At 68.6% G+C, this 55940-nt stretch carries 54 protein-coding genes and 2 pseudogenes; 26 read left to right on the forward strand and 30 right to left on the reverse strand.

Going from position 1 to position 55940, the window contains the following annotated elements:
- Positions 1-76 precede the first annotated feature (76 nt).
- Positions 77-391 (reverse strand): annotated as a pseudogene (locus AC0IY0_RS12150) (helix-turn-helix domain-containing protein); the annotation flags it as partial.
- Positions 392-726: 335 nt separating this feature from the next.
- On the opposite strand from AC0IY0_RS12150, the gene AC0IY0_RS12155 reads away from it, so the two are divergent.
- Positions 727-1092, forward strand: coding sequence for a c-type cytochrome (locus AC0IY0_RS12155; RefSeq protein WP_419830702.1), 366 nt, complete (start codon positions 727-729; stop codon positions 1090-1092).
- A gap of 1042 nt (positions 1093-2134) precedes the next feature.
- Here the strand turns inward: AC0IY0_RS12155 and AC0IY0_RS12160 are convergent.
- The 14 genes from AC0IY0_RS12160 to pyrH form a co-directional block, all read right to left on the reverse strand.
- Complete coding sequence (locus AC0IY0_RS12160; RefSeq protein WP_147908141.1) at positions 2135-2467, reverse strand: hypothetical protein; 333 nt, start codon at positions 2465-2467, stop codon at positions 2135-2137.
- 318 nt (positions 2468-2785) lie between these two features.
- Positions 2786-3772 (reverse strand): ABC transporter substrate-binding protein, encoded by a 987-nt coding sequence (locus tag AC0IY0_RS12165; protein ID WP_471763899.1) that lies wholly within the window; start codon positions 3770-3772, stop codon positions 2786-2788.
- A 145-nt stretch (positions 3773-3917) separates the two neighbouring features.
- Positions 3918-5183 carry an adenylate/guanylate cyclase domain-containing protein gene (locus tag AC0IY0_RS12170; RefSeq protein ID WP_147908139.1) on the reverse strand — a complete coding sequence of 422 codons (1266 nt, stop codon included), beginning with the start codon at positions 5181-5183 and terminating at the stop codon, positions 3918-3920.
- Complete coding sequence (locus AC0IY0_RS12175) at positions 5180-5578, reverse strand: response regulator (RefSeq protein WP_147908138.1); 399 nt, start codon at positions 5576-5578, stop codon at positions 5180-5182. The genes AC0IY0_RS12170 and AC0IY0_RS12175 overlap by 4 nt, the downstream gene beginning before the upstream one ends.
- Positions 5575-7614: a sensor histidine kinase gene (locus AC0IY0_RS12180; protein ID WP_471763901.1), complete on the reverse strand. Its 2040-nt coding sequence runs from the start codon at positions 7612-7614 to the stop codon at positions 5575-5577. The genes AC0IY0_RS12175 and AC0IY0_RS12180 overlap by 4 nt, the downstream gene beginning before the upstream one ends.
- Positions 7611-8504: an ABC transporter substrate-binding protein gene (locus tag AC0IY0_RS12185; RefSeq protein ID WP_471763902.1), complete on the reverse strand. Its 894-nt coding sequence runs from the start codon at positions 8502-8504 to the stop codon at positions 7611-7613. Before AC0IY0_RS12185 ends, AC0IY0_RS12180 begins: the two co-directional genes overlap by 4 nt.
- Before the next feature lie 202 nt (positions 8505-8706).
- Entirely contained in the window at positions 8707-11019 is a 2313-nt protein-coding gene (locus tag AC0IY0_RS12190; protein ID WP_471763903.1) for a TonB-dependent receptor family protein, read from the reverse strand.
- Between the two features lie 65 nt (positions 11020-11084).
- Complete coding sequence (locus AC0IY0_RS12195; protein WP_471763904.1) at positions 11085-11477, reverse strand: DUF2946 family protein; 393 nt, start codon at positions 11475-11477, stop codon at positions 11085-11087.
- 25 nt (positions 11478-11502) lie between these two features.
- Positions 11503-12885: a PepSY-associated TM helix domain-containing protein gene (locus AC0IY0_RS12200; RefSeq protein WP_471763906.1), complete on the reverse strand. Its 1383-nt coding sequence runs from the start codon at positions 12883-12885 to the stop codon at positions 11503-11505.
- Between the two features lie 39 nt (positions 12886-12924).
- Positions 12925-13317 (reverse strand): hypothetical protein, encoded by a 393-nt coding sequence (locus AC0IY0_RS12205; RefSeq protein ID WP_471763907.1) that lies wholly within the window; start codon positions 13315-13317, stop codon positions 12925-12927.
- 54 nt (positions 13318-13371) lie between these two features.
- Complete coding sequence (dxr, locus tag AC0IY0_RS12210; protein WP_419830695.1) at positions 13372-14550, reverse strand: 1-deoxy-D-xylulose-5-phosphate reductoisomerase; 1179 nt, start codon at positions 14548-14550, stop codon at positions 13372-13374.
- A gap of 32 nt (positions 14551-14582) precedes the next feature.
- Positions 14583-15440, reverse strand: coding sequence for a phosphatidate cytidylyltransferase (locus AC0IY0_RS12215; protein ID WP_471763909.1), 858 nt, complete (start codon positions 15438-15440; stop codon positions 14583-14585).
- Between the two features lie 19 nt (positions 15441-15459).
- Positions 15460-16023, reverse strand: coding sequence for a ribosome recycling factor (gene frr / locus AC0IY0_RS12220; protein ID WP_147855135.1), 564 nt, complete (start codon positions 16021-16023; stop codon positions 15460-15462).
- Between the two features lie 171 nt (positions 16024-16194).
- Positions 16195-16917 carry a UMP kinase gene (pyrH, locus tag AC0IY0_RS12225; RefSeq protein ID WP_147908130.1) on the reverse strand — a complete coding sequence of 241 codons (723 nt, stop codon included), beginning with the start codon at positions 16915-16917 and terminating at the stop codon, positions 16195-16197.
- A gap of 188 nt (positions 16918-17105) precedes the next feature.
- Between pyrH and AC0IY0_RS12230 the strand changes: the two genes are divergently transcribed.
- From AC0IY0_RS12230 to AC0IY0_RS12240, 3 genes are all read left to right on the forward strand, one after another.
- Positions 17106-18038, forward strand: coding sequence for a diacylglycerol/lipid kinase family protein (locus tag AC0IY0_RS12230; RefSeq protein WP_471763910.1), 933 nt, complete (start codon positions 17106-17108; stop codon positions 18036-18038).
- On the forward strand, positions 18035-18850 hold the full coding sequence (locus tag AC0IY0_RS12235) for a metallophosphoesterase family protein (RefSeq protein WP_471763911.1): 816 nt from the start codon (positions 18035-18037) through the stop codon (positions 18848-18850). The genes AC0IY0_RS12230 and AC0IY0_RS12235 overlap by 4 nt, the downstream gene beginning before the upstream one ends.
- Positions 18851-19227: 377 nt before the next feature.
- Positions 19228-19626, forward strand: a complete 399-nt coding sequence (locus tag AC0IY0_RS12240; protein WP_246691982.1) for a nuclear transport factor 2 family protein — start codon at positions 19228-19230, stop codon at positions 19624-19626.
- Positions 19627-19842: 216 nt separating this feature from the next.
- Here AC0IY0_RS12240 and tsf read toward each other — a convergent pair whose 3' ends face one another.
- The 4 genes from tsf to AC0IY0_RS12260 all read right to left on the reverse strand — a co-directional run bounded on the left by tsf (position 19843) and on the right by AC0IY0_RS12260 (position 23865).
- On the reverse strand, positions 19843-20769 hold the full coding sequence (gene tsf, locus AC0IY0_RS12245; protein ID WP_147908127.1) for a translation elongation factor Ts: 927 nt from the start codon (positions 20767-20769) through the stop codon (positions 19843-19845).
- A gap of 118 nt (positions 20770-20887) precedes the next feature.
- Complete coding sequence (locus tag AC0IY0_RS12250) at positions 20888-21955, reverse strand: 30S ribosomal protein S2 (protein WP_147908126.1); 1068 nt, start codon at positions 21953-21955, stop codon at positions 20888-20890.
- 267 nt (positions 21956-22222) lie between these two features.
- On the reverse strand, positions 22223-22963 hold the full coding sequence (locus AC0IY0_RS12255) for a pseudouridine synthase (RefSeq protein ID WP_471763913.1): 741 nt from the start codon (positions 22961-22963) through the stop codon (positions 22223-22225).
- Positions 22960-23865 carry a class I SAM-dependent methyltransferase gene (locus tag AC0IY0_RS12260; protein WP_471763915.1) on the reverse strand — a complete coding sequence of 302 codons (906 nt, stop codon included), beginning with the start codon at positions 23863-23865 and terminating at the stop codon, positions 22960-22962. Before AC0IY0_RS12260 ends, AC0IY0_RS12255 begins: the two co-directional genes overlap by 4 nt.
- A 254-nt stretch (positions 23866-24119) precedes the next feature.
- On the opposite strand from AC0IY0_RS12260, the gene AC0IY0_RS12265 reads away from it, so the two are divergent.
- Complete coding sequence (locus AC0IY0_RS12265; RefSeq protein ID WP_471763916.1) at positions 24120-26198, forward strand: prolyl oligopeptidase family serine peptidase; 2079 nt, start codon at positions 24120-24122, stop codon at positions 26196-26198.
- A 77-nt stretch (positions 26199-26275) separates the two neighbouring features.
- Here the strand turns inward: AC0IY0_RS12265 and era are convergent, their stop codons facing one another.
- The 5 genes from era to AC0IY0_RS12290 form a co-directional block, all read right to left on the reverse strand.
- Positions 26276-27262: a GTPase Era gene (era, locus tag AC0IY0_RS12270; protein ID WP_471763917.1), complete on the reverse strand. Its 987-nt coding sequence runs from the start codon at positions 27260-27262 to the stop codon at positions 26276-26278.
- The gene (gene rnc / locus AC0IY0_RS12275) at positions 27259-28038 is read right to left on the reverse strand and encodes a ribonuclease III (RefSeq protein WP_419830686.1); all 780 of its coding nucleotides are present in this window, start codon (positions 28036-28038) and stop codon (positions 27259-27261) included. Before rnc ends, era begins: the two co-directional genes overlap by 4 nt.
- Positions 28035-28835: a signal peptidase I gene (gene lepB / locus AC0IY0_RS12280; protein ID WP_147853668.1), complete on the reverse strand. Its 801-nt coding sequence runs from the start codon at positions 28833-28835 to the stop codon at positions 28035-28037. Before lepB ends, rnc begins: the two co-directional genes overlap by 4 nt.
- Positions 28836-29087: 252 nt before the next feature.
- Positions 29088-29498, reverse strand: a complete 411-nt coding sequence (gene acpS / locus AC0IY0_RS12285; protein WP_471763918.1) for a holo-ACP synthase — start codon at positions 29496-29498, stop codon at positions 29088-29090.
- Positions 29495-30259, reverse strand: coding sequence for a pyridoxine 5'-phosphate synthase (locus AC0IY0_RS12290; RefSeq protein ID WP_471763919.1), 765 nt, complete (start codon positions 30257-30259; stop codon positions 29495-29497). Before AC0IY0_RS12290 ends, acpS begins: the two co-directional genes overlap by 4 nt.
- Positions 30260-30635: 376 nt before the next feature.
- Between AC0IY0_RS12290 and rpsF the strand changes: the two genes are divergently transcribed.
- The 14 genes and pseudogenes from rpsF (at position 30636) to AC0IY0_RS12360 (ending at position 43253) form a co-directional block, all read left to right on the forward strand.
- Entirely contained in the window at positions 30636-31112 is a 477-nt protein-coding gene (rpsF, locus tag AC0IY0_RS12295) for a 30S ribosomal protein S6 (RefSeq protein ID WP_147853665.1), read from the forward strand.
- Between the two features lie 3 nt (positions 31113-31115).
- Complete coding sequence (rpsR, locus tag AC0IY0_RS12300) at positions 31116-31373, forward strand: 30S ribosomal protein S18 (protein ID WP_091712669.1); 258 nt, start codon at positions 31116-31118, stop codon at positions 31371-31373.
- A gap of 127 nt (positions 31374-31500) precedes the next feature.
- Complete coding sequence (locus AC0IY0_RS12305; protein ID WP_147939150.1) at positions 31501-32532, forward strand: DUF2232 domain-containing protein; 1032 nt, start codon at positions 31501-31503, stop codon at positions 32530-32532.
- A gap of 41 nt (positions 32533-32573) precedes the next feature.
- Positions 32574-33146: a 50S ribosomal protein L9 gene (rplI, locus tag AC0IY0_RS12310; protein WP_147908117.1), complete on the forward strand. Its 573-nt coding sequence runs from the start codon at positions 32574-32576 to the stop codon at positions 33144-33146.
- Positions 33147-33449: 303 nt separating this feature from the next.
- A complete protein-coding gene (locus AC0IY0_RS12315) occupies positions 33450-34937 on the forward strand; it encodes a replicative DNA helicase (protein WP_147853662.1) in 1488 nt (495 codons plus the stop codon).
- Between the two features lie 204 nt (positions 34938-35141).
- Positions 35142-35582: pseudogene (locus AC0IY0_RS12320) on the forward strand (DUF29 domain-containing protein); the annotation flags it as partial.
- 91 nt (positions 35583-35673) lie between these two features.
- Entirely contained in the window at positions 35674-36123 is a 450-nt protein-coding gene (locus AC0IY0_RS12325) for a cupin domain-containing protein (RefSeq protein ID WP_147908115.1), read from the forward strand.
- A gap of 10 nt (positions 36124-36133) precedes the next feature.
- The gene (locus AC0IY0_RS12330; protein ID WP_147908114.1) at positions 36134-37036 is read left to right on the forward strand and encodes an SMP-30/gluconolactonase/LRE family protein; all 903 of its coding nucleotides are present in this window, start codon (positions 36134-36136) and stop codon (positions 37034-37036) included.
- Positions 37037-37071: 35 nt separating this feature from the next.
- Positions 37072-37935 (forward strand): VOC family protein, encoded by an 864-nt coding sequence (locus AC0IY0_RS12335; RefSeq protein ID WP_471763920.1) that lies wholly within the window; start codon positions 37072-37074, stop codon positions 37933-37935.
- An 82-nt stretch (positions 37936-38017) separates the two neighbouring features.
- Positions 38018-38923, forward strand: a complete 906-nt coding sequence (lgt, locus tag AC0IY0_RS12340; protein WP_147908112.1) for a prolipoprotein diacylglyceryl transferase — start codon at positions 38018-38020, stop codon at positions 38921-38923.
- Complete coding sequence (locus AC0IY0_RS12345) at positions 38920-39990, forward strand: class I SAM-dependent methyltransferase (RefSeq protein WP_471763922.1); 1071 nt, start codon at positions 38920-38922, stop codon at positions 39988-39990. Before lgt ends, AC0IY0_RS12345 begins: the two co-directional genes overlap by 4 nt.
- A 377-nt stretch (positions 39991-40367) precedes the next feature.
- A complete protein-coding gene (gene pgeF / locus AC0IY0_RS12350) occupies positions 40368-41138 on the forward strand; it encodes a peptidoglycan editing factor PgeF (protein ID WP_471764100.1) in 771 nt (256 codons plus the stop codon).
- A 291-nt stretch (positions 41139-41429) separates the two neighbouring features.
- Positions 41430-42269, forward strand: coding sequence for an outer membrane protein (locus AC0IY0_RS12355; RefSeq protein WP_147939155.1), 840 nt, complete (start codon positions 41430-41432; stop codon positions 42267-42269).
- A 210-nt stretch (positions 42270-42479) separates the two neighbouring features.
- A complete protein-coding gene (locus AC0IY0_RS12360; RefSeq protein ID WP_419830680.1) occupies positions 42480-43253 on the forward strand; it encodes a DUF2076 domain-containing protein in 774 nt (257 codons plus the stop codon).
- A gap of 348 nt (positions 43254-43601) precedes the next feature.
- Here the strand turns inward: AC0IY0_RS12360 and AC0IY0_RS12365 are convergent, their stop codons facing one another.
- Both AC0IY0_RS12365 and AC0IY0_RS12370 read right to left on the reverse strand, forming a co-directional pair.
- On the reverse strand, positions 43602-43874 hold the full coding sequence (locus AC0IY0_RS12365) for a hypothetical protein (protein WP_246692687.1): 273 nt from the start codon (positions 43872-43874) through the stop codon (positions 43602-43604).
- Positions 43875-43985: 111 nt separating this feature from the next.
- Positions 43986-44264 (reverse strand): hypothetical protein, encoded by a 279-nt coding sequence (locus tag AC0IY0_RS12370; protein WP_147909810.1) that lies wholly within the window; start codon positions 44262-44264, stop codon positions 43986-43988.
- Positions 44265-44409: 145 nt separating this feature from the next.
- Here AC0IY0_RS12370 and AC0IY0_RS12375 point away from each other — a divergent pair, with 145 nt between their 5' ends.
- From AC0IY0_RS12375 to AC0IY0_RS12390, 4 genes are all read left to right on the forward strand, one after another.
- On the forward strand, positions 44410-44631 hold the full coding sequence (locus AC0IY0_RS12375; protein ID WP_147909811.1) for a hypothetical protein: 222 nt from the start codon (positions 44410-44412) through the stop codon (positions 44629-44631).
- 15 nt (positions 44632-44646) lie between these two features.
- Positions 44647-45135 carry a CinA family protein gene (locus tag AC0IY0_RS12380; RefSeq protein WP_471763924.1) on the forward strand — a complete coding sequence of 163 codons (489 nt, stop codon included), beginning with the start codon at positions 44647-44649 and terminating at the stop codon, positions 45133-45135.
- 85 nt (positions 45136-45220) lie between these two features.
- Positions 45221-45982: a histidine phosphatase family protein gene (locus AC0IY0_RS12385; RefSeq protein ID WP_471763926.1), complete on the forward strand. Its 762-nt coding sequence runs from the start codon at positions 45221-45223 to the stop codon at positions 45980-45982.
- A gap of 38 nt (positions 45983-46020) precedes the next feature.
- Complete coding sequence (locus tag AC0IY0_RS12390) at positions 46021-46905, forward strand: NAD(P)H-hydrate dehydratase (protein ID WP_147909814.1); 885 nt, start codon at positions 46021-46023, stop codon at positions 46903-46905.
- Between the two features lie 64 nt (positions 46906-46969).
- Here AC0IY0_RS12390 and AC0IY0_RS12395 read toward each other — a convergent pair whose 3' ends face one another.
- The 4 genes from AC0IY0_RS12395 to AC0IY0_RS12410 all read right to left on the reverse strand — a co-directional run bounded on the left by AC0IY0_RS12395 (position 46970) and on the right by AC0IY0_RS12410 (position 51534).
- Positions 46970-48721, reverse strand: coding sequence for an ABC transporter ATP-binding protein (locus AC0IY0_RS12395; protein ID WP_147909815.1), 1752 nt, complete (start codon positions 48719-48721; stop codon positions 46970-46972).
- A gap of 10 nt (positions 48722-48731) precedes the next feature.
- The gene (gene fhuF, locus AC0IY0_RS12400) at positions 48732-49439 is read right to left on the reverse strand and encodes a siderophore-iron reductase FhuF (RefSeq protein ID WP_471763927.1); all 708 of its coding nucleotides are present in this window, start codon (positions 49437-49439) and stop codon (positions 48732-48734) included.
- Positions 49436-50695 carry an MFS transporter gene (locus AC0IY0_RS12405; RefSeq protein ID WP_419830676.1) on the reverse strand — a complete coding sequence of 420 codons (1260 nt, stop codon included), beginning with the start codon at positions 50693-50695 and terminating at the stop codon, positions 49436-49438. The genes fhuF and AC0IY0_RS12405 overlap by 4 nt, the downstream gene beginning before the upstream one ends.
- Positions 50696-50895: 200 nt before the next feature.
- The gene (locus tag AC0IY0_RS12410; protein ID WP_471763929.1) at positions 50896-51534 is read right to left on the reverse strand and encodes a TetR/AcrR family transcriptional regulator; all 639 of its coding nucleotides are present in this window, start codon (positions 51532-51534) and stop codon (positions 50896-50898) included.
- Between the two features lie 137 nt (positions 51535-51671).
- On the opposite strand from AC0IY0_RS12410, the gene AC0IY0_RS12415 reads away from it, so the two are divergent.
- The 3 genes from AC0IY0_RS12415 (at position 51672) to AC0IY0_RS12425 (ending at position 55833) form a co-directional block, all read left to right on the forward strand.
- Positions 51672-52913, forward strand: a complete 1242-nt coding sequence (locus AC0IY0_RS12415) for an HlyD family secretion protein (protein ID WP_471763930.1) — start codon at positions 51672-51674, stop codon at positions 52911-52913.
- Between the two features lie 8 nt (positions 52914-52921).
- Complete coding sequence (locus AC0IY0_RS12420; protein ID WP_471763931.1) at positions 52922-54505, forward strand: DHA2 family efflux MFS transporter permease subunit; 1584 nt, start codon at positions 52922-52924, stop codon at positions 54503-54505.
- 173 nt (positions 54506-54678) lie between these two features.
- Entirely contained in the window at positions 54679-55833 is a 1155-nt protein-coding gene (locus AC0IY0_RS12425) for a M50 family metallopeptidase (protein ID WP_147909820.1), read from the forward strand.
- Positions 55834-55940: the final 107 nt, after the last annotated feature.

Below are 55940 nucleotides of genomic sequence, written 5' to 3' on the forward strand. Positions count from 1 at the left end.
CTGGCCTTCCGGCTACCCATGGCCGCCACCATGCAGTAGCCTCTCAATCGGCTCGGTCCAAAATACCGGTCAGGTCACAGCGGTGCAGACTTGAGCGGGTCAGGTGCGGAATGCTGGCCTGAGGCGCGTAGAGGCAGTCATCCAGTGGCAGCAGGGTATGCCGGCGAAAGGCAACGATGACCGCTTCGTGCTCCAGGCTCAGCACCGTGGAATGAGGCTCCTTCGGTCCCATCCGCGCATCGGTGCAGGACGGACGCGACCGCCACTTCTGCACGGTGGTCGGGCTGATCCCAGAGTGCTTCGCGGCGGCTCTCACGCTCTCTTTACGAGCTTGGATTGCCCGACGGACCGTCTCTGTCGTTGTGGCGCTGCCGTGGAGAATCTGTCCCACAGCGCGTCCCTCCATGTGGCACCAGATGTATCACCACACGGCGGGACCAAACATCTAGGAAGGGCGCGAGCGAGCGCTCGTGCTGAACCTATTGAGCGAGCCGCACCACCTCGCTAGCCGGTTGGGTGCCGGATAGCGGGTTCACGCCCGATGTTGCGGCCTCTGACAGCAGGTTTCCTGCACACCTCCGGAATGAGCTTTCTGCATCTCGGCTTTGAATAATTTTAATCGGCGTTCCAGCCGAGTGCCGGATTAAGCGGCTTGAGCGGACGTCTACACCTCACTGCGCCAGGCTTCGCATCGCCATCCGTCCCGCCTGGCCGAAGAGGAAATCCATGCGTTCTTTCGTTCTCGGCGCTGTTCTCGCCGCCCTGATCCCGCTTTCGGCCCAGGCCCAGGAGGCTGGTGACGCGGCTGCCGGCGAGAAGGCGTTCGCCCCCTGCAAGGCGTGCCACAACTTCCAGAAGAACGGGGTGGGTCCGGATCTCAAGGGCGTGGTCGGGCGCAAGGCCGGCACCTACGAGGGCTACAATTACTCTGCCGCGCTGAAGAATTCCGGCCTCACCTGGGACGAGGCCAACCTTCACGAGTGGCTGAAGAACCCGAAGGCAAAGGTTCCCGGCAACAAGATGATCTTCCAGGGCTTCACCGACGACAAAAAGATCAACGACGTGATCGCCTACCTGAAGGCCCAGTCCTGAGGAGGCTCTCGAGCGAAGGATCGAGCGCCTCAGCACAGATGAGCTATTCCGAGTCATTGAGGTCCAAATAATCCCTGGTGATCACAAAAATTTGTGGCAAATATTTCGTTCTGAAAGTCATCACGATAGCTTTACTTTGGTGACTGGTATTGCTACCGTTTGATCGGTCGCCGGCGTAACGCACCGAGCGTCATTTTCCTTGAGCCCCGCCGGCTTCTGCCGCGCGGGGTTTTTCTTGCTCTCGAATCTTTGGCGCACCGCGTCGGCGACCGAGATCGCAGAAGTCCAACTTGTCGCGACAGCGGATGACCCTGGCAGTCCTGGCCGTCGCGCGTCACCTGATGCTAGCGAAGGCCCAGCGCTTGATGGACCAGAACGACTGTCCGGAAGCCTTCGAGAACCACGGCACCATCTATCTGATCTGAGGCGGCTTGGCCTTAGAGGCTCCGAGCTGTCGGACCCGCTCAGGATGCAAATTTGGGTGGAACCGCTCGACGCATGGTTGCAGGTTTACTGCGCGTTCTGCTTGTTGCGCCGGCTTTTGAACCGTTGGGCGTGTGAGTGCGTTCCCGAAGACTTCGGTCAATCAGGATAAACGATGCCCATTCGCGTTCTCACGGCTGCGGCCGTCGCCAGCCTCTTCCTTGCCGGGCAAGCGTCTGCACAGGCCCCTGCCACCGCGCCCGCGGCCCCTGGAACGCCGGGCGTCGTGGCGCCGCAGAACAGCACCACCGGCGGCAACGCCGCCGTGACGGCATCGCCGACAGGTCAGCCGGCCGATACGCGGTCCAACAGCTCCTCGTCCGCCGGAAATGCCAACCAGCCCGAGCGCGCCGTACCCCAGGGCGGCGGCGGTGGCGGAAGCAGCAAGTAACGATCGAGCCTCTTCGGACTGCGTCGTTCAGCATGTTGAATGGCGCGCCGATCAAGACGGCCTCGGATCCCGCAGTGACGCAGGGGTCCGGGGCCAGCAGTTCGCCCCAAGAAAAGGGGCCGCGTTTTATAAAGGCCGGCTTATGAGCCGCAGCGCGATTGCTGCCAATCAGCAGCTGAGACGGCGGCCTTCGGCCATTCCAATCTTCCGGTAGTGATACAGACCGGACTTCACCTGCCCGCTGATGACCGCACGGCGGACGTCCGGATTGCAGCGCAGATACTCCATCTCGTCGAACGCATAATCGCCTCGTCCGCCGCGGGGTGCACGATCATAATCCCGCCCGTAATCACGGCGGTCCCGCGAATCGTAGTCCCGTTCGCGACGGTCATAGTCGCCGCGGTCGTAGCCGTAATCTCGGCCGCCATAGGGTTGGGCCAAGGCCGGGGCCACGGCGCTGAGGAGCGCCAGACCCAAAACGGTCGCTGAAATCGCCTTCATGCGGACTTCCTTATCGGTACGAAGCAAGAACGAGTTTAGGGAAATGTGGTTCGACGCCGGAGTTGCAGTCGCTGTCTCTACGTCAGTCGCCATGTTCGTGGTCGGCCTTGCAGGACAAAGCGGCGTACCGGAATAATCTCTCATGTGCGCGGGTTCCGTCCAGGACAAAGAGCTGGAGGAGAACCACGAGACCGGTTCGTGCCGTTCACGAATGCGCGGCGTTCTGCATGGTTGGAGGCGCCTGCGGACATCGTGTCGATCATCGCGGTGTCGCGCGGTTAAGTGCGCGCCAGGTGCCGCCCGAAACCACCATCTGTGCTAATCAATCACCTCGTCGGCCGTCGCGAGGAGCGACGGCGTGATCGTCAAGTCGAGGGACGCGGCGGTTTTCAGGTTGATCAGGGTCATGAAGCGCTCGCTCGCCTGCACCGGCAGGTCGCCGACGGACGCCCCGCGCAGGATCCGGTCGATGTACCCGGCGGCCTGCTGGACGTCCCGGGCCACGCTGGTCGTGTAGGCCGCGAGCCCGCCCATGCGGACCTGGGCCGCGTAGGCGTAGACCGCAGGCATGCGATGCCGGGCGGTCAAGTCGATGATCTGCCGGCTGTAGACTCCGGTGATCGCATCCGGCAGCACGATCAGACCGCCATGAGGTTCCTCGGCGAAGGTGGTGATCGCCCGCTCGATTTCGGCCGCGTCGTGGACGCCGCTGGCCTCGGCCTGGATGTGAAGTTCCGGGCCGATCCGGGCGAGTTCGGCACTGTAGCCGGCAAACCGCGTGCGGTAATCCGGATTGATGATGGCGCGCGCCCGCGTCACGCCGGGGCTGAGTTCCTTGAGGAGCTGCAACCACTTTCCGACGAATGTGTAGTCGAAATTTGTGAACCCGGTCAGGTTGCCGCCGGGCCGCGACAGGCTGGCGACCAGGCCGCCGCCGACCGGATCCTGCGCTTGGATGAACACCACCGGTGTGGTCGTGGTCGCCTGCTGAAGGGCCGTCGTCCCGACGACACCTTGCGCGAAGACCAGATCGGGCTTGGCCGCCAGGATCTCGTCGGCCTGCCGGCGCATCTTCGCGCTGTCGCCATCGCCGTACCGCAGGTCCACGGCGAGGTTCTGGCCCCAGGTCCAGCCGAGCTTCTGCAGGCTGTCCTTGAGCGTGCCGACAATGATCGACACATCCGGATGACCCTCGTCGTAGACCAGGAGGACACCGAGACGGCGCCGAGCCGGGGTCTGGCCGCATCCGGCCGCGGGCCAGGCGATGGCGCCTCCGAGGCCCACCAGGACGTCGCGTCGCCTCATGCGCGTATTCCCGGAGAACTCCGGCTGAGGCAGTCGCGCGGTCGGCCGATCGAAGGACGCGCCATCCCGCCTGCTGCTCGATTGACAGAGAACCGTGTTTCGCGTGTCGGCCATCGCGGACTGCGGGTCGAGGGCATGATCGGGCTCAACGGACTTCGATGCGCGTTCCGGACGCGCCGTTGAGCAGGCGCTTGAGATGGAACGCCGACAGGGCATCGTCGGGCCGAAGCCCGATCAAGGCTGCGAAAGCCGGCATGGCGCCGGCCTCACCCGCCTCCAGCTTGGCGAAGGCATCGAGATAACGGTCCAGCATCGCCGCGTCGTACTCAGCCTCGGTCAACGGCTCGAACGCACGCAGCGCCCCCTGCTTGCCGCGCAGGACGAGATCGCCGACCGGGCGCCCGCGGAACTGCTCCGTCCGGATCACCACGCTCTGGCTGACGCAGATCCGCGTGCCGAAAGCCTTGTTGGCGTTCTCGAGACGTGCGGACGTGTTGATGGTGTCGCCGTAGGCCGTGTAGTCGAAATACCGGCCCCCCCCGAAATTGCCCACGATGGCCGGCCCGGCATGAACGCCGATCCGGGTCGCGCCGATCTCGATCCCCCGGTCCCGCCAGCGGGCCCGGAAAGCCTCGGAGGCGGTGTCGAGGGTGAGCGCGCAGGCGACCGCCCGCGCGGCATGGTCCGGTTGGTCGCCGGGGGCCCCGAAGAGGACGTGGATGGCATCCCCGACGATCTTGGCGACCGTGCCCTCGTGCGCGAACACGAGATCGGTCATCTCGGCGAAGTAACCGTTCAGGATTTCGGCGAGCTGGGTCGGGTCCAGGCTCTCGACCAAACTGGTGAACCCGGCGATGTCGGTGAACAGCGAGGCCACCTCGCGCCGCGCGCCGCCGAGTTCCAGGCCCGACGCGTCGCCGGCCAAGCGTTCGGCGAGATTGGGCGAAAAGTAGCGCGCCAGGGAGGCGTGCGCGCGCTCGGCCAGCATCTGTCTCCGGCGACCCTCGCGCAGTGTCCCGACGTGCCGGAGCGTCCGCGCGATGGTGGTCTCGAAATCGGTGAAATCGATCGGCTTCGTGAGGAAGTCGAACGCCCCGCGATTCATGGCGGTGCGGATGTTGGCCATGTCTCCGTAGGCCGAGACGATGATCGTCGAGGGCTTGTCGTCGGATTCCTGAAGCTTGGCGAGCAGCGTCAGCCCGTCCATCCCCGGCATGTTGATGTCGGATACGACCATGTCGACGTCGCAGTTCTCGGCCAGCAGGTTGAGCGCCTCGTTGCCGTCATGCGCGAACAGGAATCCGACCTGGCCGTCGCGGATCTGACGGCGGAACTTCTGGGTGATCAGCGCCTCGAGATCCGGCTCGTCGTCGACGACCAGGATCTTTGCCGGCGGTGCCTCGGCGATCATGCCGTCCCCGCGATGGAGGCCAGGCGACGGTCGATCTCACCCCGCAGCAGGTCGAAGTCGATCGGCTTGGTGATCAGATCCACCGCGCCGCCCGCCAGGACCTTCTCGCGCGTCTCCGCGTCGCCGTAGGCCGTGATCATGATCACCGGGACGTTGGGGCGTGCGGCCCGAACGAGCGGGAGGAGCTCCAGCCCGGTCATGCCCGGCATGTTGATGTCGGAGAACATCAGGATCAGGCTGGCTCCGTCCGCGGCTTTCACGCAGGCCAGGGCCTCGGGAGCCGAATGCGCGAATTCCATAGCGAAACGCCCGGCGCGCAACTCGCGGCGAAACTGCTGCCGGAACAGGTCGGTGACATCGGGCTCATCGTCCACGACGAGGATGATGACGTTCATGGCTCGCTCTTTTCCGCGGCGACGATCAGCTGCGCGGCCTTTGCGCCGTCGCGCGGCAGCGTGATCGTGAATTCGGTGAACTGGCCGGCCTCGGTGGCCACGTCGATGGCCCCGCCATGCTGCTTCACCAGGATGTCGTGGCTCAGGGACAGGCCGAGGCCCGTACCTTCTCCGGCCGGCTTGGTCGTGAAGAACGGATCGAACATCTTGGCCTTGACGCTGTCCGGGATGCCGGTGCCGTTGTCGCGCACACGGATTTCGACGCTCTCGCCCAGATCGCGGGTCGTCACCGACAGGGAAGGCTCGTAACCCGGCCCGGTTTCCACGGTCTTGCGCTTCTCGGTGGCGTAGAATCCGTTCGACATCAGGTTCAAGAGGACGCGGGTCAATTCCTGCGGGTAAACATCCGCGGCGCCGGCCGCCGGATCGAGATTGCGGTTCAGGGTGATGTTGAAGTCCGGCTGGGCCGCGCGGGCGCCGTGATAGGCGAGGTTCAGGCTCTCTTCGACCAGGGCGTTGATGTCGACCATGCGGTGCTCGCCGGACCCGGAACGGGAGTGCAGCAGCATGTTCTTGATGATTGAATCGGCGCGCTTGCCGTGCTGCACGACCTTTCCGAGGTTGCCCTTGAGCAGATCGGCGATCTCGTCGACCTCCTCGCGGATCTTCGGATCGAGCGCGGCGGGCTGAAGCGCCTCCTGCAGTTCCTCGACAAGTTCGGAGGACAGGGACGCGAAATTGTTCACGAAGTTCAGGGGGTTCTTGATCTCGTGGGCGATCCCCGCGGTGAGCTGCCCCAAAGAGGCGAGCTTCTCGGACTGGACCAGCCGGTCCTGCGCCTTGTGAAGATCGTCGAGGGACTTGTTGAGGTCGTGGGTCCGCTCCTCGACCTTGGCTTCCAGGGTCTCGTAGGATTCCTGGACGCGGCTCGCCATCAGGTTGAACCGGTCGGCCAGGGTCTCGATCTCGTCGCCGGTGCGGATCACGATGCGCTCCGACAGGTCACCGGATCCGAAGCGTTCCGCGCCGTCCTCGAGCTGGCGGATCGGCACGACCAGGCGGTGGGCGAGGAAGGTCCCGGCGACCGTCGCAAGCATCACGCCGAGACCCATCAGGGCTAGGGTCTGGACAACTGAGGCGTAGAGCGGCGCCATCGCCTCGCTCAGCGGCACCTGCACGAACACGATCCAGTCGACCCGCGGGATGGCGGCATGGGCCGCCAGCACCGAGCCACCGTCGAACGCGGTGGCGATCCCGTAATCCGTCGTGTCGGGATTGGCGCCGGTCCGGCGGGCCGCCAGGGCGTTCGCGACCTCCGGCAGGGTGGAGAGGTCCGTGTCCCGCAGGACGAGGCTCAGATCCGGGTGCGCGATCAGCCGCCCGCTGGCTGTCACCACGAAGGCGTAGCCGCCCGCGCCGTTGTGGATGCTGCTGACCACGTCCCAGATCAGCTTCAGGTTGACCTCGGCCACGGTGACGCCGGGGTTGCGCCCGGTATGGGCGACCGAGACGGTCATGTACGGCTCGGATCCCCGCCGGAAATAGACCGGGCCGAACCAGACCTTCTCGGCGAGCGCTTGGATGAAGCGCGGCGCCGTCGAGAAATCCTTGCCGCTGCCGACGACGTCAGGTTCCAAGCGCGAGATCCGCAGCTGCTCCCTGCCGCTCGGATCGAGATAGGCGACCTCCGTGATCGCGGGCGCCTGCCGCAGCAGTCGGATGAAGTCGTAGCGCTGCTGTTCCGGAGTGATGCGGCGCCATTCGGCCCGGGTGGTCCAGCCGATTTGGCTCTCGATCTCGGAGATGAAGGATTCGACCCGCTCGGCAGCCGCGTGCGCCTTCTCGCGCTGAACCTCGATCGCGGTTCGTTTGGCGTCGCCGTAATTCAGCAGCAGGTCGACCACGCCGTTGATGAGCAGCACCAGGGTAACGAGGCCCACAAAGGCGACCGCGAACTTCGCCGCCAGCGGCAGGCGGAAGCGTCGGGCCCGGATCTCCAGGCCCGCAGGCGCAGGGACAGGGTTCACGCGCATCATTCGACGATCTCGTCCGCTTGGGCGAGCAGCGCCGACGAGATCTCCAGTCCCAGGGTCCGTGCCGTCTTCAGGTTCACGATGAAGTCGAACTTCGTCGGCGCCTGCACCGGCAGGGTCGCGGGCTTCTCGCCGTGGAGGATGCGATCCACGTAAGCCGCCGCACGGCGCACGGCATCCGCCGGGTCGGGACCGTACGACATCAGGCCGCCGCGATGCGCGAAGCGCCGGATCGCGAATACCGCCGGGACGCGATGCTGAGCCGTCAGAGCGACGATGCGGTCACCGTTGGCCTCGCTGAACGTCCCCGGGGCCACGATCAGCCCGGCCTCGCCCCGGCGCCCCAGATCCGCGACGAGCGGCTCGATCGCGTCGGCATGGCTGACCATGACGACATCCGTCTCGATGCCGAGGGAGGCCGCCGCCGTCCAGAGCGCCTCGGAATAGAAGTTGCCGCGCCGGATTTCCGTGTTGGCATTGGACAAGAGCACGACGTGTCTGATCGTCGGCAGCGCTTCCTTGAGGGCCGCCAGCCATTTCCCGGCCAGGGACGCCTCGTACAGGGTGAAGCCGGTGACGTTGCCGCCCGGTCTCTGAAGGCTGGCGACGTATCCGGACCCGACCGGGTCGGAGGCACCGACGAAGATGATCGGAATCGTTCGGGTCAGGGACGACACGGCGGAGAGCTGCGCGTTCAGGAACGCGAAGATCACGCGCGGCTCCGACCGCACGATCTCGGCCGCCAACGCGCGGGTATGCTCCACATCCGCCCCACCCCAGCGGTCCTCGACGCGCAAGTCCGCGCGGCCGTGATCGCGCAGGGCCGCCCGGAACAGGGCCGAGAGGGTGCGGCCCTCGGTGCCGCCGTCCGCGAACGGCCAGAGCGCCGTCACCCGGGCTTGCTCCTCGGCCGGTGCAGCCAGCGGCCATCCCGCAGCGGCCCACGACAACCCGGCAAGGACGCTGCGCCGCCTCATCCGATCACCGCGCCGGTGCTTCCGCCATCGCGACCCAATCCCTGATTCCCCCGACGCCCGATCGAGAACTTATGGCACGCATGGCCGCGCTACCAAGGCCGAGCGGTGGACGCAGTTATCAGAATGCCAGCCGCATCCCCCCGACGATGTTGCGTGGCGCACCTGCGAACACGGACCCCGTGGTGGTCGCCAGCACGGCGGCGCCGTTCTGGAGGCCGGTCGTGCCGCTAAGTGAATTGGCGATCGTCTGGGCCGATGCGGCGTAGGTCGTGTCGAACAGGTTGCGCACCTCCAGGTAGAGGTTCAGCCGCTTCGCGTAGCCGCCGGTCAGCTCCGTCGCATAGTGCACGTTGGCGTTGACGATCGCGAAGCCGGGTGCCTTCAGCCGGTTGGCGTTGTCGATGTAGAAATCGCCCTGCACCACCGTCTCGACGAACGCCCCGAGCCCGGCCAGCGGCCCCGCCGGCACGTCGTAGCCGACCCGGGCCAGGAGCTGGTGGGCCGGCACGCCGGGGATCTGGTTGCCCGCCCGGTCGAACCGGCGCGTGAAGCTGCCGGCACTTAGCTGCTCGGTGTAGCGCGTGTAGATCTGGTCATCGAACGTGTAGGCCAGGACCCCACGCCAGCCCGGCGCGAAGGCCCAGTCGGCCCCGACCTCGAGGCCCCGATGCTCTGAGGCCGGCGCGTTGAACGTGTAGGACAACAGGCCAGCGCCCGGCGATTGCGAGACCAGCTCGTTGCGGAAGAACTCGTAGAAGCCGGTCACGCTGAAACGCAACGTCTCGGTCGGGCTCCAATCCGCCCCAAGGTCGAAGCCGAGATTCTCCTGGGTCTGAAGCTGGGTGTTGTTGCCCGGCAGGCCGGCCGATGTGACGAACAGGTTGCTGGCGGCCGGCGTGGTGTACCCGGTGGCGACCCGGCCCCGGAGCGCCCAGGTCTCGTCCGGCCGGTAGACCAGCGCGATCTCGGGGGCGACGTTCAGGAAATTGCGGTCGGCATCCGCCACCGTCCGGGTCGCTCCCCCGGCCGTGTAGCTGTAGGCGAGGTTGCGGCCGGTGATGGCTGTGCCCTCGGCGCTGATCCCGAGCACGCCGGTCCACCGGTCAGACAGGGCGAGCTCCAGCCGCGCCCGCCCGCCGAGATTCGACTGCACCGCGTCCTGGACGCCGATCAGCGCCCCGAGCCTCGGGCCGCCATAGGGCGCCCGGTTGTAGGTCGTGCTGTGGTTGTCGATCGTGTTGTAGGCGAGCGCGACGTAGCCCACCGCCGGCAGGCCGAACAGGTCGCCGCGCCGCGTCAGGTCGGTCAGGAAGTTCCAGGCCGGGAACGAGCCGCGGCCCGAGGTCGTGTAGAACGGCTGGTTGAAGTTGCGTTCGTCGAAGCCGAGCTGCGTGCGCCAGGTGGTGAACGCGTCGATGTCGTGCTCCCAGCGTGCCGCCACGACCGTGCGCCGGTCCTTGCGGCCGAACGCGCCCTCGTCGGCGGTGACCGGCACGGTCGCACCGAATGCTCCGTTGCGGAACAGGCTGAAGGTCGTGCAGCCCGGGGCAGCGGTCGCGGCCGCCGCGCAGCCGCGTTGGTACGGATTGATCCGGTACTGCGCCAGGGAGGAGCGGGCCGCGAGATTCGTGTCGAGGTTGTTGTTGATGACCTTCAGGGTGAAGCGGTTGTCCGGCGTCGGCGTGTAGCTGGCGAGCAGGTTGATGGTCTGCGTGTTGAAGCTCGAATGATCCTGATACCCGTTGGCGCGGACGTCGCTGGCGAACAGACTGATCTCGAACGGCCCGCTGGCCTTGCCGACGGTGAAGTAGGTGTTCAGGTAGCCGAAGCTGCCCGCGTCGGTGCCGATCTCGTAGCCGTCGATCTCGCGGCCGGTGCGGGTGCGGAACGCGATGGCGCCGCCCGTGGCATAGTTGCCGAACAGGGGCGATTGCGGTCCGCGGAAGACGTCGATGCGGCTGTAGGCCCGCGGGTCGGTCAAGTCGAAGCGGGACGCGCCATCGGGCTGAGTGAGGATGAAGCCGTCCTCCAGCACCACCGTATTCTTGATCACCCCGGTGGACCGGGCATTGTTTCCCCGGATCGAGATGATCACGTCGCGCCCGCCATTGCCCTGGCGGACGGTGACGCCGGGGCTGTTGGCGAGCACCGAACCGATGCTGGTCGCGGGGCGATCGGCGATAGTGTTTTCGCGGCCGATACCGGTGACCACTTGGCCGACCGGGTGCTCAATGACCGACGGGGCCGAGCCGGGAGGGGCGGCGATGCCGAAGGGTGACGCGATGGCGGTCCGCCCGGAGCCGGGATTGGCCGCGCCCTCCACGGAGAGTTCATCGAGCATGACGGATTGCTGCGCCGAGGCGGGGAGGGCGCCGCCGCCGAACAGCAGGGCCAACGCGCCGAACCGCGCGGCATTCTGGTGGATCAACATCCTGAATTCTCGTCTGATCGATCTGGGGACCGGACGGCACAGTCGCCACACGGGAGCGCACGTGATCAGGCGATGAGGGGCGGCGCCCGGGGTTGGCCGGTGATGCGCTGTGGCGCGTCCGGCCGCGATGGGGGCGGGATCGGCCACGCCACCGCGATCCAGCGCAGCGGCCGGGCGACGGTGGGGCTGCCCGTAAGGGGCGGGGGGACGATCCCGGCGCGACACAGCCGACAGACCTCACAGGCCGGGGGCGCGACCGGTTGCTCCACGGTGGCGCCGATCGCGTCGTCTCCCGCCGGGTGACCGCACAGGATCGCCCCGGGCAGCATCCCGGGTGCGGTCAACGCCATCCGCAGAGCGGCCATCGGGGCGAGCGCCTGCACCCAGAGGGCGAGCAGGATCAGCCCGGCTCCGAGGAATCGGGTACGCGTCCCAGGATGCGCGAAATCGGTCGTCACGGGCGTCGAGCCCGTCAGTCTGGAGTCAGGCGGTCCTACGCCGGTGGGCGACCTGAACGGCGCAGTCGATCGTGAGCATGCCCAGGATCGCGAGTCCGGTCAGGGGAAACAGCACGCCGAGCCCGGCGATCACCAGGGCGACGGTCGCCACCACCCGCCGGTCCCGCGGCCAGGGCGGCACACCGAGTCCGCCGGCTGGGCGCCGCTTCCACCACATCGTGGCGGCGGTGACGGCGAGCAGGATCGTGGCAAGGCAGAACGCCAGCATGGCGAACTGGTTGATCCGGCCCCAATGCTCTCCCTTGTGGATGCCGATCCCATACTGGATCGCGCGCGCGACCGAGCCGAGGTCGGCAAAGTGGACGTCGACCAAAGGTGCGCCGGTGTACTGATCGAGGGAGATCATCCGTTGCTGCGCGACGTCGTGCGGGTAGACGGCGGCCGCGTAGACCCCGTCGACTCCGACCGGGAGCGCGAGTTCGTAGCCCCGCTCCATCCCGAGCCGCGTGAGAATGTCCGCCGCCTGATCGATCCCGATCGGTTCAGCCGTCCGCCCAGCCGGCAGCGAGCGCGGCACCGGCGCATCCTGCAAGGTCCAGCCCGCATCCGGCAGCCGCGCGCGCAGCGGCACTCTCGAGACCGGTTTGCCGGCCCACAGGATCGCCGGCTGGCCAAGGCCTGCGGCGTTCGACCAGGTCCGGAGCTGCTGCCCCCACCAGATCGACCAGGGTAATCCGGTGATCGCCAAGAACAGCAGGCCGCTGCCAGCCACGAGCCCGGTCACCGCGTGCAAGTCGCGCCACCAGACCCGGCGGCGCGGCGTACCCCGCAGGCTGACGATGCCGCCGCCCTGGCCGCGCGGCCACCACAGGTACAGGCCGGTGACGACCAGGATGATGGCGAAGCCCGCCACCACCTCGACCACCGCGTTGGCCAAGGCGCCGAAATAGCTGAGGCTGTGCAGCTGCCGCACCACCATCATGAACTCGCCGTCGCGATCCACACGGTCGAGCACCGAGCCGGTATAGGGATCGAGGTAGACGAGGCGCTTGCGTCCCCCCTCGGACAGCGTGACCACCGCCGATGCGTCGGGCGCGGCCGGGTCCGCATAGGAGACCGGCACCCCGCCCGGTTCGGCCTGCAGGGCGTTGAAGATCAGGCGGTCCGGCCCGAGCGGTGCCGTCGCCTGGACGGCCACGCGGGTCCGGTAGGCGAACAGGCTGCCGTTGATCTCGTCCTTGAACAGGTAGAGCGCCCCGGTGGCCGACAGGGTGATCAGGAACGGCAGGCACAGCAGGCCGGCGTAGAAGTGCCAGCGCCACACGGCACGATAGACGGCCTCGCGGGATGCGCGCAGAGCGGCGACGGCCCCGAACGCTGGGGCATCGCCGTGCAGAAGAATCGACATGGGAACGGTCCGGGCCTGAACGATCGGGAAGCGGGATCGTCAGGCGGCGGGCGGACCTCGGGCGGAGGTGGCGGTGCGCGGCGGGCCCGTCTTCGGGAGCTCGGCTTCCGGCCGCCAGGCGAGGCGCGAAGCCGGCGCGAACGGCCACGCGACCACCGCCGGCTCGGACACGGGCAGCGCGACGCTTCCGGCCTGCACGAGCGTGCAACACGGATGGGCGTGGTGCGCGACAGTTTCGTTGTCCGGCGCCCCCGAGCCGTGCTCGGCGCACAGGACCGCACCGGGCAGCCCGACCGCGCGGGCCGGCGTCGCAAAGCCGAGGAAAGCCTGAAGCAACAGCGCGTAGAGCGCGACCATCCCGATGATCGCGCGGCCTTGAACCGTCTGGGGCAGGCACCGGCGCATGGCGTCGTTGTTAGGCGTCTCCGCCACCTGCCGTCAACGGGATGCCGGAAGCGCGGAAGCGGCTTCCCACGCGACGTTCGTTCAGCCGGCTGCGCGCAACTCCGGCAGCGCCTCGGCGCTCCAGACCCGGACATGGGCGTCGATAGCCAGCGCCTCGTCCACGTCGGCGGGTGCCGTGCGGTACGGGCCGGCGAAGTGTTCGCAGGCCCGCTCGACGATGTCGCTGATGCCGTAGAATCCGATCCGGCCGGCGATGAAGGCTGCCACCGCCACCTCGTTGGCCGCGTTCATCACGGTGGGCGCCGCACCGCCAGCGGCCAGCGCCGCCCGGGCGATGCGCAGGCACGGAAAGCGCTCCTCGTCGGCCGCCTCGAAGGTCAGCGCGCCGAGCTTCACGAGATCCAGGGGCCGGCCCCGGGCGATGGTCAGGCGGTCGCCGAGCCCGAGGCAATGCGAGATCGGCACGCGCATGTCGGGCAGGGCCAGCTCCGCGGTCACGGCGCCGTCGAGCCAGTAGACGAGGCCGTGGATCACCGATTGCGGGTGCACGACCACGTCCAGGCGCTCGGGCTCGATGCCGAATAGGTGGTGGGCCTCGATCAGCTCCAGACCCTTGTTCATCAGGCTGGCCGAATCGATATTGATCTTCATGCCCATCGACCAGGTCGGATGGGCCGCGGCCTCGGTGGCGGAGGCGGCGGCGATCCGCTCGCGGGTCCAGGTCCGGAACGGGCCGCCGGACGCCGTGATCATCATGGTGCGGACATCCGCCAGCGGCCGGCCGGCGAGCGCCTGGCTCAGGGCGTCGTGCTCGGAATCCATCGGCAGGATCGTGGCGCCGTAGCGCGTGGCGTCGCGCATGAAGGCGTCGCCGGCACAGACCAGGCTCTCCTTGTTGGCGAGCGCGACCTTGCGGCCTAGCCGGAGCGCGGCGTGGGTCGATTTCAGACCGGCGGCGCCGCTCACCGCGGCGACCACGATGTCGGCGTCCCGGGCGGCGGCCTCCATCACAGCGCTCTCGCCGGCTCCGTTGGCGATGCCGCTGCCCGAGAGCGCCTCGGCCAGCGCCGGGCCGGCGGTCTCGTCGGCCAGCGCCGCGAAGGATGCGCCGAGCTCGCGCGCGACTTTGGCCAACGCGATGGCGTCGCGACCGCCGACGACGGCGCCGGTGCGGAACCGGTCCGGATGCTGGGCGAGCAGGTCGGCGGTGGAGCGGCCGATCGAGCCGGTGGCGCCGAACACGGTGACGATCTGGGTCACGGGTGAAACTCCCTCATCGTCATGGAATAGCGTCATGGGATCAGGCCGCTCCCGCGCAGGGCGAGATAGAGCCCGGCCAGCACGGCGACTGCGAAAAACCCGTCGAGCCGGTCCATAACGCCGCCATGGCCCGGGATGATCTTGCTCGAATCCTTGACCCCGTAGCGGCGCTTCAGACCGGACTCCGCAAGGTCGCCGGCCTGGCTCAGCACGGAGGCCAGGGCGCTCACCCCGGCGACCACCGGCAAGGAAGCGGCGCTCGGCAGTTCCAGACCGGCGAGGTCGGCGGCCATGGCCGCAAGCGACCCGGCCACGACGGCGCCGATCAGGCCGCCGATGGCGCCCGACCAGGTCTTGTTGGGCGAAACCCGGGGCATCAGCTTCGGCCCGCCGATCTTGCGGCCGGCGAAGTAGGCGGCGATGTCGGTGGACCAGACCACCGCGAACATCCAGGCCGGGCCAATGAGGCCGATCCCGGGATCGTCGCGCAGGGCCACGGGCACCGAGGCGATCGCGGCCGCCCCGAGTACGCCGGCGAGCGCACGCAGGCGGCCGGAGGCGGTGCGGGCCACCGTGGCGCAGGCCGCGGCCCCGAGGAGCAGGACGGCGATGCAGGCGAGGGCGGGTGCGCCGCCACGCTGGCACAGCAGGAGGGCGGCGAGCGTCGCCGCGCCGAGCGCGATCAGCACCTCGCGCGGCTCGGTGCGGCTCATCACCATCCACTCGGCGAAGCCGATGATGCCGGCAGCGAGCCAGATCCCGGCGAACGGCCAGCCGCCATAGACGAGGGCCGCCAGGATCGCGGGGGCGAGCACCACGCCCGAGGCGACGCGCAGCCAGAGTTCGCGCCGCCCGGAGGGGCGTGCGGCCGGTGGGGCGGTGGGGGGCACGCGCGTCTCGGCCTTCGCCTCAGACGTGCATGATCTCCTTCTCCTTCGAGGCGAGCACGCCGTCGATCTCGGCGATGTACTGGTCGGTCGCCTTCTGGACGTCGGCGGCCTGGCGCTTCTCGTCGTCCTCCGAGATGGCGCTGTCCTTCAGGAGCTTCTTGAGGTGGTCGAGCCCATCCCGGCGGACGTGGCGCACGGCGACGCGCGCCTCCTCGGTGTACTTGTGGGCGACCTTGACCATCTCCTTGCGGCGCTGCTCGTTCATCTCGGGGATGCGCAGCCGGATGGTCTGGCCCTCAGTTTGCGGGTTGAGGCCGAGATCGGATTCGCGGATCGCCTTCTCGACGGCGGTGACCATGCTGCGGTCCCAGACCGAGATCGAGAGGAGCCGCGGCTCCGGCACGCTCACGGTTGCGACCTGTGCCATCGGCATCGAAGAGCCGTAGGCATCGACCTGGATCGGATCGAGCAGCGAGGGCGTGGCGCGTCCGGTCCGCAGGGATCCGAGATCCTTGGAGAGCGACGCGACCGCGCCCTGCATGCGGCGCTTGATGTCGTTGAGGTCGAATTCCGGTGTGGCCATGGTGGTGGTCCCGACAGATCTGACGTCGTCTTCTCGCCCGGTACGGGCAGTCGCGGCCTCAATGGCGGAATTTTCCCGGTGCCGCAAACCTCTGGAGCATCGTCCCGAAAGGTGACGACCTGTTTTTGGACACCAACGATGCGCGTCGAGGAGCGCGCGTCCCGGGCCGGATCAGGGCGCCACGAGGGTCGAGGGTGCCTCGCCGGACAGGATCCCGGCGATCGAGCTCGGCGGATGCAGCGAGCCGACCACGATCGACAGCCGGCTCTCGCGGGCGAGCGCGAAGGCTGCGGTGTCCATCACCTTGAGGTCGCGGGCGATCGCCTCGTCGTGGGTCAGGCGGTCGTAGCGCGTGGCGTGCGGGTCTTTCTTGGGGTCGGCCGAGTAGACGCCATCGACCTGCGTGGCCTTGAGCACGGCGTCGCAGCGCAACTCGGCGGCGCGCAGCACCGCGGCCGTGTCGGTGGTGAAGAACGGGTTGCCGGTTCCGCCGGCCAGGACCACCACCTGACCCTTGTCGAGGTGGTGCAGGGCCGGTTGGCGGGCATAGGTCTCGCAGATCGTCGGCATCGATACCGCCGACATGGTCCGGGCCGGCACGCCCGCAGCGTTGAGCGCGGTCTCGATCGCCAGTGAGTTCATCACGGTGGCCATCATGCCTAGGGAATCACCCGTGGCCCGGTCGATCCAGCCGGCCGCTGAGATGCGGGCCCCACGGATCATGTTGCCGCCGCCGACCACGATGGCGATCTCGGCCCCGGACTCGATCGTGCGGGCGATGTCCTCGGCGAGCGCCGCCAGCGTCGGCGGATGGAGCCAGTAGCCGTCCGGGGCGGCCAGGGCCTCGCCCGACAGCTTGAGGAGGATACGGCGAAACGGCGTCGCTTCCGGCATCTCGATCTCCGGTTCCATACCGCATCACCCGAACCCGCGAGGCTTCTACGTCAGCCGCGGGATCGGCGTCGAGGGGCGGACGCCGATCCCGGCGGGGATCACGGGGACGAAGTCCCACCGACACGCGATCGACGTGCAGCTTTGGCAGAGGAGCGGGGCACGCCATCGGGATGAACACCCGGGATTTCATGCGCATCGCACTCGTCATTAATGCCGCGTCCGGGGCCGTGGCGTCCGGCAACGCCGCGTCCGGGGCCGTGGCGTCCGGCACGACGCCGGAGGCGATCCGGGAGAAGCTCGTGGCGGCCGGGATCGAGCCCCTGGGGGAGGCCGACCGCGGGGCGGCTCTGCCGGTACGGATCGCCGCCGCCGCGTCGGAGCCGGGCATCGACGCCCTGGTGGTCGCTGGTGGCGACGGCACCATCGCGTGCGCGGCCGCCGCCCTCGTCGGGAAAGCGACGCCACTCGGCATCCTGCCGCTCGGCACCCTGAATCTCCTGGCCCGTGACCTCGGCGTGCCGCTCGATATCGATGCCGCGGTGGCGGCCCTCGTCTCGGGCACCCGGCGGCGGATCGACGTCGGTGAGGTCAATGGCCGCACGTTCCTGATCAACTCTGTGCTCGGCCTGCCGGCGCGGGTGACGCGGCACCGGGAAGTCCATCGCCGGCAACTCGGCTCGCGCAGCCTGCTGCGCTGGATCCACGGGGTTTTGCGCCATCTCGTACGCTATCCGCGGCTGACCGTGACCGGCACGATCGACGGCGTAGCGCGGACCTGGCGGTTCCGGCTGCTGGCGGTGGTGATCGGCGACTATGCCGAGCGGCCCGGCCACGTTCTGGTGCGGTCACCGAACGATGCCGGGCAGCTCACCCTCTACGTCCTGTCGCAGCTCTCGCTGGTGCGAACCCTCCGCCTCGCCCTCGGCTTCGCGTTGGGCGACTGGCGGCGGCTGCCGGACGTGGAACGGCTGCCGGCCGCCAACCTGACCATCGCATCGGAGACGCGGGCGCTGCGGGTCATGAACGACGGCGAGGTGATGCTGCTCCCGACTCCGCTGCGCTACCGGATTCACCGGCGGGCGCTGACCGTAATCGTCCCCGGGATGGGCGAACGCCGGTGAGACGGATCAGTCACATCTCCGACCTGCATTTCGGCTGTACCGACCCGGCCGTGGCGGAGGCCCTGATCAACGAGCTGAACGCCGATGCGCCGGATATGATCGTAGCGTCTGGCGACTTCACCATGGCTGCACGCCCGTCGGAATTCGCGCAGGCCCGCGCCTTCCTCCGTCGCCTGAAGACGCCTTGGATCGGGGTGCCGGGCAACCACGACATCTCGCCGTTCCGGCTGGTCCAGCGCTTCGTGTCCCCGTTCACGCGCTATCGGCGCGCCATCGCGGCCGAGACCGAGCCGTGCTTTGAGGACGCCGAGATCGGGGTCGTCTGCCTCAACACCGCACGGCGCTGGGCGCCGGAGCCGAATTGGTCGCACGGCGTGATCCGCCGCAGCCAGCTCGCCCGAGCGGAGGCCCGTCTCTGTGCGATGCCCGACCAGCTGTTCAAGATCGTGGTCGGCCACCACCCGTTCCTGCCGCCGCCCTGGGACCCGGGAACGCGCACGGTCGGGCACGCCGACCGGGCCTTGGCCTTGTTCCGCCGGTGCGGCGTGGGGCTGACGCTCGCCGGCCACCTGCATCGGCACTATGCGCGCTACGCGGAAGGAGGGGGATCAGTCCCCGATACGCTCGACCGGACTCTGGTCCCAGCACGCCCGGGGCGGCTGCTGACCATTCAGGCCGGCTCGGCGACCTCGACGCGCCTGCGGGGCAACGAGCCCAATTCCTATAATCGCATCATTGTCGCGGAGGGCTGCGCCACCGTCCGGGTCCGGGTCTGGGACGGGGGCGCCTGGATCGATCTAGCGCCGGCATGACTGAAGCGTTCACGCCGGCGCCGTGTTTCAGCTCCCGGCGAACAATCCGACGGAGCCCAAAAGGGTCATGACCAAACCGGACGCGAACACGCCGATCATCAGGTAGGAGAAGGTTTTCAAAGCCATGGACGGCATGTAGCGCGGCCGTATCGAAACGCGTGTGCGCTGCAGCACGGGGCGTCGGGGATGAGGATCCGAACGCAGCCCGCGCAGCGTCTTATGGGCAGCGATGGGCGGAGATCAGCCCGGCCGCTCATAGGCAAGGTTCGGACCGAAGCAGGCACCTCAGTTCTTCGCAAGACCCCGTCCGGACCTTCTAACTCGCCGTATCCGAGGTTACGCTCGCAACCCGGATTGCCACCACGAAAGGAAGTGCCGTGCCGGACGGAACGACTGCATTGAAGCCAAATGAACCGGACTACGACCGCCTACTTCGGGCGAACCTCGAACGGGTGTTCAACGAACGCGACAGCGCCAAGCGTGATCACGCGTTGGATGAACTCTTCGTTGCCGATCCGGTCATGTATGAACCGGCCGACGTCGTCAGGGGACGCGCGGCAATTTCCGCCGTCGCCGGCAAGCTCCTCGAGGAGTTCGGGTCAAACTTCCGCTTCGTGCCTGATGGCGCTGCGACCGGGCATCACGGGTTCGGCGTTCTGCGCTGGCATGCCGGCCCACAGGATGGCCCGGTCACCCTCAACGGCTCAGACGTTGCGGAAATCGTCGAGGGTCGGATTACGCGCCTTTGGGTGATGCTGGACCCGCCGACAAAGTAGAGGCGCGTGCTGGACGTCGACACGGTGCATCAGATGCCGCGATGAGCGTCCGCTCGAGGGCAGCAATCGATCGGTGTCGAGGGAACGATTCGAGCCCGCCACCGCCCTGGAACCGCCAAGCCGCGTCGTTCAAATCGTGGCCCCGCCCATAAGAAACCCCGCCCAGCTCGCGCCGGGCGGGGTTTCGAATTTCCGAACCCAAAGGTCCGAAAAGGATCAGGCGCGGCCGGCCTGCTGGGCGACTTCGGTGGCGAAGTCCGGGCCCTCTTCCTTCTCGATGCCTTCGCCCAGGGCGTAGCGGACGAAGCCGGTCAGGGCGACGGCGCCGCCGACCTTGCCGGCGGCTTCCTTGAGCACCTGGCTGACCGTCTTCGAGCCGTCGTGCACGAAGGGCTGCTCCAGGAGGGTGACCTCCTTGTAGTAGCTCTTGAGGCCGCTCTCGACGATCTTGGCGAGCACGTGATCCGGCTTGCCGGCGTTCTTCTCGCGCAGGATGTTCGACTCGCGCTCCAGGGTTGCGGCGTCGACGCCCGACGCGTCCAGCGCCACCGGGTTGGTGGCGGCGACGTGCATGGCAATCTGGCGGCCGAGCGCCGACAGGGCCTCGACGTCACCCTCGGACTCGAGCGCCACCAGCACGCCGATCTTGCCGAGGCCGTCGGAGACCTGGCTGTGGACGTAGGAGGCGATCACGCCCTTCTTGATCTCGAGCTTGGCGACCCGCCGCAGGTTCATGTTCTCGCCGATTGTGGCGATCAAGCTCTGCAGCTTCTCCGAGACAGTCTCAGTGGCGCCCGGGAAATGGGCGGCCTGGAGACCCTCCAGCGTGCCGTCGGTGTTGAGGGCGATCTTGGCGGCTTCGCGGGCGAAGGCCTGGAAGGCGTCGTTGCGGGCGACGAAGTCGGTCTCGGAATTGACCTCGACGATCGCGGCGTGATGGCCGGCAGATTCCACGGCGACCAGGCCCTCGGCGGCGACGCGGCCGGCCTTCTTGGCGGCCTTGGCGAGGCCCTTCTTGCGCAGCCAGTCGATGGCCGCCTCGATGTCGCCCTGCGTCTCGTTGAGCGCGCCCTTGCAGTCCATCATGCCCGCGCCGGTCTTCTCCCGGAGCTCCTTCACCATCGCGGCGGTGATGTTGGCCATGGCGGTCCCTTTCGTATGGTCTGGATGAGAGAGGCCCGGCACGCGGGTGAGCGGCCGGGCCCGATAAGGTCGGATCCGCGACACCCCGATGGCCGGGGCGTCGCGAGGTCCGGAAGGCTTACACCGCGGCGGCGGCCTCGACGAAGCCGCGAGCCTGCGAGACCCACGAGTCGCGATCGATGCGGCCGTTGAGCTTCAGGTCGGAATCGACCTTGGCGACCTCCTCGGGCGTCATCGCGGCGATCTGCCAGTAGTGGTAGATGCCGGCATCGTTGAGCTTCTGGACGATCTGCGGACCGGCGCCGTGGAGCTTGGTCAGGTCGTCCGGCGCGCCGCGCGGGGCGGCGAGCAGCTCGAAATGCTCGGTGGTCTCGGCGAGCATCGCCACGTCGGCCGGATCGAGCGCGTCGGACTCGACCGAGACGGCGGCGGCGTCGTTGGCCGGCAGCTCCTCGGCCTGCGGCTCCTCGGAGGCGCCCAGATCGACGCCCGACGAACCTTGGGCCCGCGAGATGCCATCGATGGCGGCCTTCGCGATCAGGTCGCAGTAAAGCGCGATGGCGCGGCCGGCGTCGTCGTTGGCCGGAACGATGTGGGTGATGCCGTCCGGGTTGCAATTGGTGTCGACGATCGCGGCCACCGGGATCCCGAGGCGGTTGGCCTCCTTGATCGCCAGCTGCTCCTTGTTGGTGTCGATCACGAACAGCAGGTCCGGCACGCCGCCCATGTCCTTGATGCCGCCCAGTGCCTTCTCCAGCTTGTCCTTCTCACGGGACAGCATCAGGCGCTCCTTCTTGGTCAGGCCCGGGCCGCCGGTCTCGAGCGTCTCGGTGACCTTGCGCAGGCGCGAGATCGAGCCCGAGATGGTCTTCCAGTTGGTGAGCATGCCGCCCAGCCAGCGGGAGTTCACATAGTACTGGGCCGAGCGCTTGGCGGCGTCCGCGATCGTGTCGGCGGCCTGGCGCTTGGTGCCGACGAACAGCACCCGGCCGCCCTTGGCCACGGTGTCGCTCACCGCCTGAAGCGCGGTGTGCAGCGCCGGCACGGTCTGGGCCAGGTCGATGATGTGGATGTTATTGCGGGTGCCGAAAATGTACGGCTGCATCTTCGGGTTCCAGCGGTGCGACTGGTGACCGAAATGGGCGCCCGCCTCGAGCAGCTGACGCATAGAGAAATCGACGGCCATATCTTTTTACTCTCCGGTTGGATCCGCCGCGGAGGGATGCAGCCGCCCGAAAGATTCGGTCGGCCACCGGAAGACGCCTCATTCAGGCATGAGGCCGGCTCCGCGTGTGGGATGGGCGGGCGCTTAGCAGAGGACGGGGCTCGATGCAAGGATTCGGGTGACGCGCAGGGAGCGGCTCGAGGCGTTCGCAACCGGTCGCGCTCGGCTCTGATGATGCTCCGATGGCTGCCGTCGCATTCGCTATGCTGACGTTCGCCGAAGGCCGCTTCAAGGGGCGGCAAACACCGCCGCAACATCGGGCTCGTTCATCACCCGATACCCCCCGGCCGGAAGGTCGGTCGGCAGGTCGAGCCCCCCGATTCGGTCCCGATGCAGCACCACGACATGGTTGCCGATCGCCGCGAACATCCGGCGGACCTGGTGGTAACGGCCCTCGGTCAGCGTGACCGCGCAATGAGTCGGATCTTCCACCTCCAACTGCACCGGCAGCAATGGCCGGTCCTCGCCCTCCAGCATCAGCGTGCCGGACGCGAAGGTGGCCGCTTCGGTCCCGTCGAGTGGCCGGTCCAGGGTGACCCGGTAGCGCTTCGCCACGTTCGCTTTGGGGGCGATGATCCGATGCAGCAATGCGCCGTCATCGGTGAGCAGCAGCAGGCCCGAGGTCTCCTTGTCGAGGCGCCCCACCGTCGAGAGCGGCGGGTCGCGCCGCCGCCAGCGCTCCGGCAGCAGCCCGTAGACCAGCGGGCCGGCCTCCTTGTGCGAGCAGGTCACGCCCAGCGGTTTGTGCAGCATCAGGCACAGCCCCGGCAGCGGATCGACCGGTGCGCGGTCGATGGTCAGCCGCTGCGGGAGATCGGGATCGAGGGCGATCCGGTCACCGGCATCCGCCACCTCCGCGCCGTCCAGCAGGATCGCGCCGCCCCGCGCCAGATTCTGGATCTCGCGGCGCGATCCGTAGCCGAGGTTGGCGAGCAGCTTGTCGAGCCGGACGGACTTCGTCGCCCTCATCGGCGCGCCTCGTAGACCCGGTAGCCGCCGGCCTGCACCGTGACCGCGACGTCGCGGAAGGCCGCCCCCAGGGCGGTCTCGTACGGGAGGTGCGCGTTGGCCACGAGCCACAGCGTGCCGCCCTTCCGCAACGCCTCGGCGGCCCGGGCGATGAACGTCCGGCCGAGCGCCTGGTCCTCGGTGCCGCCATCGTGGAACGGCGGATTCATGACGACGAAATCGAGGCTCCCCGGTACCGTGCCGCCCGCCCGGATGTCGGCCCAGACGATCGTGGCGCGCGGGTCGGCGACGTTGCGATGCGCCATGTCTACGGCGCGGCGATCGACCTCGACCAGCGTCAGCGCCGTGACGGCGGGCGAACCCAGGATTACCCGGGACAGGATCCCGAGGCCGCAGCCGAGATCGGCGCCCCGTCCCTTCATCGCCGGAAGGTTGGCCAGGAGCAGCGCCGTGCCGGGATCGAGCCGATCCCAGGAGAAGATGCCCGGCTGCGTGCACAAGGCCAGGTTGTCGACGTGGCGCGGCCCGCCCTCGTCGATCGCGGCCGCGAGCCCGGCCGGTTCCGGCGGCCGCACCAGCGTGCAGATCCGGTGGTGGCGGCGCGGCTCGTCGGCCGCTTGGCATTCGAAGGCGGCCAACTCCTTGGCCAGCCGGGCACCACCCCGGTCCTTCGGGGCGAGCGCCATCATCCGGCCGCCGGGCACGAGGGCCCGCAACGTATGGGCGAGGACGTAGCGCCGCTCGATAGTGCCGGGCGGTGCCAGCACGGTCGCGGCGTTAAGGCTGCCCTCGGACAGATCTTCGAGCCGGGCAGAGCCGGGGATCAGGGGGGACAGCTGGACGGCGTCACCGGGGACCTCGGCGAGGTCAACCGGCGGCAGGCCGTAGACGGCGTGGCGCATGAATGATTCAGGATCTGGAGAGCTGGCATCGGAACGCGAATCCACGGCGGAGCGGGAAACCCGCGCCCGACTCGGATCATCCGGGGGGAACGATGCCTGTTACACTGGAATGGGCCTGGAAGCCCAGCCTCAGGATCCGCGCACCTCGCCGTCCGATCCCGACCGAGCCTCCAACCGGCAACCGGTGCGTGTGTGCAAACTGACGCGGCCACAGCCGTTCACGAAACCCCGGATCCGGGTCTATCGTGTCCGCCATGAACGTTCCGATCGATCCGTGCCCGTCCCTGCAGCATCCGGACGACGATCCCTATCTCTGGCTGGAGGAGATCGACGGGCCGGAGGCGCTGGCCTGGGTCGAGGGGCGCAACACCGAGACCCTCGCCCGCTACGGCGATGCCGCCTTCGCCCGGGACCGCGACATCGCGCGTGTAATCCTCGATCGGCCGGATCGGATCCCGCTGGTCTCGCGGCGCGGCGGACAGCTGTACAATGTCTGGAAGGATGCCGAGCATCCGCGCGGTCTGTGGCGGCGCACCGACGAGGCGAGCTTCCGGACCGGGGTGCCGGACTGGGACATCCTGATCGATCTCGACGCCCTGGCCGTCGCGGAGGGCGAAGATTGGGTCTGGGCCGGATCGTCGATCCTGAAGGACGGCCATGATCGCGCCCTGCTCTCCCTCAGCCGGGGCGGCGGCGATGCGAAGGTCGTGCGCGAATTCGACCTGACGGCCCGCCGCTTCGTGGCCGACGGCTTCGTCCTGCCCGAGGCGAAGGGCGGCGCTGCCTGGCTCGACGGCGATACGCTGCTGGTGTCGAGCGCCTACGGCGACGGAATGGCCACACGTGCGGGCTACCCGCGCACCATTCGGATAGTATCGCGCGGCTCGGATCCACAGGCCGCCGCGGTGCTGTTCGACGTGCCCGAGACCAGCATGGCCGCATGGGCCTCGGTCGATCGGGAGACGGGCGTCGAGCGGCTCGTCTTCATCGAGCAGGTCGGCTTCTTCGATACGAAGATCCACTTGGGCGACCGGACTGGCCCGCGCACGGAGCTCGACCTGCCCTCCGACGCGGATGTGCAGATCGACCGGGATTACCTCGCCGTGCGACCGCGCCGGCCCTGGCCCGTGGACGGCGTAGAGCACGCGACCGACACCGTGCTGGCGCTGCCGCTCTCCGAGTTCCTGGCCGGACGTCGCGACTTCGCGGTGCTGTGGCAACCGGACGAGCGCCGGGCGCTCCAGGACGTGTTCTGGTCGGCGGGGCGCCTGTTCGTGCATGCGCTCGACGATCTGCGCCCGACCTACACGGTTTGCACGCCGGGGGACGATAACTGGACGACACAGCCGTTGGAGGGGCTGCCGGCGCTCGGCAGCGTCAATGTCTGGCCCCTCGACGGCGATCCCGAGGAGGCGGACGGCACGCTGCTGGCGCTGGTGCATGACCCCGTGACGCCCGCGACGCTCCTCATCATCGCGCCGGATCTCGGAGCACCCGCGGTCTTACGCGCAACGCCGCCGGCCTTCGACGCGCGTGGATTGCGCGTGACCCGGCATGAGGCGATCTCGGTCGACGGAACGCGCGTTCCCTATGTCCAGACCGGCCCGGAGGGCCAGACCGGCGAGGCCCCGGTGCACATGACCGCCTACGGCGGTTTCCGGATCCCGCTGCTGCCGAGCTACGCGCCGGTTCTCGGGAAGCTCTGGATGGAGCGGGGCGGTACGAACGTCGTCGCCAATATCCGCGGCGGCGGCGAGTTCGGGACGCGCTGGCACGATGCCGGCCGCCGCGAGGGCAAGACCCGGGCGCATGACGACTTCGCAGCGGTCGCGGCCGACCTCGTCGCACGCGGCGTGACGCGGCCGGGCCGGATCGCCGCGGAGGGCGGATCGAACGGCGGCCTGCTTATCGCCAACATGCTGACCCGCTATCCGGAGCGGTTCGGGGCCCTGTTCTGCACGATCCCGCTGATCGACATGCGCCGCTACACCAAGCTCCTGGCCGGGGCGAGCTGGATCGCCGAATACGGCGATCCGGACGACCCGCAGGACTGGGCGTTCATCCGTGCGATCTCGGCCTACCATGCGGCTGAAGCAGACCGGCCCTACCCGCCGATCCTGCTGGCTACGAGCCGCCGTGACGACCGCGTGCATCCGGGCCACGCACGCAAGATGGCCCGGAAGCTGAACGCGCTGGGCTATGACGCGGCCTTCTACGAGCCGGCCTCGGGCGGACACGGCTACGGCAAGGACAATGCCGAGGCGGCGGCGTTCCTGGCGCTGGGCCTGACCTTCCTGCGCCGGTCGATCGGCTGGTCCGAACCGGACGCCTGACGAACGCGAGAGCCCTGAATGTCTAAGGGGCTCAGCCGCCGAACCCCGCCAAAGGGCCTCGCCCCTTGATACCCGGTTCAGCCGCGCGGGAATTCGAGACCCATCTCGCGGTAGCGGGCCGGGTCGTCGGCCCAGTTCTCCCGGACCTTCACGTGTAGGAACAGGTGGACCTTCGTGTCCGCCGCCTCGGCGATTTCGATGCGGGCCGCCTGGCCGATCGCCTTGATGGTCTGGCCGCCTTTGCCCAGGACGATCGAGCGCTGGCTCTCGCGCTCGACGAAGATCGTCTGCTCGATCCGCACCGACCCATCCGGCCGGATCTGCCACTGGTCGGTCTCGACCGTGGACCGGTATGGCAATTCCTCGTGCAGCCGGTCGTAGATCTTCTCCCGGGTGATCTCGGCGGCGAGCATGCGCAGCGGCGCGTCCGAGACCTGATCCTCCGGATAGAGCCACGGACCCGGTGGCATCCGGGCGGCGAGCGCCCGACGGAGATCGCCGACGCCATCGCCCTTGAGCGCTGAGATCATGAAGGTCTCGGCAAAGGGAGAGGCCGCATTGAGCTTGGCGGCGAGATCGAGCAGCCGCTCGCGCGGGATCAGGTCGATCTTGTTGAGGATCAGCATCTTCTCGCGCTTCACCCCGCCCAGTCGGCTCAGGATCGCCTCGACCTCGTCGTCCAGGCCCTTGCGGGCGTCGACCAGCAGGCACACCGCATCCGCGTCGGCGGCGCCGCTCCAGGCCGAATGCACCATCGCCCTGTCGAGCCGACGCTTCGGCGCGAAGATGCCGGGGGTGTCGACCAGGATGACCTGGGCTGATCCCTCGATCAAGATGCCGCGCACCAGCGCCCGGGTCGTCTGCACCTTGCGTGAGACGATCGAGACCTTCGTGCCGACCAGGTTGTTGAGGAGCGTCGACTTGCCGGCATTCGGCACGCCGATGAGCGCGACGAAGCCCGCCCGGGCATCGGCGGGCGTGCCCGGGAGCGCCGAGGGGCCCTTCGGTGCCGAGCCCTCGGCCGGGCCGTCATCCTGTGCGTCGTCGTGATCGTGATCGGTCATGCTGTCTCCGTCGGTCCCGCCTCGGGGACGGTACCGATACCCTCGCGCTCCATCAGCGCGCGGGCGGCCTCCTGCTCGGCGACACGCTTCGAGGTGCCCTCGCCGTGTCCCGGCTCGAGCCCCTCGACCTGTACGGCAATGCGGAACCGGGGCGCATGATCCGGGCCGGTGCGCTCGACCACCGCGTAAATGGGGATCGGCAGGCTCCGGCCCATTGCCCATTCCTGCAAGGCGGATTTCGCGTCGCGGCCGCGATGGGCCGACAGGGGCTCGGTCGGGTGGAAATGCGCCTCGACGATCAGGCGCGCCGCGTCGAAGCCGGCATCGAGGTAGACCGCCCCGAGGATCGCCTCGCACACGTCGGCCAGGATCGTCTGGTTGCGGCGGCCGCCGCCCATCACCTCGCCCTGGCCGAGGATCAGGTGCGGCCCGACCTCCCAGGAGGCCGCCACCGCCGCGCAGGTCTCCCGGCGCACGAGGCCGGCCAGGCGACGCGATAGGTCACCCTCGTCGGCGTCCGGAAAGGCGGCATAGAGCCGGTCCGCCACCGCCAGCCCGAGCACGCGGTCGCCGAGGAATTCCAGGCGCTGGTAGCTGCCGCCGCGTCCGATGGCCTTGCTGGTATGGGTCAGGGCCCGGGTCAGCAGGTTCTGATCGGCGAAGGTGTGGCCGATCCGCTCCTCCAGGACACCGAGCGGCGGCCTGGGCTTGTGGGAACGCCGCGCCCGGGAAGACGGTCGGGCCTGTCCAGCCTCGTCCAAGTCCGGGCCGTTCAATGGATGGTCGAGAACAGGCGCGACCAGCGCACGTGGGCCGGCCAGTTCCAGAGCTGCCAGGCCGGGGTGCCCTCGTCGATCGAGAAGAAGATCATCTCGGCGCGCCCGACCAGGTTGGCGAAGGGCACGTAGCCGACGCTGGCGAGATCCCGCGAATCGGTGGAATTGTCCCGGTTGTCGCCCATCATGAAGAAATGACCGCTCGGCACGGTGTAGAGTTCGGTCTTGTCCCAGAACCCGTTGTCGCCGTCCCGCTCGATCACCCGGTGAACGACGCCGTTCGGCAGCGTCTCGAGGTATTGGGGCACCTTGGTCGCCTGGCCGTAGGGATCGGTCGTCTCGTAATCGGCGATCCGCTCGCGCTTGACCGCCTTGCCGTTGATGTTGAGCACGCCGTCGATCATCTGGATCTTGTCGCCCGGCAGCCCGATCACGCGCTTGATGTAATCGGTCGCATTGTCCTTGGGCAGCTTGAACACCGCGATGTCGCCGCGCTTCGGCTCGGCCGCCCAGACGCGCCCATCCGCCTGAATCGGAATGTATTCCGACAGCGGAAGCGAGTACTTCGAGTACCCGTAGGAGTACTTGGAGACGAACAAGTAATCGCCGATCAGCAGCGTCGGCACCAGCGAGCCCGACGGGATGTTGAACGGCTGGAACAGCAGCGTGCGCACCACGAGGGCGATCAGCAGCGCCTGGACGCCGACCTTCAGCGTCTCGCGGATGCTGGCCCAGGTGCCGGTCTCGACCGGTTTCGTCAGCGGCTTGCCGTCGTGATCCACGCGTGCGCGTTCCATCTTCAGACTCAGATTCCGTCGCCGGAGCACGCCCCGGCTCTTCCGTTATCGTACGATGGTCCCGGAAAGCCTGCTTCCGCAATCCCGCATCATACGCCCGCCGCCAGCAGGGCACGGCCCCGCCGCTCGCGGCGGATCAGCGGTTGTCCCGAGGAATGCGCCGCAATCGTGTCCGCTGCGTGCGGCGGTCTAGACCAAGCGCGAGCCCCCCGCAACGCGCGAGGGGTGCGGGGTAATCCGCCATCCCGACTCTTAACCGGATGACGAAGTCGGCAGCGCCTCGATGATCACGAAGGCTTGAGCCATCGGCGGGTCGTCCGTCAGGCTGACGTGCAGGCGGCCCTCATGCCCCACGGGCAGCAGTTCGGAGAGGCGTGCGGCGGCGCCACCGGAGAGCCGCAGGGTCGGCTGGCCGGAGGGCAGGTTCACCACCTCCATGTCGCGCCAGAACACGCCGGCGCTAAGGCCCGTCCCCAGGGCCTTGGCACACGCCTCCTTGGCGGCGAATCGCCTGGCATAGCCGGGCGCCCGCGCGGCGCGGCGATCGCAGCGCGCCCGCTCCCCGTCCGTGAACACCCGGTGTGTGAAGCGATCGCCGTGCCGCTCCAGCGTCCGGGCGATCCGGTCGATGTCGCAGAGATCCGAGCCGATGCCGATGATCATGCGCGCCGGCCACGATCCATCGCGGCCCGCATGTTCCGGACAGCCTGGGCGAGCCCTACGAAGATCGCGTCGGCGATCAGCGCATGGCCGATATTCAGCTCCCGGATCTGCGGCAGCGCCACCACCGGGCCGACGCTGTCGACCGTGAGCCCGTGGCCGGCATGGATCTCAAGGCCGAGGCCGGCGCCGTGCTGGGCGGCCCGCGTGATCCGGGCCAGCTCGTGGGCGATGCGCCCGTCGTCCCCCGCCACGGCGGCCTCGCAGTAGCTGCCGGTGTGCAGCTCGACGACCGGAGCGCCGAGCGCGGCGGCCGCCTCCATGATCGCCGGTTCGGGCTCGACGAACAGCGACACCCGGATGCCGGCCTCGGCGAGGGCCCGGATGCGGGGGGCGAGATGAGCGCGGCCGCCGACGATGTCGAGGCCGCCCTCGGTGGTGCGCTCCGCACGTTTCTCCGGCACCAGGCAGGCGGCGTGGGGCCGGGTCGCCAGGGCGATCGCCACCATCTCGTCGGTCGCGGCCATCTCGAAGTTCAGCGGCACCGTGAGGTCGCGCTTCAGCGCGGCGATGTCGGCGTCCCGGATGTGGCGGCGGTCCTCGCGCAGATGCGCGGTGATCCCGTCCGCTCCGGCCTCGACCGCCAGGAGGGCCGCGCGAACGGGATCGGGATACTGCTCGCCGCGTGCATTGCGCACGGTGGCGACGTGGTCGATGTTGACGCCGAGGCGCTGCTTCTCGAAGGTCGTGTTCTCGGACGTCATGGGCTCATCGGTCCCGGGGCCGGCCTGCTCCGGCAGGCGCCCTCGAACCGCCGATATGCTGGCGGCGCGCCCCATCGGCAAGACGGACTGGTACGTTGGCCGAGCGGACGCGTCCGGACCTGCCGCCCTTGCCAGTGCGGGAAAAAACCAGTATGCGCCGCCCCTCGCGTTCGCTCCGGCCGGGGGCTGAACGGACGGTGCCGCTCGCGGCATAGGGTCTTGAACGACCCGTCGTCCGGTGTCTCCGCCTTCGATCAACCGCTCGGGCCTGAAAATCGGCTCGAAGGGCTTGGCGCCGAGCGTCTCGCGAAATGAACCGGCCCGAACCAGCTGCCTTCGGGCGGCCGGGCTCCTTTTGACACTGAAAGGCCCGAATATGCCTCTCTACGAGCACGTGCTCTTGGCCCGGCAGGACGTGACGTCCCAGCAGGTCGAGACGATGATCGACACCTACAAGGGTGTGATCGAGCAGAACGGCGGCCGCCTCGAGAAGATCGAGATGTGGGGCGTGAAGTCCCTGGCCTACCGCATCAAGAAGAACCGCAAGGCGCATTTCGCGCTCCTCAACATCGACGCCCCGCCGGCTGCCATTGCCGAGATGGAGCGCCAGATGCAGATCTCCGAGGACGTGCTGCGCTTCATGACCGTCCGGGTCGAGGATCTCGATTCCGAGCCGTCCGCGATGATGCAGAAGCGCGACCGCGACGACCGCAAGGATCGCGAGCGCGGCCGGCGTCGTGACGATGACGGCTTCGGCGGTGGCGGCGGCGGCGGCTTCGGCGGCGGCGACCGTCCGGACCGTGGCGATCGCGGCGGCGATCGTCCCGAGCGTACGTTTGGCGGGGAGGCCTAAGCCATGGCATTTGGTGCTGGTGCGGGTGCTGGCGGTGGACGCCGTCCCTTCTTCCGTCGTCGCAAGACCTGTCCGTTCTCCGGCGCGAACGCGCCGAAGATCGACTACAAGGACGTCAAGCTGCTGTCCCGCTACGTGTCGGAGCGCGGCAAGATCGTGCCGTCGCGCATCACTGCGGTGTCGGCCAAGAAGCAGCGCGAGCTCGCCCAGGCGATCAAGCGCGCCCGCTTCCTCGGCCTCCTGCCCTACGTGATCAAGTAGGCTGATTCGACCGTCCGGCCCGGGCTAGACCCGGGCCGGTCCTCACAGAGCGATCTGGCATCGCTCGATCGTTGGGGCGCAGTGTCGCCTCTAACCCTGCCTTGATGGCAGCGGGACAGCGGAATCCATGGCACAACATATCGGCATCGGTATCGGCGCGGGCCTCGTATCCGCACTCCTGTTCGGAGTGTTGTTGAAGGCGACCCCGCTGGCGATCGTGCTCTACCTCGTGGCGCCGCTGCCGATCCTGATCGTCGGCCTGGGCTGGAGCCACAAGGCGGCGTTGGCCGCCGCAGCGGCCGGCAGCCTGGCGCTGGCCCTGGTGATCGCGCCCTTCATGGGCCTCGCCTACGCCGCCTACATCGCCCTTCCGGCCTGGTGGCTCGCTTATCTGACCCTGCTCGGCCGCGAGACGTCTTCCGGCCTCGAATGGTACCCCACCGGCCGCCTGCTCGGCTGGACCGCCGCCACCGCGGCGCTGGCGTTCATCGCCATTGCGGTTCTGTCCTCGCCGAACCACGCGGCCTTCGACGCGCAACTGCGCGGGCTCGCCCGTACGCTGGTCCAGGTCCGCGATCCCGCTGCCCGTCCGACGCCGGACCGTCGTGCCGAGGTGCCCCAGCCGGAGGTGACCGAGTCCGGTTCGGACCCCGCGTCGGACACGGAGCAAGCACCCAAGGCCGGCGCCGACGAGGCCGAGGTGACCCGGACCGAGGTCGCGGACGCGCTCGCGCGCGTCGTCCCGGCCTTCGCGGCCAACGGTCTGGCTTTGCTCCTCACCTTCTATCTCTGGGCCTCGGCCAGGATCGTGAAGATCTCCGGCCGGCTGCCGCGGCCCTGGCCGGACCTGCCGGCGACCGCAATGCCGCGCACCACCCTGGTGACCCTGGCCGCGGCCGTGCTGATGTGCTTCGCCCCCGGCTACGTCGGCGTGTTCGGCGTGGCGCTCGTGGGGGCGTTCAGCGCGGCTTTCGCGCTCCAGGGTCTCGCGGCGTTCCACGACCGCTCGCGCGGCCGGCCCGGTCGCGGGCTGATGCTGTTCGGCATGTACCTCATCCTGTTCGTGACCCAGGGTGTGGCCCTGGTGGCACTCACCCTGTTCGGCTTGGCCGACACCGCCCTCGATCGCCGACGTCCCAAGGACAACCCGGCGCCGTGAGTCCCCGGCCCGCGAGGCCGACCAACTGAAGGAGAAAAACGATGGAAGTGATCCTGCTCGAGCGCGTGGCCAAGCTTGGCCAGATGGGCGAGACCGTGAACGTCCGCCCGGGCTTCGCCCGCAACTTCCTGCTCGCCCGCGGCAAGGCCCTGCGCGCGACGGAATCCAACAAGAAGCACTTCGAGTCGCAGCGCGCCCAGCTCGAGGCCCGCAACCTCGACCGCAAGAAGGACGCCGAGGCCGTCGCCGAGAAGCTGAACGGCCAGAGCTTCATCCTGATCCGCCAGTCGGGCGAGACCGGCGTGCTCTACGGCTCCGTCTCCACCCGCGATCTCGCCGAGGTGGTGGCCAAGGACGGCTTCACGGTCGATCGCGGCCAGTTCATCCTGAACCAGCCGATCAAGACCCTCGGCCTGCATAACGTCCCGGTGGTCCTGCACCCCGAGGTCGATGTCCAGGTCACGGTCAACGTCGCCCGCAGCCCCGAGGAGGCCGAGCGTCAGGCCCGCGGCGAGTCGGTCACCGAGCGCGAGGCGTTCAACCTCGACGACCTCGGCCTAGAGGTCGGCATGGCGTTGGCCGATGCCGGCGAAGGTGCCGACGACCGCGGCTGATTCTCTCGGGACGACCGGTTTTCGCGGCTCCGCAAGGGCCCTCCGGGTCGCGCGGGGCGGCGCAGGCGGGAGCCCTGTATACCGGTGAAGACTGGGGATCGGTCCCTCCGAGACTTGACACGTTCCAGTTTTGTTCCAGCATGGACGCCCGCCCCTCGCGAGAGTCGGCGGGCGTCCGTTCGTCCGGGCCGGGGCCGGACGAACCGGCCGTCGGCTAGGCTTCAGTAACCATACTGAGGCCAAGGTCGCGCGGTGTGATCCTGGTGCGCCCGCCGCGGCGCCTGAATTCGGAGTCGTCCGCCGATGGCCCTGCCCAATGCGCTCACGGCCAAGCTGGAAGCGGTCCAGGCCGAGTACCGCGTCGCCCCGCACAACATCGATGCGGAGCAGGCGCTGCTCGGCGCCATTCTGGTGAACAACGACGCCTATTACCGGGTGTCGGACTTCCTGCTGGCCGAGCACTTCATGGAGGATGCCCACCAGCAGATTTTTTCCGTGGCGGCGTCCCTGATCCGGGCCGGCAAGCTCGCCACGCCCATCACTATGAAGACCTATCTGGGCGACGCCGATTTCGGCGGCCAGACGGTGATGCAGTACCTCGCTCGGCTTGCCGCCGATGCGACTACGGTGATCAACGCCGGCGCCTACGGCCGCACGATCTACGACCTCGCCATCCGCCGTCGCCTGATCACCATCGGCGAGGATCTGGTGAACGGGGCCTACGAAGCTCCGGTCGAGCAGGCGCCCCGCGACCAGATCGAGGAGACCGAGCGGCGCCTCTACGAGCTCGCCGAGGCCGGCAAGTACGATGGCGGCTTCCAGAAATTCTCCGACGCGCTCACCGCCGCGGTCGACATGGCCGCGAAGGCCTACCAGCGGGACGGCAAGCTCTCGGGCATCGCCACCGGCCTGTCCGACCTCGACGCCAAGATGGGCGGCCTGCAATCCTCCGACTTGATCATCCTCGCTGGCCGCCCGGCCATGGGCAAGACCTCGCTGGTGACCAACATCGCCTTCAATATCGCCAAGGCGTATCGCGGCGAGAAGCAGGCGGACGGCACGATGCAGACCGTCAACGGCGGGATCGTGGGGTTCTTCTCCCTTGAAATGTCAGCCGAGCAGCTCGCCACCCGCATCATCGCCGAGCAATCGGGCGTGCCGTCCTACAAGATCCGCCGCGGCGACATCCGGCCGGAGGATTTCTACAAGATCACCGACGCCGCGCGGGATATGCAGACGATCCCGTTCTACATCGATCAGACCGGCGGCATCTCGATCGCCCAGCTCGCTGCCCGCGCCCGGCGCCTCAAGCGCCAGAAGGGGCTGGACTTGCTGATCGTCGACTACCTGCAACTGCTCTCCGGCTCCGGCAAGCGCAGCGACAACCGCGTGCAGGAGATGACCGAGATCACCACCGGCATGAAGGCGCTGGCGAAGGAGCTGGCTGTGCCGATCATCGGGCTGTCGCAGCTCTCGCGTCAGGTCGAGAACCGCGATGACAAGCGCCCGCAGCTCTCGGATCTGCGTGAATCGGGCTCGATCGAGCAGGACGCCGACGTGGTGATGTTCGTGTTCCGCGAGGAATACTACGTCAACAACAAGAAGCCGCGGGAGGGCACGGAGGAGTTCTTCGCCTGGGAGGCAGAGATGAACCGCGTCCACGGCAAGGCCGAGGTGATCCTGGGCAAGCAGCGCCACGGTCCGACCGGGACGGTGGAGCTGCAGTTCGACGCGAACATCACCCGGTTCTCGAACCTCGCCCAGAGCGAGCGGCTGCCCGAGCAGATGTGATAGAGAACCGTCCCGAAAGGCGGCTGCCGAATTTCGGAAAAAGGTCGCACGGATCGAAAGGCTACCGCATCTTGTGGGTTCTGATACCAGGCATGATGCGGTCGTGTGGCGATGACCGTGTGAACGGGCGGCTGCGAGGATGTGGTCGTGACAGATCCGAACCGGGCGCCGCAGAAGCTGTAGCCGGCGCGGTACGAGGACGATGTCTATGCCTGGACGCAGGAGCAGGTGCATCTCCTTCAGGCGGGTGCTTGGGCGCGTCTCGACATCGAGCATCTTGCGGATGAGATTGCCGACGTGGGCCGCAGCGAACGCCACGTGCTGACGAGCGCCGTCTGCGTGATCCTGCTTCACCTACCGACGTGGGATCATCAGCCCACGCGGCGGAGCCGCAGCTGGGTGACGTCGATACGGACGCAGCGCAGCTTAGTGGTGGAGCGTCTTGAAGACAGCCGAAGCCTCAAGTCGCAGATCCAGGCGCTCATGAATCGGGCCTATCATCGCGCGCGGATCGAGGTGGCAGGGGAGACTGGGCTCGATGAGGGCGCCTCCCCGCCGTTCTGCACCTACGACTTTACCGCGATCATGACTCGGCCGATTCCCTGGCTGCCGGACGACGGCGAGCCCCAATCGACGCGCAGGTAGGGTCGCCCCCGGCGGTCTGCGGTCGCTGCGAACCATCGCCGGATCCGGCCGTTGAGCGGAAGACGAATGTCCCGCCGCCGCAGGATCGACGATGACCGAGCCGACCCCTCCCAAGATGCCGTATTGGCACGTCTATACCGACGGGGAGGGGGTGAGCCGCCAGGAGCTCTTTTCCATCGAGCGCTTCACGTTCGAAGGGATCAACCCCGAGACCGCGCCGCAATGGAACGACAAGATGGACCCGGCGCCGTCGGTGGTGACCTTCACGGTGCTGCCGGTGGGTTGGGTCGGCGAGTGGCATGAGAACCCCCGACCGCAATGGATCGCGATCCTGTCTGGCCGCTGGTTCGTGGAGACCATGGACGGCCATCGGGTCGAGATGGGCCCGGGCGAGCTGATGATGGGCGAGGACCAGAACACCAGGGTCCGCGATGGCAAGAAGGGCCACCTCTCGGGCACCGTCGGCGACGAGCCCTGTACCATGATCGTGACGGGGCTCCAGGTTGAGCCGACCGTCAACCAGCCCGGCCGCTTCAAGTAGGGCCCGCGGCATGGACGGCTTCGAGCTGACGCAGCCGCGCTTCAAGGCGTATGTGCTGCCGAACGCGCCACTGGAAAAGCTCGCCGACGGCTTTCGCTGGACCGAAGGCCCTGTCTATTTCGGCGACCGCAACGAGTTGCTGTTCTCGGATCTTCCCAACAACCGGGTGATGCGCTGGACGGATCAGGCCGGGCTGAGCGTCTATCGCGAGGGAAGCGACTTCGAGAACGGCCACACCCGGGATCGCCAGGGGCGGCTTCTGTCCTGCTCGCATCGCGGCCGGCGGATCCACCGGACCGAACTCGACGGCCGCATCACCAGCCTGGTCGAGCATTATCAGGGGCGGCGGCTCAACTCGCCCAACGACATCGTCTGCAAGTCCGACGGCACGATCTGGTTCTCGGATCCGCCCTACGGCATCCAGACCGATTACGAAGGCGGCAAGGAGGAAGCCGAGCTTCCTGCTTCCCTCTACCGGTTCGACCCCCGCGACGGGTCGCTGCGCGTGGTCGCCGACGACTTCCAGGGTCCGAACGGCCTGTGTTTCTCCCCCGACGAGCGTAAGCTCTACGTCGTCGAGACCGGACTGCAATTCGCAACGGACCCGATCCAGCACGTGCGCGTGTTCGACGTCGCCGAGGATGGCGGCCTGTCCGGTGGGGCGGTGTTCTGCAAGATCGCGCCCGGCAATGCCGACGGGATCCGCTGCGACGAGCATGGCAATGTGTGGTCCAGTGCCGGCGATGGCGTGCACTGCATCGACCCTGGCGGCGAATTGATCGGCAAGATCCTGGTGCCGACGACGGTCGCGAACCTCACCTTCGGCGGCCGCAACGACAGCCGCCTGTTCCTGTGCGCCTCGCATACGCTGTACGCGATCTACACCAACGTGCGCGGGGCGCGGCTGCTATGAGCGGCGTCCGGGCCATCGTCGGCTTCAGCCGCACCGTGGCGGACCTCGGCGTCACGGAAGCCTTTTATCGCGACGGTCTCGGCTTCGAGCGGATCGCTCCGCCGGAACCGGTGCCGACCGCCCAGGCCCAGGCGATGGGGCTGACGGGGCTGCAGGCCCGGCAGCTGCGCCTGCGTCTCGGCGGCCAGATGGTGACGTTCCTCACGGTCGAGCCCCCCGGCGCGGCTTACCCGGTCGATCCTGCGGCGACCGATCCGTTCTTTCAGCACCTCGCGATCCCGGTGCGCGACATCGATGCTGCGATGGCGCAGCTCGGCCGGGTCGAGACGACGCCGATCAGCCAGGGCCGCGCGCAGGTCCTCCCCGCGTCCTCGGGTGGCGTCACCGCGTACAAGTTTCGCGATCCGGACGGGCATCCTCTGGAACTGATCTTCTTCCCTGATGGGGAGCCAGCCGCGCGCTGGCGCGCCGCGCCGGGTCTGTTCCTCGGGATCGACCATTCGGCGATTACCGTCGCCGATCTCGATCGGACGCTGTCGTTCCTCACCGGCGCCCTGAACCTGCACGTCGCGCAAACCGGCCTGAACCGGGGGCCCGAGCAGGCGCGGCTCGACGGCCTCGATGATCCCGTGGTCGACGTGATGGCGCTCACGCCGCCCGCACCCGCGCCGCACATGGAACTGCTGCACTACCGTCAGCCGGCCGGCTCGAAGCGGTCAAACACGGTGTTCGGCGCGGCCGACCGTGCCTCTACGCGATTCGTCTTTTCCGTGGCCGATATGGACGGGCTGCTCGAGGTACTCCGTGTCGCAGGGTTTGCACGTCGTTCGTCCGTGGATGGCGAGGCTGCCTATTGTGTGGGACCGGATGGCCATGGGTTCCTGTTCGTGAAGGCTTGAGCCCGCGGACGGACGCTGCGTGTTGCGCACTTGACGCGTCGCCCCTCCGGCGTCCAATCCGGCCGCCCCGGAGGTCAGACCGATGCCGTTCCTCGCACTGCCCTTTCCGGCCATCGATCCGGTGGCGCTCGCGATCGGGCCGATCACGATCAAATGGTACGCGCTTGCCTACATCGCCGGCCTGATCGGCGGGTGGTACTACGCGCGCCGCCTCGTGATGGCCGACAGCCTGTGGGGCGTGGTCAAGCGCCCGCAGGTGGTCGACATCGACGACTTGGTCGTCTGGGTCGCGCTCGGCGTCGTGCTGGGGGGGCGGATCGGCTACGTGCTGTTCTACAATCTGCCGATGTACCTCGCCGACCCGATGGAGATCCTGGCGATCCGCAACGGCGGCATGTCGTTCCACGGTGGCTTCCTGGGCGCGATCCTGGCCTTCCTGCTGTTCGCTCGAGCCAAGAAGCTCAACGGCTACACCCTTCTCGACATCGGCGCCGTGGTCGTGCCGATCGGCCTGTTCTTCGGGCGGATCGCGAACTTCGTGAACGGCGAGTTGTGGGGCCGCGTCGCGCCCGACTTCGCTTACGCGATCGTGTTCCCCACCGGCGGGCCGCTTCCGCGCCATCCGAGCCAGCTCTACGAGGCGGCAACCGAAGGGCTGCTGCTGTTCATTGTCATGGCGTTGAGCGTCCGCCGGTTCGGCTTCCGCAAGCCCGGTCTGCTCGGCGGGATATTCGTGTTCGGCTACGCCCTGGCCCGGACGATCTGCGAGTTCTTCCGCGAGCCGGACCGGCAGCTCGGCTTCCTGTTCGGCGACCATCTCGGGCCGATGGGCGGCGGCGTGACCATGGGCATGCTGCTCTGCGTGCCGATGATGATCGTCGGCCTCACCTACATCGTTCTGGCGGCGACAGGGCGGACCCGTCCGCGCAACGCGGTGGCGGCGTCCGACCCACGGGAGGCGGCGCGCGAGGCGCCCGCGAAGGCGTGACGCCGCTCGGAGCCGAGATCGCGGCGCTGATCCGGCACGGCGGCCCGATCGGCGTCGACCGCTACATGGCCCTGTGCCTGGGACACCCGGTCCACGGCTATTACCGCACCCGCGATCCGCTTGGGGTGCAGGGTGACTTCACCACGGCGCCCGAGATCAGCCAGATGTTCGGCGAGCTGGTCGGCGCCTGGGTGGCCTACGTTCACGGGCGAATGGGGCGGCCGGACCCGCTCATTCTGGTGGAACTCGGCCCCGGTCGCGGCACGCTGATGGCCGACGCCCTGCGAGCCCTGAGGGTGGCGGCCCCGGGCGTGCGGGTGTCGCTTCACCTGGTCGAGACCAGTCCGGTCCTGCGGGACGTGCAGGCGCGCGCCCTGGCCGGAACGGATCCCACTTGGCACGCAGGCCTGGAGACTCTGCCCGAGGGGCCGGCGATTTTCATCGCCAACGAGTTCTTCGACTGCCTGCCGGTCCGCCAGTTCGAGCGCCGGCCGAGCGGTTGGCACGAGCGGCAGGTCGGCCTTGGGCCGGAAGGCGGGCTCGTCTTCGGGCTAGCCCCCGAGCCCACGGCGGAGATCGAGGCCCCGGGCACGGAAGGCGCTCTGCTGAGCGTCCCCGGTGCCGGGCTCGCGCTGATGCGGACGCTGGCCCGCCGGCTGCGTGCGACTGGCGGCACGCTGCTGGCGATCGATTACGGCCATGTTCGGCCGGGCTTTGGTGATACTCTCCAGGCTCTGGCGGGGCATCGCTTCGCCGACCCGCTCGCGGCACCGGGCGAGGCGGATCTCACGCATCACGTTGATTTCGCGGCCCTGGCCCGGGCCGCCCGTGCCGAGGCGGCAACGATCCTCGGTCCGGTTGAGCAGCGGGAATTCCTTCTTGCCCTCGGTCTGCTGGAGCGCGCCGAGCGGCTGAAGGCGCGCGCCACGGCAGATCAAGTGCTTACGATCGATTCGGCCGTGGAACGGCTGACGGATGCTAGCCTGACCGGCATGGGCAGCCTGTTCAAGGTCCTGGCGGTAACCGACCAGGATCTCGGGCCGCTGCCCGGATTTCCCGAAGCCTGAGGCTTCGCGTCCGGACGGCGGCTGAGGATGTGGTCAGCCGAACGAGCCGAAACCTGCGTCGGATCCACTCGCGGCCCGCGGGGTTGGCGGTGCCGGCGGGTTCAGGTCAGACGGGTCGATGTCGCCGCGCTCGCGCACGACGGGATGCTCGGCGGTGCTGGGGCTCCGGTGTTCCGGAACCTCGGGCGCCCTGGTCTCGATCGGGGAGTCGTTCTCGGTCCGTCGTGACATTGCGATCCTTCTCGGAAGAATCCGGAACCCGGACTCATGCTGCAATGCAGCAAGAATCTGACGGTTCCACGACATCGTCAAGGGCCGGCCGTTCCGCTATCGAGCGCGGCAGCACAACCGCTAGGGAGCCGACCGTGACCGCAGGCATGTCCATCGAGGCGCCGGAACTTTCGTCGCATGCCGGTCTGCGCCATGCCTTCTTCACGCGGGCCGGCGGCGTCTCGGGGGGCGTCTACGCGTCGCTCAACGGCGGCCTTGGCTCGCACGACGCACCGGAGCATGTGGCCGAGAACCGGACCCGGATGTGTGCCCAGTTGGGCCTGGCGTCGGACCGCCTCGTGAGCCTCTACCAGGTCCATTCTGCCGTGGTCGTCACCGTGGAGGCCCCGTTCCCGGCTGCGGACCGCCCAAAAGCCGACGCCATGGTGACGCGGGTCCCGGGCCTCGCCCTGGGCATTGCCACGGCCGATTGCGGCCCGATCCTGTTCGCCGATCCCGAGAACGGGGTGGTGGGCGCCGCCCACGCCGGCTGGAAGGGTGCGTTGACAGGGGTGATCGCCACGACGGTGCAGGCCATGGAAGCCCTCGGTGCGCGTCGGCAGCAGATCGTAGCGGTGCTTGGGCCGACGATCGGGCAAGCCTCCTATGAAGTCGGCCCGGACTTCATCGCGCGCTTCCGCGCCGAGGCTCCCGGCCAGGAGCGCTTCCTGGGAGCGGCGAATCGCGATGGGCATGCGCAGTTCGATCTTCCGGGCTTCATCCTGGCAAGACTCGGCGAGGCGGAAATCGGCGAGGCCGCGATGCTCGGCCTGTGCACCTACGCGGACCCGGAGCGCTTCTACAGCTATCGCCGGACCACGCATCGCGGAGAGGCGGATTACGGGCGGCTGATCTCCGCTATCGCACTGACCCCATGATGGTATCGGACGACGCCCAACGCCAGCGTGGCCGTTGCGTCCAGGGGGGTGCGACACTTTGTCAAACGAAAATCGCGCGAAAAAGCGTGGCCATAAGCGAACCTTGACCATTCGAGCGCGTTTTGACCCACGAGGTGCCGGGGAAAAACGGCGGATTGCCAGAGGGGCCGCGATGAGCGGTCGGCGATACCGCCCGCGTAAAGCAGCCCTGGAACCGCTGGACGATTGTCAGATCCGCGTTCCGTATCGGTCCCGAGAGGCCGAAGCGGAGCAACCCGTGAGGACCAGAAGATGAAATCCCTGCTTCGCGCCACCACCGCCCTCGCGGGCGTCGCTCTCGCCGGCTCGGCCTTCGCCGCCGACCTGCCGCGCCGCGCCGCCCCGCCGCCGATCTTCACCCCGGTGCCCGTGTTCACCTGGACCGGCGCCTACTTCGGTATCAATGCCGGCTACGCGTTCGACGCCAGCAGCCGCTCCAACAATTCGGTCTTCGGCATCCCGGCCCCCTACGCCGCCGTCGGCACCACCGCCACCTTCCGCGACCGCAGCCAGGACGGCTTCTCGGGCGGCGCCCAGGTCGGCTACAACTATCAGTTCACCCCGGGCTCGGGCGTGGTCGTCGGCATCGAGGCCGACGCCCAGTACCTCGACTTCGGCCGCAACCGGAACAACGCCTTCATCAGCGGCGCCGTCGCCCCGGGCTACTACGTCACCGACCCGCGCGGCCTGTCGAGCCTCGACTATTTCGGCACCGTGCGCGGCCGCCTCGGCTACGCCTTCGACCGTACCCTCGTGTACGGCACCGGCGGCTTCGCCTACGGCTCGGGCAGCGCCGACCGCTCGTTCGGCGGCTACGCCGGCAACGACAGCTTCCGCACCGGCTACGCCGTCGGCGGCGGCATCGAGTACGCGCTCCCCACCGACTCGTTCCTGAACTTCTTCCGTTCGAGCGCCGTGACGCTCAAGGTCGAAGGCCTGTACGTCAACCTGGATCGCGGCAACCGCAACCAGGGTGCCCTGGTCGTCAACGCCGCCAACCTCGTCCCGGTGGCCTACAGCGCCATCGGTCGTCGCGACGACGAGTTCGCCGTCGTCCGCGCCGGCCTGAACTACAAGTTCGGCTCGTACTAAGATCTGAGTTCGGCGCGCTCCCCGCGCCGGCCTCTTGGGAACAGGTGAGAAAGCCCGGCCGAAAGGTCGGGCTTTCTTGCGTGAGGGGCCTGCACGCGCTGAGATGAAGTTTTCGCAACCGCCCCTGACAAAGCGTCACCGCACACCCATGTCCTCTGCGGCCGTGCGGCGCGTTCGAGCCCGCGGGTACGACTCGAGGAGGACGACTCCATGAATAGCGAAGAACGCGACGTCATCTCCGGTATCTTCCAGCGTCTGGAGCAGGCCCAGACCCAGCCCCGCGACGCGGAGGCCGAGCGCTTCATCGCCGACAAGCTCCGCACCCAGCCCTATGCTCCCTACGCAATGGCTCAGCTGATCTATGTGCAGGAAGAGGCGATCAAGAGCCTGAACCAGCAGCTCGAGCAGGCGCGCAGCCAGGCCGCTCCGGCTCAGTCCTCCGGCGGTGGCGGTTTCCTGTCGAGCATCTTCGGTGGCGGTGGCAGCCAGCGCCAGGAGCCGCAGCCCGGCTACGGGCAGCAGCAGCGGCCTGGCGGCCAGCCCTGGGGCGGCGCGCCCCAGGGCAATCCCCAGCAGGGCTATCCCCAGCAGGGTTACCCGCAGCAGCCGGGCTACCCGCCGCAGCAGCAGGGCGGTCCGTGGGGCGGGCAGCCCCAGGCAGCTCCGGCCCGGGGCGGTGGCTTCATGGCTACCGCGCTCCCGATGGCGGCCGGCGCGGCCGGTGGCATGCTGCTCGGCAGCGCGCTGTCGAACGCCTTCGCGGGTGGGCATTCGAGCCTCGGCAGCGCCGCGGCAGCGGGCCTTGGCGGTGGCGGTGAGACGGTCGTGAACAACTACTACGGCGACGGCGGCAACCAGGATCTCGGCTCGGCCCTCGACGGCGGCGGCGGTGGCGGCAGCGACTTCCAGGATGCCAGCTTCAGCGATCCCTCCGGTGATTTCGGCGGCGATCTCGGCGGTGGCGACGACAGCGACTGGACCTGATCGATCCAACCAGACCGAAACGATGCCCGGTCGCGCCCATGCGCGACCGGGTTTTTTCTTGCCGACTTGGACGGCTATGCGAGGCGGCTCCAGTCTCGAACGCACTGTCGACGAGGCGACACTGGCCGAAGCTTCGATGTTCAGTCGTGTCGACGTCAGCGCGCGAGCTTGAGCCGATCCGACGCGGCCGGACTTTGTATCGTGGCCGGCGTCGCTCCAGGTTCCGGTCCTGAATTCTCCCAGTGGGCGAAGGCGACGCTGGCGAGAATGAGTGCGATGGCGACCGGGAACAGGAAGCGTGACATGGGCCGGAAACCGAGGTGTGGGGCCTCGGTTCCGGCGGTGCGGCTATCGGGCCGGAGCCGTGGTGCCTGTGCCAGCTCCGACGCCCGGCCGCGCGGTGCCGGTGCCCGGCACAGTCGCCGCACCCGCCGCGCCCGTTGTGGTGCCGGTGGTCGCAGCAGGTGCGCCCTCGTTCATCTTCTGGCTGTTGCTCTTGACCGAACCGGGATTGTTCATGTTGCCGGTCGCACTGCCGCCGCCGGCGGGCTGCTGGGCATAGGCGGTACCGGTCAGGGCGACGGCGAGCGCGGCCGCGAAGCCGTAAGTCTTGATGCGCATGTGCGTTTCCTCGGTTCGGCCCGTCTTCGGGCTCCTAAGACAACGCGGCCGGACCCGGTCTGTTCGCTGGGGATGTGACTTCACCTGAGGCGGAGCAAAGGAGCGGCGTGGTCAGCGGTTCGGCGGATCGATCCACACCCGCGGGCCCGGGACCGCGGGATGGGCCGGGGCCTCGCTTTTCCGGGCCGGCCGAATCGGGGCAGCGTCGGCCTTGGTCGCCCGCGTGATCGATCCGGTCGTCAGTGGATCGGCCCAGGACGATGCGAGTTCGGCGACCTGCAAGGGCGGCGCCGGCAAGTTGCTCTGATACCCCGCCACGATGGCAGCTAGCCCGGTGCCGACCAGGACGAGGGCCAGCCCGTCGATGATCCTATGGCCCAGTCTCGGCATATCACCCACGCGTGTTGAGGAGCCTCCTGGCTACGACCGTAGGCTTAACGAACTGTGCCCGGATCCGGCGGATCGGCACGGGCCTGCGCAACGATCCGGGTCGCCGGGCGCTTACCGCGACACGATCCGATGAGAGGCGACATCCGTGGAAGCCAGTGACCTGAAGCAGCACCCGCCCTTCCGGGTGATCACGTCTCGCGATGGCCATGAGGTCATCTCCGAGGATGTCGAGACTGAAATCGCCGCGCGGACCCGGTTCGCGTCGGCGATCGACCTGTGCAAGACCCGGGACGACGCGCATTCCCACCGCGTCACTCTGCAATCCGCCGGCGCGACGATCGCGGTCTGGCCTGAAGCCGGCGCGTGATCGAGAGAATTGGCCATGCGTGATTTGTTGCCGAGGGCCTCGACCCTTGGGGCTCTGCTCATCGCGCGCAAGCAGACGCTGGCGGTCGCCGAGTCGTCCTCCGGGGGGCTCGTCGCGGCCGCGCTCCTGTCGGTGCCTGGCGCCAGCGCGTATTTCCTCGGTGGCGCCATCGTCTACACGGCCGAGGCCCGCGCCCGCCTGCTCGGCATCGACGCCGCTGCGATGGCCGGCCTGCGCTCGGCCTCCAAAGGCTATGCCGCACTCCTGGCCCGGACGGTCCGGGAACGGCACGGCGCGACCTGGGGTATCGCCGAGACCGGCGCCGCCGGCCCAAGCGGCAACCGCTACGGCGATGCCGCCGGGCACACCTGCCTGGCGGTCAGCGGACCGGTCACGCTGGTGTCCACGATCGAGACCGGCGGCGCGGACCGGGTCGCGAACATGCGGGCCTTCGCTGGCGGCCTCCTCGATCTGCTGGATCGGGTTCTCACGGAGGAGCGCTGACCGGCGCGGGGCGTCGGCGGGCCGGAACGGGCCTGTCGGCCCGACGTTCCGCCTTGTCGAACCGGCCTCGTTCCAGGAGATCCACGTGCCTCAGAGATACCCGCTTCGGTTGTGGGTCGTGCGCCATGGCGAAAGCTCCGGGAACGTCGCCCGCGACGCAGCCCAGGCTGCGGGCGCCGCGCGCATCGACATTCCGGAGCGCGACGTGGACGTGCCGCTCAGTGCGCTCGGCCATTCTCAGGCGGAGGCTCTGGGGCGCTGGTTCGCCAGCCTCCCCGACGACGAACGCCCGAACCTCGTCCTCGCCTCGCCGTACCGGCGCGCGGTCGAGACGGCCGAGGGGATCCGCAGGGCGGGCGGCGTCGCATCGGCGCCGCGGCTCCTCGTGGACGAGCGGCTGCGCGAGAAAGAGTTCGGCATCCTCGACCGGCTGACGCGGATCGGGATCGAGAGACACCATCCCGAGCAGGCCGAACTGCGCCGCGATCTCGGCAAGTTCTACCATCGCCCGCCGGGCGGCGAGAGCTGGTGCGACGTGATCCTGCGCTTGCGCAGCGCCCTCGACACGGTCGGCCTGCACCATGATGGGCGCCGGATCCTCCTGGTCGCCCACCAGGTGGTTGTGCTGTGTCTGCGCTACCTGTTGGAGGAGATGACCGAGGCCGAGATCCTGGCGATCGACGCCCGGGGGGACGTGCCGAATTGCGGCGTGACCGAGTACGCATTCTCGGCCTCCGCGGCACCCGGCGGCGGGCTTGTGCAGATCCGCTACAACTTCGTCGCACCCCTTGAGGCGGAAGGCACTCCCGTTACCTCCGAACCCGGTGCCGACGCGACTGCGACGTAGCTCGTACACGGCGGCAGCCTGAGCGCCCGGGGGAAACCATGAGCACCGTCACGCCGGTCACCGAGCACATCCTCCGCAGCATGGCCCCGCCCGAGCCGGACGGCGACAGCAAGGACGGACGTGGCCGCGTCCTCATTGTGGCCGGATGTACGGGCCTGCCCGGCGCGGTGCTGCTGGCGGCCCATGCGGCACTCCGGGTCGGCGCCGGAAAGCTGCAACTTGCGGTCTGCCAGGACCTGGCGATCCCAATCGGGATCGCGGTGCCGGAGGCGCTGGTCGTCGGGCTCAAGCAGACCGAGGACGGTGGCATCGACCGCTCCTGCGCCGAGGCGCTCGCGAAGCGGGCGGCCCGCGTCGATGCGGTTTTGGTCGGACCCGGCATGTCCGAGGATGCCGACGCAGAGGGCGTCACCGGGGCTCTGGTCCGCGGAGCCGGCGAGGCCGCGCTCGTCCTCGATGCCGGCGCCCTTGCCGCGCTGCGTGCCGTCCCCGACCTGACGCGGAGACTGACCAAGCCGGCGATCATCACCCCGCATGCCGGCGAGATGGCGCAACTCCTCGATGAGGATCGTGCGGCGATCGAGGCGGATCCATTGGCAGCGGCCCGACGCGCGACCGAGCGCTTTGGCACGGTCACGGTCATGAAGGGTGGCCGAACCCATGTGGTCGCCCCGGATGGCCGCGCCTGGTGCTACGAAGTCGGCCATGTCGGGTTAGCCACGTCGGGCTCCGGCGACACGCTCGCGGGCCTCGTCGTCGGCCTGCTGGCCCGCGGTGCCGAGCCGGAGGCGGCCGCCCTTTGGAGTGTGTACGCCCACGGCGAGGCCGGGCGCCGGCTCGCGCGCCGCTACGGCGGCATCGGGTTCATGGCCCGCGAGATCCCGGGGGAGATCCCTTGCATCCTGGCCGAGGTCATGACGTAGCGGCTTGCCGACGGCACCGGACCGGAGCGTTCGCAACGGCAGAGGATGGCTTAAACGCTAAGTCTCACTCCGCCGCAGTCGCGGAAAATTCGCCTTCCGGAGGCGAACCGAACTGTGCCGCGTGCAGGCGGCGATAGACGCCGTCGGCATCGAGCAATGCCGCGTGCCGCCCCTGCTCGACGATGCCGTCCTCACCCAGGACCACGATGCGGTCGGCGTCGCGGATCGTCGCCAGCCGATGGGCGATGACCAGGGTCGTGCGTCCCTGTGCGAGGTCGGCCAGCGCCTGCTGGATCTCGCGCTCGGTCTGCGTGTCGAGGGCCGAGGTCGCCTCGTCGAGGATCAGGATGGGCGGATTCTTGAGGAACACCCGCGCGATGGCGATGCGCTGCTTCTGCCCCCCGGACAGCCGCACCCCGCGCTCGCCCACCACCGTGTCCAGCCCGGTGGGCAGGCTGTCGATCAGCGCGCCGAGCCGGGCGCGGCGGGCCGCCTGGTCGATCTCGGCCTCGGTGGCGTCGAGGCGTCCGTAGGCGATGTTCTCGCGGATCGTGCCGGCGAACAGGAACACGTCCTGCTGAACGATGCCGATCTGCCGCCGGAGGGAGGCGAGGGTGAGGGCGCGCACGTCGATGCCGTCCAAAGTCACCCGCCCCGCCGCGACCTCGTAGAAGCGCGGCAGCAACGCGCAGAGCGTCGTCTTGCCGACGCCCGACGGGCCGACGAAGGCGATTGTCTCCCCCGCGGCGATGGCCATGTCGAGCCCGGCGAAGATCGGGCGGCTCGCGTCGTAGCCGAAGCTCACGCCCTCGAAGCGGATGTCACCGCGCAGGGTCCCCGCATCGATGGCGTCCGGCCGGTCGACGATATCGGGTTCGGTGGCCAGCAGGTCCTGGTAGCGGCGAAAGCCGGCCACCCCCTTCGGATAGGTCTCGATCACCGCGCCGATCTTCTCCAGCGGGCGGTAGAAGACGCCGACCAGCAGCAGGAAGCCGACGAAGCCGCCGGCGGTCAGGTCGCCGCGGACCACGAAGGCCGCGCCGCCGAGCAGCACTGCGATCTGGACCAGGCGCAGGCCGAGATAGTTGATCGACAGGCTGGCCGCCATGAGCCGGTAGGCTTCAAGTTTGGTGTCCCGGTAGCGGGCGTTGTCGCGGGCGAACAGGGCGCGCTCGTGCTGCTCGTTGGCGAACGCCTGCACGACCCGCATGCCGCCGACATTCTCCTCGATGCGCGCATTGAAGGCGCCGACCCGGCCGTATTGCGTCTGCCAGTTCCGGGTCATGCGGCCGCCGTAGCGCAGGCTCACGAAGGCGATGACCGGCAGGATCGCACCGGTGATCAGCGCCAGGGTCGGGTGAACCCAGACCATGAGGGCGAAGGCCCCGATGAGTGTCATCACGGCGATGAACAGATCCTCGGGCCCGTGATGGGCGACCTCGCCGATCTCTTCCAGATCCTTCGTCACCCGGGCGACGAGGTGACCCGTCTTCTGCCCGTCGTAGAACCGGAAGGAGAGCTTCTGCAGGTGATCGAAAGCCCGAGCCCGCATCGTGGTCTCGATGTTGATGCCGAGCACGTGGCCCCAGTAGGTCACCACCACCATCAGGCCGGCATTGGCCACGTAGACCAGAGCGAGGCCGCAGGCCGCCAGCACGATCAGGCTCCAATCCTGCTGCGGCAGCAACCGGTCGACGAAGACCTTCACGGCGATCGGAAAGCCGAGTTCCAGCAGGCCGGACAGCACGGCGCAGCCGAAATCCGTCAGGAACAGCGTCCGGTGCGGCCTATAATAAGCGAGGAAGGCCTTCAGCATGGCGGACGGGTCAACGCTCGGTGGCGCGTTCGAGGGGGCAGAGCGCTCCGCAGGACGGGACGCCCGGAAGGCGGTGGCGCAGGCAGCAGACCCGCCGGCGCCGGCAGCCCGACGCATCCGCGCACAGGGCCTGCGCGAGGGGGTTCCTACCGCAGGCGAGCGGACCGCGCCATCCGCGCCCGGTCGCGGCGGCCGTGCAGGCCAGTTCATCTGCGCCGCCGAGTTCTCCGGCGACGTAGTCGAGGATCACCGCGGCGTTCCCCCACAGGACCCGGGGGGCGATGCCGCAGCGGGCGTGGCACATCTCGACGAACGGGCTGAGGTGCCCCTCGACAAGACCAGCCAGGCCGGACGCGCAACCCGACGACCGGCAATCCGGGGTCTCCGCCGGGACCAGGAGGCGGGCGGGCCGGCCGGCATCGTCGAGTTCGAGACGTGTCGTGTCGAAGCCCAGCGGCAGCGGGCGCCCGAGGCGGATCAGGGCGGTCAGGGCCGGTGTCGCGAGAGCTGCCAGGTAGAACTGGCTCCAGTACGAGACCAGGACGCGCCGGTCGGCGGCCCCGTATCCGGCTCCGAAGGTTGCCAGCGTCGCGTCGAACACGGCCGGCTCGCGCAGCGCGGCGACGGGAAGCGCCGTGGGACCGCCGGGCCCGACGGCGACGCCGCCCCGGTACGCCTGCAGGGAGGCCGGGACGCATGCGGCGATCTCGGCGATCATCGTGCCCCCACTCCGTCGGCCCGCAGGGTCCGATCGACCGTCACCACCAGCGCCGCCACCGCGGCGGCGTAGATCGGCAGCGCGGCTCCGAAATAGGAGGGCCACCCGATCCACTCGGCCAGAGCCGGGGCGGCGACCCGGAGCGGCATCGCCGCGAAGAATGCCGCGCCGAACAGCAGCGCATAGTCCGTGGCCGGCCTCGGTCCCTGCGCCCAGCGGTAGATCATGTTGAACACCGGCACGCCCAGGATCCCACCGCAGACGAAGTTCAGGATGGTCGCCGCGACCGCAACACCCACTGCGCCGGCGGCACAGGCGGATGCCATCACGCCGCCGGAGGCGAGGACGCCGACCGCCCCGATGGCGATCAGCCGGGCCGTGCCGAAACGTGCGGCGAGGCCGCCCGCGACAAGCGCCATGACGAGGTTGATCGCCGGCAGCACCGTGCCGGTGAGAAAGCCGACCTGCGCGAGCGGCACGCCGAGATCGAGCAGCGCCAGCGTGTTCGGCCCCGACAGGAGGTAGGCGGCGGCGAAGTAGGAGCCGAGTACCAGGATCCGCGCGCCGAGGGCGCGCAGGCGGGCGAACGACCCCGACCACCGTTCCGGCAGACCGCCGGACCCGCGGAGCCGGGCCTCCGGGTAGCCGAGGATCGGCAGGAGACAGAGGGCGTCGAGCGCGGCGCAGGCGAGAACGGCAACCCGCCATCCGAGGATATCGTAAGAGCCGACCAGGACGCCCACGCCGAGGATGCCGCCGAGGGACGCCCCGCAGAGCTTGGCCGAGGCGACGAACGCCCGTCGCTCCGCCGGGATCGTTTCGACGACCAGGGCCTCCAGGGCGATGTCCATGGTGGCGACGCAGGCGCAGGCCGCGATCGCCAGCAGGAGCAGCGCCGACACCGGCCAGTGCTCGCCGAAGCTCAGGACGCCCAGCAGCAGGACCGTCACGCCCTGTGCGGCGACGATCCATCCGACCCGGTGGTCGAGGAACGGCAGGCGGATCCGGTCGATGGCACCGGCCCACAAAAAGGTCAGGCCCACCGGCAGGTTGATGAGCTGCAACAATCCGACTTCGGCGAGATCGAGCCCCCGGACCCGCAGGATCAGCGGCGCTCCGCCGGCGAGGAATCCGAGGGTCGCCCCGAAGGTCATGTACAGGCAGAAGAACGGCGCGAGGGGGCGAACGCCCGCCAGGGACCCGCCCAGACGCACCCCGACCTCGGCGTCGCTTGCCCGGGTCACCGGGTGCAGCATCGCATGCGCCGTCCGGCCTCGGGATCTTTGCCCCAAGCCTCATCGTGCCCCGATCGAGGTCCGTGTCGGCAGCGCCAGTTTATAATCAAACTAATTCAATATTCTTCTTTCGGTATACATGTTTAAACCGTGCGGATCGGACCCGGCAAGCCTTCGATGCTGGACAATATGCGCGCGGAGACCCGCGACATCGACCCGCCCTACCGCTCCGGCCCATACCCGGCCAGGAACACCCGGACTGCGCCGTCGACCTGATATCGGATCTCGGCCGCGCCCGCCGCATCGCCGGCCGCAAAGAGCAGCCGCGTCATCTGGCCGGCCTGGCAGAGGTGCAGGAAGTGCCTTGCCGCGAGTTCGGTGTCGGCGACGCGGAGCCGGCCGGCCCGCACCTGGGCGTCCAGATAGCTAGACAGCCGCGCCACGCCGCAGGCCGGACCGGCCTCGTAGAAGGCCTGTCCGAAGCGCGGGAATTTCTCGCAGGCGCCGATCACCATACGGACCACCGCCACGTGCTCCGGCCGACCCATCTCGGTCAGGAAACGGGCGCCGAGTTTCGTCAGCACGGCCGGCACGTCGGGATCGTCGGCGTCCAGGGTGAACAGGGCCTCGGCCAGGCTGCTCTTCTCCCGGATGATCAGCGCCTCGAACAGATCCTCCTTGCTGTCGAAGTAGACGTAGAGCGTGCCCTTCGAGACGCCGGCCGCCCGGGCGATCTCGCCCATGCTGGCTCCATCGAACCCCGCCGCCAGGAAGACCGTGCGCGCGCCGTCGAGGATCTGTCGCCGCTTGTCGCTCTCGATCGGTGACGATCCCCGTTCCAGCACCGCGCCCTGAATCATCGCCCACTCCGCGTCCAAGACGCCGTTTCCCTTGACCGAACCGTTCGGTCAATTTACTCTGAAGTCAGATTCGACGTGCGTCAAGGCACGTCCGGTGCGTTGACCGAACGGTTCGGTCATCAGGTCAGAGGCGTACGATGTCCCTACGCGAGGATGGCGACCGGTCCGGTGCGCACAGCGAGCCATCGGACGAGGAGCGGGCCGAGGGGCCTGCACCGGCGCCCGTTCAGCCCCGTCCCGCCGTGATGTCCACGACCGCCCCTATCGTTCAGGAACCCGGACCGGCCAGTAAGCGCCCGCTCCGGCGCATGGTGCTTCTGGGAGTTCTGGCTGCAGCCCTGGCCGGCGGCGGCTACGAGGGCTGGCAATGGTGGAGCGTAGGGCGGTTCTTCATTTCGACCGACGACGCCTATGTGCAGGCCGATATCTCGGTCCTGGCCGCCAAGGTCTCCGGCTATCTCGAATCCGTGCCCGTGGTGAACGGCCTCTCGGTCAAGAAGGGCGACGTGATCGCCAAGCTCGACGACGGCGATTATCGCCTCGCGCTCCAGGCCGCGCAGGACAAGCTCGCCACGCAGGAGAGCACGATCGTACGGATCGGCCGGCAGGTCGAGGCCGCGCAGGCGCAGGTCGCCCAGGCCTCCGCCCAGATCGACGCGAGCCGCGCCGATGCCGTTCGCGCCCAGGCCGACTTCGCCCGGGCGACCCAGATGCAGGCGGATTACGTCGCCAAGTCGCGGATCGACCAGGCCCGCGCCGACCGGGACCGGACCGAGGCTTCCGTGAAGGGCATGGAGGCCGGGCTGCTGGCGGCCCGGGCCAACGTCGACGTGCTCCAAGCCCAGAAGCGCGAGGCGGAGCGCCTGTCGGCCGAGTTGCGCACCGCGGTCGACCGCGCCCGGCGCGACCTCGACTTCACGGTGATCCGCGCCCCGTTCGACGGCGTGGTCGGCAACAAGGCGGTCGAGGCCGGCGCCTATGTGGCGCCGGGCACCCGGGTCGCGGCCCTGGTCCCGCTCCAGAGCGTGCGCATCGACGCGAACTTCAAGGAGACGCAGGTGCAGCGCATGCGCCCGGGCCAGCCGGTGATCGTGACGGTGGACGCCTACCCCGATCGCGAGATCCACGGGGTGGTCGAATCGTTCTCGCCGGCCTCCGGTTCGGTGTTCAGCCTGCTGCCGCCGGACAATGCCACCGGCAACTTCACCAAGATCGTCCAGCGCCTGCCCGTGCGGGTGCGCGTGCCCGATGAGATCGCCCGCGAGGGGCTGCTGCGGCCCGGCCTCTCGGCCGAGGTGCGGGTCGATACCCGGACCGGCACCGACCGCTCGGTCCTCGACCAGGCCGCGAACCGGCGGTTCGACGCGGCAAGCCGCTGAGCCCGACCATGGCCGCCACCGCCGCCGCCATCCCGGCCGGAGCCCCGGCCGCCGAGCCGCCGATGGACCGCCGCCGCATGGTGGCGTTCTTCTGCATGGTGTTCGGGATGTTCATGGCGATCCTGGACATCCAGATCGTCTCGGCCTCCCTCAACGAGATCCAGGCCGGCCTTTCGGCCTCCGGGGACGAGATCCCCTGGGTCCAGACCAGCTACCTGATCGCCGAGGTCATCTCGATTCCGCTGTCGGGTACCCTGTCGCGGGTGCTCTCGACGCGCTGGATGTTCGCGATCTCGGCGGGCGGCTTCACGCTGATGAGCGTGATGTGCGCGACCTCCTCGTCGATCTCCGAGATGATCGTCTGGCGCGCCGCGCAGGGCTTCATCGGCGGCGGCATGATCCCGACCGTGTTCGCCGCCGCGTTCACGATCTTCCCACCGTCCAAGCGTACCATCGTGTCGCCGATGATCGGTCTGGTGGCGACGCTGGCGCCAACCATCGGGCCGACGATCGGCGGCTATCTCACCGACCTGATGTCCTGGCATTGGCTGTTCCTGATCAACGTCGTGCCCGGCATCGTCGTGACGGTCTCCACCTGGATCCTGATCGATTTCGATAAGCCGAACTACGGCCTGCTGAAGTCGTTCGACTGGGCCGGCCTCGCGTTCATGGCGGGTTTCCTCGGCTGCCTCGAATACGTCCTCGAGGAGGGTCCGAACCACGATTGGCTGCAGGACGAGGCGGTCTTCGCCTGCGCGGTGGTCTGCGGGGTCTCGGGACTGCTGTTCTTCTGGCGTGTGTTCACGGCCAGGCAGCCGATCGTCGACCTGCGCGCCTTCTCCGACCGCAACTTCGCCAGCGGCTGCGTCGCGAGCTTCGTGCTCGGCATCGGCCTGTACGGGCTGACCTACATCTACCCGGTCTACCTCGCCCGGGTGCGCGGCTACTCGGCGCTGATGATCGGCGAGACCATGTTCGTCTCGGGCCTGTGCATGTTCGCCACGGCACCGATCGCCGGCCGGCTGTCCGGCAAGGTCGATCCGCGGATCATGATGGGGATCGGCTTCGTGGGCTTCGCCTGCGGCACCTGGATCGTCACCGGCCTTACGAAGGACTGGGATTTCTGGGAGCTGCTGTGGCCGCAAGTGCTGCGCGGCTGCTCGCTGATGCTGTGCATGATCCCAATCAACAACATCGCGCTCGGCACCCTGCCGCCGGCCCGGATGAAGAATGCCTCCGGGCTCTACAACCTCACCCGCAACCTCGGCGGCGCGGTCGGCCTGGCTCTGATCAACACCGTGCTGAACGCCCGCTGGGACCTGCATCTCGCCCGGCTCCACGAGCGCTTCACCTGGGCCAACACCGCCGCCCTGGAGCGCCTCGACTCCATGCAGCGCGGATTCGACTCCTACGGCAGCGCGGCCCCCGGCATGGCGCTCAAGGCCATGTCCAACACGGTCCGGATCCAGGGCCTCGTCATGGCCTTCGAGGACGTGTTCCTGGCGCTGACGGTCCTGTTCCTGGCGATGGCCTGCGCTGTGCCGCTGATCCGCCGGCCCCGCGCGGCGGCTGGCGGGGGCGGGGGACACTGACGGCTTGCACTGCGTAGGCCCGAGGATATCGGGGATCGTCTGTCGCGATGTGCGCCCCGCGACCACCCGCGTCAGGCCCGGAGGATTGCGTTGGCGGTCAACCGCACCGATCTGCTAGACCGGCCGGATGGCCGGCCTGAGAAGCCGGTGCAGAGACGGCCAGGGATCGGCTTATGGACTTTCTCAACGCGATGGGCGGGACCGCCGGCGGCTTCTTCGGAGCCGTGATCCCGTTCCTGTTCGTGCTCACCGTGGTGGTCTTCGTCCACGAGATGGGCCACTTCCTGGTCGGCCGCTGGTGCGGGGTCGGCGTGCACGCCTTCTCCCTCGGCTTCGGACCGGAACTGGTCGGGTTCAACGACCGGCGTGGCACCCGCTGGAAGCTCTGCGCCATCCCGCTCGGCGGCTACGTCAAGTTCCACGGTGACGCCAACGGCGCCAGCATGCCGGATCCGGAGACGATCGCCCGGATGTCCCCGCACGAGCGGGCGATCAGCTTCCCGACCCAGCCCGTGGCCAAGCGCGCCGCGATCGTCGCCGCCGGACCCGTGGCAAATTTCATCTTGGCGATCCTGCTCTTTGCCGGAGCGATCTGGCTGGCCGGGCGCTACGAGCTGCCCGCCCGGGTCTCCTCCGTGGAACCCGGCAGCGTCGCAGCCCAGGCCGGCTTCCAGCCCGGCGACGTGATCACTGCCATCGACGGCGAGAAGATCGGCGACTTCAACGCCATGTACCGCACCGTGACCGGCAGTGCCGGCACACCGCTGACCTTCACGGTGGAGCGGGCCGAGCAACCGATCACCATCCAGGCGACGCCCGCCACCTACGAGGAGAAGACGCCCTTCGGCCGCCACCGGATCGGCCGGCTCGGCATCCGCTCGCCGGCCGGGTCGGAGGCGCGGCTGGTCCGGTACGGAGCGCTCGATTCCCTCGATCTTGGCGTGCGCGAGACCTACTTCGTGGTGGAGCGGACCTTCTCCTACCTGAGCAAGCTCGCAACCGGACGGGAATCGGCCGATCAGCTGTCGGGTCCGATCGGCATCGCCCGGGTCTCCGGCGAGGTCGCCAAGAACGGCGGCGTCGGAGGGCTTGTCGGCCTCATCGCGCTGCTCTCGGTCTCGATCGGCCTCTTGAACCTCTTTCCGGTGCCGCTTCTCGATGGCGGGCACCTGTTGTTCTACGCCTTCGAGGTCGTCCGCGGTCGTCCGCTCAGCGAGCGCGCCCAGGAGATCGGGTTCCGGATCGGCCTCGCGCTGGTCCTGATGCTGATGCTGTTCGCCGCGTGGAACGACATCCTCAACCTCGGCGCGTCCTGGCGGAACACCTGATCCGGGGATCCCGCGCGGGCACCGGTCCGGTCTCCACCGGAATCGGTGCCCTAATCCCGCCGCGATACCGCCCGGAGACTGCCCCGAAGCCGCCCCGGGCGGTGCTT

Source organism: Methylobacterium sp. AC315 (genome assembly GCF_979253755.1).

What these genes read in the sequence shown, in the direction of transcription:
- rpsR (WP_091712669.1), top strand. Translation starts at nt 31,116, where the DNA reads ATGGCATTTGGTGCTGGTGCGGGTGCTGGCGGTGGACGCCGTCCCTTC.
- AC0IY0_RS12190 (WP_471763903.1), bottom strand. Translation starts at nt 11,019, where the DNA reads ATGTTGATCCACCAGAATGCCGCGCGGTTCGGCGCGTTGGCCCTGCTG.
- AC0IY0_RS12265 (WP_471763916.1), top strand. Translation starts at nt 24,120, where the DNA reads ATGAACGTTCCGATCGATCCGTGCCCGTCCCTGCAGCATCCGGACGAC.
- AC0IY0_RS12155 (WP_419830702.1), top strand. Translation starts at nt 727, where the DNA reads ATGCGTTCTTTCGTTCTCGGCGCTGTTCTCGCCGCCCTGATCCCGCTT.
- lgt (WP_147908112.1), top strand. Translation starts at nt 38,018, where the DNA reads ATGCCGTTCCTCGCACTGCCCTTTCCGGCCATCGATCCGGTGGCGCTC.
- AC0IY0_RS12425 (WP_147909820.1), top strand. Translation starts at nt 54,679, where the DNA reads ATGGACTTTCTCAACGCGATGGGCGGGACCGCCGGCGGCTTCTTCGGA.
- AC0IY0_RS12175 (WP_147908138.1), bottom strand. Translation starts at nt 5,578, where the DNA reads ATGAACGTCATCATCCTCGTCGTGGACGATGAGCCCGATGTCACCGAC.
- AC0IY0_RS12180 (WP_471763901.1), bottom strand. Translation starts at nt 7,614, where the DNA reads ATGATGCGCGTGAACCCTGTCCCTGCGCCTGCGGGCCTGGAGATCCGG.
- pyrH (WP_147908130.1), bottom strand. Translation starts at nt 16,917, where the DNA reads ATGCCGGAAGCGACGCCGTTTCGCCGTATCCTCCTCAAGCTGTCGGGC.
- AC0IY0_RS12365 (WP_246692687.1), bottom strand. Translation starts at nt 43,874, where the DNA reads ATGCGCATCAAGACTTACGGCTTCGCGGCCGCGCTCGCCGTCGCCCTG.
- AC0IY0_RS12410 (WP_471763929.1), bottom strand. Translation starts at nt 51,534, where the DNA reads ATGATTCAGGGCGCGGTGCTGGAACGGGGATCGTCACCGATCGAGAGC.
- AC0IY0_RS12355 (WP_147939155.1), top strand. Translation starts at nt 41,430, where the DNA reads ATGAAATCCCTGCTTCGCGCCACCACCGCCCTCGCGGGCGTCGCTCTC.
- pgeF (WP_471764100.1), top strand. Translation starts at nt 40,368, where the DNA reads ATGTCCATCGAGGCGCCGGAACTTTCGTCGCATGCCGGTCTGCGCCAT.
- AC0IY0_RS12200 (WP_471763906.1), bottom strand. Translation starts at nt 12,885, where the DNA reads ATGTCGATTCTTCTGCACGGCGATGCCCCAGCGTTCGGGGCCGTCGCC.
- AC0IY0_RS12160 (WP_147908141.1), bottom strand. Translation starts at nt 2,467, where the DNA reads ATGAAGGCGATTTCAGCGACCGTTTTGGGTCTGGCGCTCCTCAGCGCC.
- AC0IY0_RS12395 (WP_147909815.1), bottom strand. Translation starts at nt 48,721, where the DNA reads ATGCTGAAGGCCTTCCTCGCTTATTATAGGCCGCACCGGACGCTGTTC.
- frr (WP_147855135.1), bottom strand. Translation starts at nt 16,023, where the DNA reads ATGGCCACACCGGAATTCGACCTCAACGACATCAAGCGCCGCATGCAG.
- lepB (WP_147853668.1), bottom strand. Translation starts at nt 28,835, where the DNA reads ATGGAACGCGCACGCGTGGATCACGACGGCAAGCCGCTGACGAAACCG.
- AC0IY0_RS12230 (WP_471763910.1), top strand. Translation starts at nt 17,106, where the DNA reads ATGCGCATCGCACTCGTCATTAATGCCGCGTCCGGGGCCGTGGCGTCC.
- AC0IY0_RS12380 (WP_471763924.1), top strand. Translation starts at nt 44,647, where the DNA reads ATGCGTGATTTGTTGCCGAGGGCCTCGACCCTTGGGGCTCTGCTCATC.
- AC0IY0_RS12290 (WP_471763919.1), bottom strand. Translation starts at nt 30,259, where the DNA reads ATGACGTCCGAGAACACGACCTTCGAGAAGCAGCGCCTCGGCGTCAAC.
- rplI (WP_147908117.1), top strand. Translation starts at nt 32,574, where the DNA reads ATGGAAGTGATCCTGCTCGAGCGCGTGGCCAAGCTTGGCCAGATGGGC.
- AC0IY0_RS12360 (WP_419830680.1), top strand. Translation starts at nt 42,480, where the DNA reads ATGAATAGCGAAGAACGCGACGTCATCTCCGGTATCTTCCAGCGTCTG.
- AC0IY0_RS12305 (WP_147939150.1), top strand. Translation starts at nt 31,501, where the DNA reads ATGGCACAACATATCGGCATCGGTATCGGCGCGGGCCTCGTATCCGCA.
- AC0IY0_RS12325 (WP_147908115.1), top strand. Translation starts at nt 35,674, where the DNA reads ATGACCGAGCCGACCCCTCCCAAGATGCCGTATTGGCACGTCTATACC.
- rpsF (WP_147853665.1), top strand. Translation starts at nt 30,636, where the DNA reads ATGCCTCTCTACGAGCACGTGCTCTTGGCCCGGCAGGACGTGACGTCC.
- AC0IY0_RS12370 (WP_147909810.1), bottom strand. Translation starts at nt 44,264, where the DNA reads ATGCCGAGACTGGGCCATAGGATCATCGACGGGCTGGCCCTCGTCCTG.
- era (WP_471763917.1), bottom strand. Translation starts at nt 27,262, where the DNA reads ATGACCGATCACGATCACGACGACGCACAGGATGACGGCCCGGCCGAG.
- AC0IY0_RS12250 (WP_147908126.1), bottom strand. Translation starts at nt 21,955, where the DNA reads ATGGCCGTCGATTTCTCTATGCGTCAGCTGCTCGAGGCGGGCGCCCAT.
- fhuF (WP_471763927.1), bottom strand. Translation starts at nt 49,439, where the DNA reads ATGATCGCCGAGATCGCCGCATGCGTCCCGGCCTCCCTGCAGGCGTAC.
- AC0IY0_RS12260 (WP_471763915.1), bottom strand. Translation starts at nt 23,865, where the DNA reads ATGCGCCACGCCGTCTACGGCCTGCCGCCGGTTGACCTCGCCGAGGTC.
- AC0IY0_RS12170 (WP_147908139.1), bottom strand. Translation starts at nt 5,183, where the DNA reads ATGATCGCCGAGGCACCGCCGGCAAAGATCCTGGTCGTCGACGACGAG.
- AC0IY0_RS12330 (WP_147908114.1), top strand. Translation starts at nt 36,134, where the DNA reads ATGGACGGCTTCGAGCTGACGCAGCCGCGCTTCAAGGCGTATGTGCTG.
- AC0IY0_RS12415 (WP_471763930.1), top strand. Translation starts at nt 51,672, where the DNA reads ATGTCCCTACGCGAGGATGGCGACCGGTCCGGTGCGCACAGCGAGCCA.
- AC0IY0_RS12390 (WP_147909814.1), top strand. Translation starts at nt 46,021, where the DNA reads ATGAGCACCGTCACGCCGGTCACCGAGCACATCCTCCGCAGCATGGCC.
- acpS (WP_471763918.1), bottom strand. Translation starts at nt 29,498, where the DNA reads ATGATCATCGGCATCGGCTCGGATCTCTGCGACATCGACCGGATCGCC.
- AC0IY0_RS12405 (WP_419830676.1), bottom strand. Translation starts at nt 50,695, where the DNA reads ATGCTGCACCCGGTGACCCGGGCAAGCGACGCCGAGGTCGGGGTGCGT.
- AC0IY0_RS12165 (WP_471763899.1), bottom strand. Translation starts at nt 3,772, where the DNA reads ATGAGGCGACGCGACGTCCTGGTGGGCCTCGGAGGCGCCATCGCCTGG.
- AC0IY0_RS12315 (WP_147853662.1), top strand. Translation starts at nt 33,450, where the DNA reads ATGGCCCTGCCCAATGCGCTCACGGCCAAGCTGGAAGCGGTCCAGGCC.
- tsf (WP_147908127.1), bottom strand. Translation starts at nt 20,769, where the DNA reads ATGGCCAACATCACCGCCGCGATGGTGAAGGAGCTCCGGGAGAAGACC.
- AC0IY0_RS12255 (WP_471763913.1), bottom strand. Translation starts at nt 22,963, where the DNA reads ATGAGGGCGACGAAGTCCGTCCGGCTCGACAAGCTGCTCGCCAACCTC.
- AC0IY0_RS12420 (WP_471763931.1), top strand. Translation starts at nt 52,922, where the DNA reads ATGGCCGCCACCGCCGCCGCCATCCCGGCCGGAGCCCCGGCCGCCGAG.